This is a genomic window from Carnobacterium inhibens subsp. inhibens DSM 13024, assembly GCF_000746825.1.
Classification (GTDB): Bacteria; Bacillota; Bacilli; order Lactobacillales; family Carnobacteriaceae; genus Carnobacterium_B; species Carnobacterium_B inhibens.
Genome location: NZ_JQIV01000006.1, coordinates 1,557,128 through 1,614,798, shown reverse-complemented (window position 1 = coordinate 1,614,798; position 57,671 = coordinate 1,557,128). Strand labels below are relative to the sequence as shown.

The following is a 57,671-nucleotide window of genomic DNA, read 5'->3' as shown; positions in this document are numbered from 1 at the left end:
ATCAAAATTATTTAAATAAGTAATCAAAACGATTAAATTTCTGCTTGTTAAGAATTATTATATCCAAATATGAAAGAGAAGACGAAAAAGTATCTCTGAAATTGAAATGAAAAATCTTATACAGAAATAATTTTAAGAAAGTTAGCCACTTATTTTAGCAGCTTGGATTATCTACACTAAACTGTACAAAATTTATATGGTCTGCAATCGGAAGTCCAACGGACTTTTGTATCCGAGGGTTCCGTGAATCCTAAATTTATTGAACCAATGGATATAATCACTTAGTTCTACTGTCAAATGATCAAGACTCACAAACTGTTTTTGATAAATGAATTCTGTTTTAATTACTTTAAAGGTAGCTTCCGCTACAGCATTGTCATAGGAACAGTCCTTCATACTTAAAAATCGACAAATACCAAACGTTCTCAGAGCTTCATCTATCACTTTGTTTTTAAATTCTTTGGTGTAGGTACGCCTTTGTCTTCTTTCAGTCATAGTAGATTCTCCTTTTTTACTCTTCATTCGAATTTTACAAGACCTTAATTTTATTGTCCAACTAAGTGTAGTGTAGCCTATCCAACTAAAGCAGAATATAAGGTATAATTACATAGACTAAAATGAATAGATTAAATACACGTAGAAAGGAGTATGAAGATGAGAATTCTACTTGCGACGGATTTGTACACTCCAGCGATTAACGGAGTCGTTACGTCAACCGTTTCATTAAAAAATTCCTTAGAGAAAATTGGACACGATGTACGTGTATTAACACTTTCTGAAGACGAATATATTGATATCGAAGAAGATATTTATAGCGTTTCTTCCTTTAACATCAATAAAATTTATCCAGGTGCTCGCATTAAGTTTTTTAAAGATCGAGCTGTTTTAAGAGAAATTATAGACTGGAGTCCGGAAATTATTCACACACAAAGTGAATTTAGTACGTTTCGCATGGCAAAATATATTGCCCATTATCTTTCGATTCCGATTGTACATACATATCACACAATATACGAAGACTACACACACTATTTTTCTCCCAACAAAACAACGGGTCGAAAAGTAGTCTCGCTCTTATCTAGAAAGTTGCTAAGCGATGTTGAGTACGTAATAGCGCCAACAAACAAAGTTAAATGCATGCTGGATGGCTATGAAGTTAGGCAACCGATTAAAGTTATTCCCACTGGGATTCAGTTAGATCGATTTACTAAAAGATTAGAGTCGAGAAAAAGAAGCCAAATGCGTGAGTATCTGGATATTCCAAAAGATGCCTTCTTACTCATTTCATTAGGTCGTTTAGGAAAAGAAAAAAACGTAGAAGAATTACTTCTTTTCTTCTCGTTATTGAAAATTGAGGCTCATTTATTAATTGTTGGTGACGGGCCAAACCGATATCGTTTGAAGGAATATGCAAAAGAATTAAAAGTGGATCATAAAGTTACCTTTACCGGGATGATAGATCCACTTGAAGTACCGCTATATTATCAGACTGCAGATTTGTTTGTTAGTGCGTCAACAAGTGAAACACAAGGACTGACGTATATTGAAGCTTTCGCGAGTGGAATCCCAGCTTTATGTCGTGCAGATGAATCCATTGAAAATGTCATTATTGATGGGAAAATGGGTTATCAATATCACTCGTTTAAAGAATTTGAATCTTGTCTGTACGCTTTAATCCATAGTAAAGAACTGTATCATAAAATGGTGGGTGAAGCAGAAGAATTTGCTTTTAAATATTATTCTTCTGAATCTTTCGGAGAGCACGTGAACGAAATTTATATAAAAGCAATCGACTCTTACCAGTTAAAACACGCTATTCATTACAATCATTAAAAATAAATGTTGAACAAAATAACCATTGAGGAGGCACAATCAATGAAAAAAGAGCATTTTAACAAATCTCTGAAATCAATGGTTAACTCATTCTTAATTAAATACAAAAAAAAAATTCGATTTGGGTTGCATATTTTAAACATTGTGGGTATTCTTGGAACGATTTACGGATTTTATTGGAGCTACCAACAGCAAATTTTCACTTCTGAAATCGCTCTACGAAATCTTTTGAATTCGATGGGTGCGTTGGCTCCGTATGGGTTTATGGGGATTCAAATTGTTCAGACCGTTATCCCTATTATACCTGGTGCTTTGACCATACCCATGGGGACGATGATTTTTGGTGCGGGATATGGATTCTTTTTAAATTTCGTAAGCATCATGATTGGGTCAGTACTTAATTTTGCGATTGCTCGAAAACTAGGTCGCCCATTCGTGGAGTTGTTGGCTGGAGATAAAAAAATTAATAAATATATCCGTTGGTTAGATGACCCTCATCGATTTGATCGATTATTTACTTTTGGGATGTTCTTTCCATTATCACCCGCTGATTTCTTATGTTACTTAGCCGGACTTTCGAGTATATCGTTTCGAAAATATTTCGTTATTTTAGCTCTCGGAAAACCGATTACCTTGCTTATTTATTCGTATGGTATGACTAAAGTATTAAATGTTATTTTTCAAGTATTAGGATAGTAAAGGGGAATGAAATGCAGATTTATTTATGCAATGATTTACAAGAATACATTAAACAAAGTGGTGTTGGTCGTGCGATTGAACACCAACAAATGGCGTTAACTGAGGAGAATATTTTCTATACATTAACAGGTGAAGAGCCCTACGATATTATCCATATCAACACTATTTTTCCACAGTCTTATCTGAAAGCAAAGAAAGCAAAAAGAGCTGGAAAACCTGTTGTCTTTCATGCGCATTCGACTATTGAAGATTTTCGGAACTCCTATTTTTTTGCGAATGCTCTTGCATCACTATTCGGATGGTGGATTAAGAAATGTTATGCATCAGCAGACCTAGTGCTAACTCCATCTGCTTACTCAAAATCTTTAATCGAAGGTTACGGGATTGATGTACCGATTGAAGTCATTTCAAACGGAATTGATCTGTCGTATTGGCGTAGTACCGATGAAGAAACACTCCTTTTTAGAAAGAAGTATGGGATCGCTCCAGATGAAAAATTAATTCTGTCTGTTGGTTTACAAATCAAGCGCAAAGGAATTTTAGATTTTGTTGAAATGGCAAAACGTTTACCTGACTATCAATTTATTTGGTTCGGTCATACGGGCAAAAATTTATTGCCAAAAGAAGTTGTCGAGGCCATTGAAACTGAGTTGTCCAATCTTCAATTTCCTGGTTATATTGAACGCGATGAACTTCGTGTAGCTTACCAAGCCTGTGATTTATATGTATTCCTGACCCATGAAGAAACAGAGGGAATCGTCTTATTGGAAGCCTTAGCGAGTAAAACAAATACGCTCGTGCGGGATATTCCTGTCTTTACCCCCTCTTACACACATGAGGAAACTATTTATAAAGGACGTTCAATCGATCATTTTGTTGAGCTTGGTCAAGCAATCATCGAAGGTGAAGTACCTTCATTAGTGGACGCAGGTTATGGTAAAGTCTCTGAAAAAAGTATTCAAAATGTTGGCAAGCAGCTCAAAAATTTCTATCAGCAATTAATGCCTGTAAACTTGGTTCCATAGAGTAGAAGCGTCGCTAGTCTGATGGATGAAATAATTTATTAAATCTCTCCTATTGTTGATTTTAAATGATAGGAGAGATTTTTGTATTATACTGGAAGTACGAGCTCAAAATTTTCTAAAATAAAGTAGTTTTTACTATGGAATTTTGATTGATGCAGATGCTTGTCCGGATATTTTGAGAACTGAGGAGTGGCTATTTAGAGTGTACCCAAAATAGATATAGAGGTTACATTGTTTTATCGTTCTTTCTTATTTAGGCTGCTTAATTCCAAAAATAACAGTTAAGAGGTGCTTGCTATGATTCAAGAAGACAATAATGAAATTATAGCCAAAGGAAAATTAATGTTCTCCCAATATATTAAGCATAACTTTTATCATCAGAGAACGTATTTAGCTATTTGTAGTGTAATTGGCTTTTTGTATTTCAATTTTCATTCTCTCCGCAGTTTTTTCAGGTGAACGGGTAACGTCAGTTTGACCAGCATTTGGACCTAAGATACCTAGTCTCCCAGCGTTACTTACTGCTGCAACAAATTCAGCATTCGTAATCCAAGCCATTGGTCCCTGTATAATCGGTTTTTCTATATTTAATATTTCAGCTATTCTATTAGTCATTATGATCTCCTCCTGAAGTCCTTTGTAACTTAAAATATAAAAATAACTTTTTTTACTTGATACATCTAATTTTTAAACTTGGTGATAAGAAAAAAATAGTCATCCACAATTTATTTGTAAAAGTCTAATAAGCAATGAGGGTGTAAAATCTCTTATTTTATTTAAAGAGGTATACATATATGAATACCTTTTTAAATAAAAGTATTAGTAGTCGAGCATTCCGTATTGGTAAGGAACTCCCATATTTTCACGAAGTGTTTTTCCTTCGTAATCCTTATGGTATAAGCCACGTTCCTGTAAAATAGGTACAACTAGTTTTACAAAATCTGCAATTCCTTCATTAGCAACATCTGGAACAATAGAAAAACCATCACTTGCTCCAGCTAAAAACCATTCTTCTAAAAAGTCGGCAACTTGAACGGGTGTACCAGCAACCACTGGATGATAGTTGATTACACCATGAGCGAGAACATCGCGAATGGATAGACCTTTTTTCAATAATTCTAAGGCTTTTTCAGAACGAGGATCTCTAGGATTAGCATGAGCTCTTTGCAATAGCTTATCTTCTAAAGGTTGATCAATATCAATCGAGTCTACTGACATTGGTACACCAACCATAATACCAAGATAGCTTACTCTGTTTGGTATCTCCTTAGGGTCAAAACTCATAAGTTTTCTGCGTCTTTCTAAAGCTTCTTCTTCAGTTGAACCTAAAGAAAACATAAAACCTGTAAGCATCTTGATATCGTCTGGGTTTCTACCAAAACGACTTGCACTTTGGCGAATGGCAGCTCTGTGTTCACGTGCTGACTCTATGTCGTAAGGATTAGCATAGACTCCTGAAGCATAGCGTCCAGCCAATTCCAAACCTTCAATTCCACCACCTGCTTGGAAGATTACAGGTTGACCTTGTTCAGAAGGAGGAATGGGTAGAGGACCTTGCGAAGCATAATACTCCCCTTGAAGATTAATGGGTTGTATGTTGTCCATATTGGCAAATTCTCCATCTTCCGTATCTAAAGTTAAGGCATCTTTTTCCCAACTTCCCCATAGTGCTTGGACAATTTGAATACTCTCATGGGCCTTAGCATATCTTATTTCGCGGCTATCCACACGACTACCAAAGTTAGCTGCTGCTTCAGGAGCAGAGGTTGTTACTGCATTCCAACCCACACGTCCTTTACTGATAACATCTAATGCTTTGAATTGACGCGCTATGTTATATGGATAGTTAAATGTTGTTGACATTGTAGCTACTAGACCAATATGTTCAGTTTCTCTAGCTACGGCCATTAACGATAACATTGGGTCCATAGGGTACATAGGAGAATGAGGACCTAAATCATTGCTTAATGCTGGCGTATCAGCAATGAAAATCATATGGAATTTCCCTTTTTCTGCTAACTTTGCCCCTTCTACGTAACTATCAATATTAATATAACTAGTTGGGTCGGCACCAGGCATTCTCCATGAAGTGAATTCACCACCATATCCAGCAACCATTTGTAGTGCTAATTGCATTTCTTTTCTATTTTCCATCTTTATCTTCCTCCTAGTTTTTTAAGTTATCAAAAGTATTGATAACTTAATTTCTTAGCATTATTCAATAGGAATAGGGACTAATCTTAAATTATTGGGTGGTTAATACTTAGGTTGCTAACTATTAAATTGAATTAATCTTAGATTATAAATGTATTTCTGATTAAGCATGAAACCCTAATGGTATTGATCCGACTGTTCTGCGATGATAAAGTAGGGGACTTTTTTCTTTCACTTGCATATTTTTCACTGAACCAATAAAAATAGTATGATCTCCTGCCTCTATGGTTTGAAATGTTTCACATTCAAAGACAGCAAAAGCCCCTTCAATAATTGGCAATTGATTAGCTGAAAATGACCAGTTTATCTCACTAAAACGATCTAAATCTTTTTTTGAAAAAATTCGTACAAGTTCATTTTGATCTTCTGCCAATAAATGGACTACAAACTTTCCAGTTTCTTTAAATGTATGGATTGACGAAGATTTATGATCGATAGACCAGAGCACCAGAAGGGGATCCATAGATAGGGAAGTAAATGAGTTGATTGTTAATCCAACTGGATGTCCTTCATTGTCTACCGTCGTAACAATAGCTACTCCTGTCGGATAATTGCCTAGAGCTGCTTTAAATAAGTGTTCATCTGCTTTATTTAACATCTGTGAAGTCTCCTTTAATTATGCAGTTTATTTTTTTAGCTGTATAAATTAATTAATCCTATTGAATTGCATTTGGAATAAGTTGAATACAATTCCAATTCAATTGATATATTACTAAACGCTGCTACCCTAAGAGTAATAAAATTATGATTTAGTATACTTGTTCTTAGGGTAAGGAAGACCTAAGTTTCCTCGTAGCGTATCTGATTCATATTCTGTACGGAAAATGCCTCTATCCTGTAAAATTGGAACGACTAAATCAGCGAAATCTTCTAAAGCTGTTGGATGCTCTTGTTGAACCAACAACATATCCATGGAACCTGCTTCATACCATTCCTGAATTTGATCGGCGACTTTCTCGGCCGAGCCGAAAAATAAAGGTTTTGGAATTCTATACTGAGGGATTAAACTTTCCATTTCCCGGAATTTTTCTTCGGCTTCTTTTTCAGTTCTGCCAACAAGCACTTGCTGTGAAACCGCAACAATAAAGTCCTCAGGAGATCGTCCTTCTAATGCTACCTTTTTTTTAATTTTTGTCACAATTTCTTTTAAATTATCAACTGATTGAGCAAAGGTAAAGACTCCATCCGTATACTTCGCAGCATTATTCATAAAATTATCAGACATACCCGCCGTGAAGAGTACCGGTCTACCTTGGACTGAACGACTAAGATTCAATGGACCATCTACCGAAAAATAATTCCCTCTATAGTTTATAGGATGCATTTTTTGTGGATTTAAATAGATTCCATTTGCTTTATCTCGTATAAAAGCATCATCTTCATATGAATCCCATAAACCTAAGAGAATCTCCATAAATTCTTTTTGCATCGGGTACTGATCTGCTTTTGTTAGATGCCCTCTGCTATAGTTCATCATTCCACCCGGATTTGAGGTAATCGCATTTAGGGAGGCGCGGCCTTTGCTGATTTTGTCGAGGGATAATATCTGTCTCGCAGCAGAAAATGGATCTCCGTACGACGCAGCAATGGTTGCTGAAAGGCCAATATTCTTAGTAACCATACTAAGCGCTGACATGATGCTGACTCCTTCAAACATGCTCAAGTAATGTGGTATGTTTCCCGGCCCAACATGGCTGACATCGATTAAAAACAAAGTATCGAATTTCGCCTTTTCTGCAATTTTTGCTTGTTTTACATAGTAATCGATATTTTCACTCGCATCAGCAGGCATGTCAGGGTGTCGCCACCCCATATGGTTATAGCCCACACCTTCAATAATAGCGCCCATTTTTAACATTTTTCTATTATCCATTCTTTTCACCTTCTCTCTATCGAAATAAAATATTATGATTATCTTAAATTTTAAGTATTTATTTTCTTATGTTGAATGTAAGAATTTTTCTGCAAGCAAATTATAGGCTTTTAAACGCCCTTCTTGTTCCCCATAAAAATCAACAATCATAATTACATCAACTAAAGTCTCTTTTGCTAGTGCTCTTAATTTTTGTGCGACTGTCTGTATGCTTCCAATGATAAAACGTTGTTTATTGTTGTTATATGCAGCTAATTCTGCATTGGTATATTTATGCTCTGATGTTTCTTCTGGCGATACAACAGCAAGGTTGCTAGACCCTGTAGCCATTCTTGCCCATAGTAATTCCATTGGGCCTGCTAAATATTTTGCTTCTTCCTCTGATTCTGCTGTAATAACCGGTATCGATAAAATTCCTTTTGGTTCTTTCATGTATTTAGACGGTTCGAATTTTTTCATGATATGAACGAAGAACTGGAACGGCTAATTCTGGCGATAAGTGTGCTGCAAAAACAAATCCAAGTCCTTTTTCAATTGCGTACTGTAGTCCACCTTGGCTTGAACCCAACATATAAAAATCAGAAATTAATGGAAAATCACCAGGTACTTTGATATGACGGTAAGGATGGTCCTCAGGAAAATTGCGTGAAAAGAAGGATAGTAAACTATCTAATTTCAAGGAGAAATCTTCCGACGAAACTTGTAAAGCTCTTGCAGTTAGAGTGTCTGTTCCTGAAGCTCTTCCTATACCAAGATCAATTCTTCCGGGGTGAAGTGCTGATTTGATTCGTTGTATTATGATGTTCAGTGAACCAATATCTATAAAAACCAAGTTTATCTGCAAGTTTTACAACTTCTGTAGTATTAGCGAGGCTTTCAATAGGGTTTGAACCCTTATAGATATGGACGAAGTCTAACAGTGATAGTTTTAATTCATTTTTATCTTTTAACATCATAAATAAAATCTCGTTTGGTATTAATATACGAGACAAAATACTTAGCAAGCTAAGTATTTTGCTAAACTTACTCGTAACGTAAAGAGTTTTTTCTTTTCACGAATATATTTAGCTTGCTAAGTATATTCGTGAAAAGAAACTAATACAAGTTACTTTCCATTTGCTTCAAAAGTCGTCTTAATAGCAGACGTTCTTCTGGTAAAGTTGATTTAAGCAACTTATCTTGTTGCTTCGTCCATCTTTCATTAATAGGTTCTTTCAGCTCTTTTCCTTCTTCGGTTAGGAAAATCCGCATAACTCTTGAATCCTTTTGGTCACGTTCTCGGTAGATGAAGCCATTTTCCTCTAGTGATTTAACCATATTCGTTACAGTAGGTGGTTCACAATTTAAGTGGGTGCATAGCTGCATTTGTGTAATTCCATCCCCTGACCATAAGCGATGAAGTAATTTATCTTGACCAACATATAAATTAATTTCTCTTAGGCTTTCACTATAATCGCGACGCATACGGAATGAGACTCTATCTAATAGCTCACGAATTTGACACTCAAGACTGTCTTCCATGTAGCACCTCCAAATATATTTAGCTTGCTAATCATATAACGAAAAAATTAAAGTGTCAACAGCATGCTATAAACTAAAACCTTATTCACTTGACTAGCTTATGAGTTATAGATTTCTCTATTTAAGTTTACGATGTCTGAGTGAGTGAAATCAGGTGAAAAGTTTTCCATTACTTTATCTCTTAACAAGGGTGCTTTTTCTTTATCTGCTTTTTTTAAGGCGTCTATTAACTCGTCTTTTGTTAATTCTGTGCAGTAAGCAGGGTTTCCAGGTTGTTGTCTCCATGACTCACTTAAAGAGCCACTATCTACTGAATCAAAACCTAAATCATTTACTAAGCCCATGACTAGTTGTTTTTGTAAGTGGTCATCACCTGAAACTGTCATTGCGATACGTCCACTAGTACCTTCTGGGGTTCCTTTATTTTCCAAAGTGTAAGCTAATTGATTGCTGATAGCTTTAATGACAGGTCTACCTAATTGTTTTGAAACCCAAAGACTTTCGACCATTCCATTCTCGATATCTTCAATTTTACTGTCTCTGAATGGATAGTAATTTGACGTATCTACAACAATTACGTCTTTATCAACTTGATCGATAATGGTGCGAATGCTTGGCATTACATGAGAAGGGAGAGAAATAATAAGAGTATCACTATTTTTTATGACATCTTCTACAATCACAGGTGTTCCTGAGATTTCTTTCCCTGCCATATTATCTAATCCACGGGTGTCTGCGATTTTGACATCATGCCCTTTATTCACCAATTTTTTAGCAATAGTTGTCCCTATTGGTCCTGCACCGATTATTCCAATTTTCATTAGTGTTCCTCCTAAAATAAATTTTCTTCGCTTACGATCTAATAACATCTATAAAATAGTTCAATTACTCAACCATAAAATTATCTACACACTTTTTTGAGTGTAAATCAATGTTATGAAGAGGTAGTTGCTTATTTTAATCACAAATACTATACTAAACGCATTACTCTAAAAGTAGAAGTAGGCAATAAAAAAAGACGTAGTACAATTTTTTGTACTAAAGAGAAGAAATGGAATGTTAGTATGGCTAGAATATGTAAGGACGGATTTGAAAAAGAATTTATTAATGAACATAGAGATGTTTATGGCATTGCGTATACACAAAATATCCTTTCTGGACGTTGGAAGTATATTATTCTTTGGTTTTTAAAGACTAAAGAACGACGTTACAGTGAAATCAAAGCTTTTTTATGGGATATATCACAAGGATCCCTTACAAAACAATTGCGAGAATTAGAAGCAGATGGATTAATTAACCGAGAAGTTTTCCCAGAAGTACCTCCACGCGTGGAATATTCATTAACCACAAAAGGACGTGAATTTATTCCAGTGATTGATGTTATGGAAAATTTCGGAAAAAAATATGGTGAGAAATCTCAGTGAAGAAAAAAATGTACATTATTATAAAAAATAGGTATGACACTGATTTATTAAAAGTTAAATTTACTATATACTTATCTATGCGACGGTCATGTATATTGATTTTCAGATGAAGCTTCAGAAAGATAAAAAAAATTTTATACAAGTTTAGTGATGGTAAGATAAGACATATAATGAAAATGAGGTGATAAAATGGCTACAATGAAAGATGTTGCAAATTTGGCAGGAGTTGGAGTAGGTACAGTATCTAGGTATGTAAATAATCCGGATTCTTTAAAAGAAAGTACGAAAGTAAAAGTTGAGTATGCAATTAAAGAGCTGGATTATCAGCCTAATGAGTATGCTAGAGGATTAAAATTAAATAAAACAAATTCAGTCGCTTTGATCATACCTTCAATTTGGCATCCCTTTTTCTCAGAGTTTGCTTATTATGTAGAGAGAACATTGGAAAATTATGGATACAAACTGCTTTTGTGTAATTCAGAAAATAACTATAAGAAAGAATTGGAATATATTAAGATGGTTCAGCAAAATAAAGTGGATGGTATTATCGGTATTACGTATAGTGATATTGATAAATATGTTAAGTCTAACATGCCATTTGTAAGTATTGACCGTCATTTTAAAGAAGATGTCACATATGTCACATCAGACAATGCACAAGCTGGAAAATTAGCAGCAACACAGTTAATAAAAAATGGATGCAAATCTTTAGCTTATATTGGGGGCATTCCTGTTTATGAATCTGAGATTACAAAACGTGCTAGTTCTTTTCTAAAAGAAGCAAAAGAACAAAAAATCAACTATTCAAGTTTAGAAATTCCTGAACCAATTGACCGTTTAGAAGAAAAAATCGAAGAATTTATACTAGCTCATCCAGATATTGATGGCATTTTTACAATCAACGATTATATGGGGTTAGATGTAAAACAGTGTTTAGAAAATCTAGGTAAAAAAGTGCCAGATGATATTCAAATTATAGGTTGTGACGGTATTAAATTATCAAAAGATAGACAAGTTATTATGTCTACAATAAAACAACCTGTTGAAGAAATGGCTGTACAGTCAGTGCAATCGCTTTTAAAAACAATCAATCATTTACCTGTAGAAAAAAGAATTGTTCTTCCAGTAACATACATACAAGGAGACACAACAAAAATAAAAGATTGACAGATAGCGCTTACTATGTTAATTTAATAGGTGTTAAAACTAAATTTTTGTTTTTTAAAAAATATTGGAAACGTTTCAATAAATTGTAAATGTTTCTGATATTATTTTTCATCAAATTGGAAACGTTTCAAAAAAGGGGGAAGTATAATGGAAAATGCAATTTTGAAAGCTGGAAAAAAGGAGAGAGTAAATAAAAAATGGCAATATATAAAAAATAATAAACTTCTATATGTGCTGTTAATGCCTGGGTTATTATTAACACTTATTTTTAAATATTTTCCAATGTATGGAGTATTACTTGCTTTTAAAGACTATAATCCGTTAAAAGGTATTTTAGCTAGTCCGTGGGTGGGTTTTGATCATTTTATTTCTTTTTTTAACTCACCAAACTTTAGTGTTTTGCTTGAAAATACATTGAAATTAAGTTTTTATGGTTTAATACTTGGTTTTTTTCCGCCAATTATATTAGCGCTTTCTTTAAACCAGATTATGAGCAAAAAGTGGAAAAAAAGAATTCAATTAATCTTATATGCTCCAAATTTTATTTCAGTTGTAGTTATCGTAGGGATTATATTTATATTGTTTAGCGCCAACGGGCCAATTAATATTATTTTTAATAGTATTACGGGAGAAAATATAAAATTTTTGCAAAATCCGGATTTCTTTAGACCATTGTATGTTTTCTCAGGCGTATGGCAAGCAATGGGATGGTCTTCAATTCTTTATACTTCTGCCTTAGCAAATGTTGATACTGATTTATTGGATGCAGCTGGAATAGATGGAGCAAATATTTTCCAGAAAATTTGGCATGTTGATATTCCAACTATCAAACCAGTAATGGTAATCAATTTTATTCTTGCAGCAGGGGGAATAATGAGTGTGGGATACGAAAAAGCCTACCTTATGCAAACGTCCTTAAATTTACCAACATCAGAGATAATTTCGACCTATGTATATAAAGTTGGTTTGCAACAAGGTAATTATGGATATTCAACAGCTGTTGGACTTTTTAATTCCTTAATAAATATTATTTTATTGATTGGTGCAAATACAGTTGTTAAAAAATTAAATGATGGAAAAGGATTATAGGAGGCGAGATCGATGTTAAATTATACAGAATTCGATAAACGAATGTTGATTGTTAATCGAATTATCATAGGTTTTTTAGTTGTAATTACTTTATTACCATTAATTTACGTGTTGGTAGCATCATTCATGGATCCAACAACATTGTTAAATAAAGGTATAAGTTTTAATCCAAAAGATTGGACGTTAACGGGTTATGAAAGAGTATTTGCAGATGGCTCTATTTTAAGAGGATTTTTAAATTCAATTTTTTACTCAGTTACCTTTAGTGTTTTGACCGTTTTTATTACCATGATTACAGCATATCCGCTCTCTAAAGCAAACTTAGTTGGAAAAGGACCAATTATGACTTTTTTGATTATTACAATGTTTTTTGGTGGTGGTTTAGTACCAACTTACTTGTTACTAAAAAATATGAATATGATCAATACGGTTTGGGCATTAATTATTCCTGGAGCAGTGAATGTATTTAATATCATTCTGGCAAAAACTTATTTTCAAGGTATTCCAAAAGAATTATCTGAAGCAGCAGTAATGGATGGTGCAAATGAGTTTCACATTCTTTTTAAAATTATGTTACCAATAGCAAAACCCATTATTTTCGTCCTATTTTTATACGCTTTTGTGGGTCAATGGAACTCCTATTTTGAAGCTATGATTTATTTACAAGATCCTAAACTAGAACCTCTACAAATGGTATTACGTAAAATATTAATTCAAAATGAACCTTCGCAAAATATGGTAGGCGCCCAAACAGAAATGGCTGCCATCAAAGAAATAGCCGAACTAATTAAGTATGCAACTATTGTTATTTCAAGTTTACCGTTACTTATTATGTATCCGTTTTTCCAAAAATATTTTGATAAAGGTACATTGGTAGGATCTGTAAAAGGATAAAAAAAGATAATGGAGGAATAAAAAATGCGTAAGAAAAAAGCGAGGAATTTATTACTACTATCAGGATTAACAATCATGTTACTAAGTGCATGTGGTTCAACAGATGAAGCTTTTACGGAAGATTATGAACTATCAAATGTTACTTTCCCATTAAAAGAAGAGGTTTCGTTAAAATTTTTAACACAAAGTTCGCCATTAGCACCAGCAGATCCTAATGACAAGTTGGTATTCCAAAGACTTGAAGAAAAGACGGGCGTTCACATCGATTGGACAAACTACCAATCAGATTTTGCAGAAAAAAGGAATTTAGATATTGCAAGTGGATCCTTACCAGATGGCATTTTTAATGCCGCTGCTAGTGATTATGATCTTTTATCTTGGGCAAAAAATGGAATTGTTATTCCTGTAAATGATTTAGTTGATCAGTATATGCCAAATTTAAAGAAAATTTATGAAGAAAACCCAGAGTATAAAGCTCTTGCAACAGCTCCAGATGGAAATATGTACTCCTTTCCTTGGATTGAAGAATTAGGAAGCGATAAAGAATCGATTCATACTGTAAATGATATGGCATGGATCAATGTGGACTGGTTAAACAATCTAGGATTAGAAATGCCACAAACAACGGATGAACTGATAACTGTTTTAGAAGCTTTTAAAACTCAGGATCCAAATGGTAATGGAGAAGCAGATGAAATTCCATTATCTTTTATTGATAATGGGGGCAACGAGGATATGAAATTACTATTTTCTGCTTTTGGTATCGGGGACAATGATGACCACCTTGTAGTGGGAAATGATGGTAAGGTTGACTTTACAGCAGACAATCCAGAATATAAAGAAGCCATTCATTACTTTAATGATATGTACCAAAAAGGTTTAATTGATACAGAAGCTTTTGAGCATGACTGGAATGGATATATTGCCAAAGGAAAAGAAGCACGTTATGGTGTTTACTTTACTTGGGATAAGGCAAATGTTACAGGAGATAATGATACTTACGATTTATTACCAGTACTATCAGGACCAACCGGAGAAAAACATATAACAAGAACTAATGGGATGGGTTTTAGTCGTGACCGTTTTGTTATCACAAGTGAAAATAAAAATCTTGAGTTAACGGCAAAGTGGATAGATGCTATGTATGAACCGTCTCAATCCGTTCAAAATAACTGGGGAACTTATGGAGCAGAAGATAGCCAGAATATTTTTGAATTAGACGAGGAAACAAACATGTTGAAACATTTACCATTAACTGGAACTTCTCCGGGAGAATTAAGACAAAAAACAGAAGCTTCAGGTCCGTTGGCAATTTTAAACGATTATTATGGAACCGTCACGACCATGCCAGAGGATGCAAGATGGCGATTAGAAATACTAAAAGAAAACTTTGTACCTTATGTTACGAATGATTTTATTTATCCAAGAGTATTTCTAACGCTTGAAAATGCAGATCGTATAGCAAAAATTGACGCAGACATGCTACCATATCTGAATCGAAAACGAGCAGAATGGATTATAAATGGAAATATTGATACAGAATGGGAAGATTATTTGAAAGAATTAGAAAGTTTTGGCTTATCAGAATGGTTAGAAATTAAACAAGAAGGTTACGATACTTTTAAAGAATAAGAGGGGAAATAAATGACAATGAACAATTACACACTTTTGAAGGCAAATTCCTTTATAGAAGAGAATAAAGATAAGGTCGTACAAGATTACCGTCTAAATTATCATTTCGCAGCACCTACAGGATGGATAAATGATCCTAATGGATTTGTTTTTTATAAAGGCGAATATCATTTATTCTATCAATTTCATCCATATAATTCGGAATGGGGTCCCATGCACTGGGGACACGCAAAAAGTAAAGACATGATAAATTGGGAACATCTTCCGGTTGCTCTAGCACCTGATACACCTGCAGATGCAGGTGGGTGCTTTTCAGGAAGTGCCATTGAGAAAGATGGAAATCTTTATCTTATGTATACAGGTATCATGCATGTAGAAACGGAAAATAAGACACAACAAGTACAATGTATAGCCGTATCAAAAGATGGAATAAATTTTGAAAAATTAAAGCAAAATCCTATTATTGATACATCTTCCTTACCGATAAATGCAGTCCAAGAAGATTTCAGAGATCCAAAAGTGTTTGAAAGGAACGGTATTTATTATAGCGTGATTGTATCAAAGACAAAACAAGAAACAGGGCAAGTTTTATTGTACAAATCGCTTGATTTGATCAACTGGGAATTTAAATCAATCCTACTTGAAGGCCAAGAGGAACATGGTGTTATGTGGGAATGCCCTGATTTATTTGAATTAAATGGGCATGATGTTCTAATCCTTTCTCCTATCCAAATGCCTAGAAAGGGTCATGATTTCCACAATACAAGTTCCTCCATAGTGATGGTTGGAAGAGTAGATTGGAACACTGGTAAATTTGTAAAATCAACTTTACAAGAAATAGATCATGGTCTTGATTTTTATGCTCCCCAGACATTACAAGATGCTAACGGAAACCGTATCATGATAGCATGGATGCAGATGTGGGGAAGAACGCAGCCAACACATGTTGAAAGACATGGTTGGGCTGGTGCTATGACACTTCCACGAGTATTAGAAATCAAAAATGAACAGTTAATTCAAAAGGCAATCAACGAAATTAATCATTATCAAACAGTTGAAAAAGAATATCATGATATATATTTAGAGAATGAAACAAAAACAGTCGATTCCTTTTCGGAACCGAGTCTGCGTATTCAATTACAGGCTAATTTAGAGAACGCTAAAACTTTTTTTATTGAATTACCCAAAAATGAAGATGAAAAAGCTGTTTTACTTTTTCAAGTAGAAGAAGGTGTAATGGAGTTAAGTAGAGAATATATAGGATCGCCTATTTTAGGTTCTGAAGATTCTACTTTGGTAAAAAGAACCGTAAGTATTCCACTTATCGATAATCAACTTCAATTGGATATTTTTATTGATAAATCTTCAATAGAAGTATTTATCAACGGCGGACGTGAGGTTATGTCCATGACTATTTTCCCACTAAAAGCAGTCCATGAATATGCTATTGGCGTGAATGGAAAAGTGACGATCAAGGAATTACAGCACTCGTCAATTCATGTTGGTGAGTAGGGCATTCAAAATACTAAAGGAGGATTATCATTGAATTATGGAGGTATTGAAGCGGGAGGCACAAAATTTATTTGTGCTGTTTCGGACGAAAGTTTAGAAATAATTGCAAAAAAAAGTATAGAAACAACAAATCCCAAAGATACACTAAAGAAAGTTTTTGATTTTTTTGAACCATATAAATTAGCTGCTCTTGGAATTGGTTCTTTTGGCCCGATTGAGATAAATAAAAATTCTGAACTATATGGTAGTCTCACTTCAACGCCAAAAAAAGGCTGGGAAAATTTCAAGCTTTTACCGGCAATAAAAAAAGAAATAGACGTTCCTATTCAGTTGACAACAGATGTAAATGCAGCTGCATACGGTGAATGGAAGCATGGTAGCGCAAAGGGATTAGAAAGTTGTATCTATCTAACGATTGGCACTGGAATTGGTGCTGGAGCAATCGTCAACGGAGAAATCCTTTCAGGATTTGGTCACCCTGAGATGGGACATATTGGGATAAAAAAACATAAAAAAGATAAGTTCAATGGTAATTGTCCGTACCATAGCGATTGCTTTGAAGGTATGGCATCAGGTCCAGCTATTGAAAAGAGATATGGGGAAAAAGGCTACGAATTAGCTGATAAAAAAGAGGTTTGGCAAATTGAAGCTGATTATATAGCGCAAGCTCTGATTAATTACAGTCTAATACTAAGACCAGAGCGTATTATTTTAGGTGGAGGAGTAATGAAACAGAAGCAACTCTTTCCTTTAATTAAAAATCGTTTTAGAGAACTTATGAACGATTATCTCTCTGTGCCAGATTTAGATACCTATATCGTTCCGCCAATTTTAGAAGATAATGCAGGTATCGTGGGATGTCTTCAGTTAGCATTGGAATGCAAATAAGAGATAGTGATAATTTAAATAAGAAAGGGATTAATAAATGGGGATTTTAATAACTGCTTTTATAAAAAACATACCAATGAAAAATACTATTTAATCAAAAATAATAATTTTACATCTGTTTATGTATTTTTTATTAACTTAGAATTATATGTAGTTTAGGTTAAATGCTCAAATTTATAGTTCAATTTCTAAAGAATCACTTTATAATTATTGATAATGCATTTAGTACAAAATTATTTTTATCAAGTAAATTGCTTCATCTAATTTACTATTAATGAAAAAAACTCCCATTTATGAACTATGTAGTGACCCCCAAATGTTAGACCAAAAATCTAACGTTTGGAGGTCAGTTTACTACATATAAGTAGGAGTTTTTTTAATTTCTTTATCAATTTTTCATGGTAGTTCACCATGGCATATCTCAGTGATTTAAATACTATTTATAACAAAGTAATAACGAGAATTATATGAATAAATAACATAGAGTGATTGATGTCTATACATACCTAATCAGTTAAACCTTCAACTGTACAATACATTTTCCAATAAGAGGAGGCTGCTTAATTAATTTCCCATTGAATTGCTGTTACAGTGGCATGTCCTTTAGTATAGAATTGTATTTGATTGTGATCTACTTGTGAGTAAAGACGAGATGTAAAAACTTCTAAACCATCATTCACAAATATTTCTACGGAAGATTCATCCATGAATAATTGAATATCTAGTTCTTCTTCAGAAAAATCGCATTTTCTTATACTGCCAAATTCAGCAGTGGCTGTTTCACCGGATTGACTTCGATCAAAAACTAATTTTTTTGCTATTCGATCATAATAAAAATTGGTTACTTCCTTTTCTCCCATACGGAAACTTAAACCTACAGATGATCCGCTTAAGTTTGAAAAGGTTACTTGGAGTTCGTAAGTTCTAGCAGAAAAATTTTCAGCAATGACTGCTTCGTTTTCTAGTTCCATTTCTACGGTATTTTTCTTCCCACGTAATAAAGAAAGTTCAGATACGGGTTTCTGATGAAGTTTTCCATTTTGTATACTAATTTCACGCGGAATTGTCAAACAATGAGCCCATCCAAATTCATCGGTCGCACAATCCACACCTGGAAGACCTAACCACCCAACTAACAATTGACGTCCATTTGGATCAGTCATTGTTTGAGGTGCATAAAAATCAAAACCTCTATCTAATTCTTTAAAGTTCTCTGTCACATGAAAAATTCCTGTAGCAAAATCAAGTGGATTTCCTAATAAATAACCAGATTGATAAATATTTTGATAGTTATCTCCCTCCTCTGTCATTCCTTGAGGTGAAAATAAGAGAACTCCTTGATGATCCAACTCAAAATAGTCTGGACATTCCCACATAAATCCTTGGTTTTCTGAAGTAATATTTCCTTTTAATTCTATCGCTCGTTGATACGTCCATTTTTCTAAATCATCTGAAACATAATAAGCAATTGCTCCTTCATGACTATCTGTTTCTGCTCCAATAATGCAGTAATAGCGACCATTTTGTTCAATAATTTTGGGATCTCTGAAGTTATCCGTATAGCCTTCAGGCGAGCCTGTAATCAGCGGATTTTGAGATTTCTTAATGTAATTGTCGTTCCCCATCACTGCATGACATTGATAAGGAATTCGCGTCCAATTTTCCGTTCGAGTATTGCCTGTATAGAACAAATGCAACTGATCATTTTTCACAAATCCTGTACCTGAGAAAACACCATGACTATCATATTTAGTATCCGGCTCCAATGCAATACCATGATCTTCCCAATCAACCAAATTATTAGAAACCATATGATACCAGTACTTCACACCATGAACTGGGCCTAAAGGGAACCACTGATAAAATAAGTGATACTGACCGTTATAGTAACTAAATCCGTTTGGATCATTTAGTAATCCTGTTTTAGGTTGAATATGAAAAATTTGTCGATAAGGTCCCTCGTTAACTTTTTTTACCAATTCTGTCATATAAGTACTAGAGACATCCTCAATTCTTTTATAACGTTCTTCTTTTGTCCATTCCATTTGTATTATCCCTCGCAATTTTCTTTTTAGACTATTTTTTTTATTTTGCTAGTCTTTGCAAATAATATGGTAACAATAAATGTTACGACAAAAGCTATTCCTAAAGAAATTAAATATTGAATCATTGATTGCGGACGAATAACGATCACACCTGGTAAACCAGCAGGTCCTTGTGATAAGGATAAGACGTTCATCCATGTAGCGTAAGCTGATCCTATTGCTGATCCAATTAGGGCTGCAATAAATGGATATTTAAGCTTCAAATTGACACCAAAAACAGCTGGCTCAGTAATGCCTAATAAAGCTGATACTCCTGCTGCTGAAGCAATGGAATTCATTTTAATATCTTTTTTAAATAGGTAAAATACTGCTAATGCAGCAGCTCCTTGTGCCACGTTAGAAGCAGCTACAACTGCAAAAGTTGGTGAACCTCCAAGTGTTTCAATATTAGCCAATATCTGCATCTCAGAAGTAACCAAACTATGGTGCATACCTGTAATAACAAGTAATGGATAAACAACACCATAAATGGCTCCTCCTATAGGTCCTAACTCAAAAAACAACCACATTACGCCATTAGTCATCCAATCTCCGATTACTCTCATGACAGGACCAATAGCTATAAAAGTAAAACTAGCTGTAAATAAAACTGCAATTAGTGGAGTAACAATATTATCTAGCATCATTGGAATAAATTTCCGTAATATTTTTTCTGTCTTAGCTAAAACAAAAGCCGCTCCAATTACAGGTAAAACGGTTCCTTGATAGCCTACTTTAGCGATTTCAAGACCAAAAATATTCCATACTGGTAATGTGTTATCCAGTAAAGCTTGACCATAGTCATAACCGTTTAATAAGTCTGGATGAATCATTATCGCTCCAATGACAGCACCTAAAACAGGGGTTGCACCAAAAGTCTGAGCCGCAAAAAATCCAATTAGAACTGGGAGAAATACAAATGCAGTATTAGAGAATACATTAACCATTTCTGCTAAATCTGAGAATTGAGGATAGGCCTCGATTACTGTCTGATTAGAAATAAATAAACCTTTAGCTGTTAATAAATTATTTAGTCCCATTAATAACCCTGCAGCTACTAAAGCTGGTAAAATTGGGACAAACACATCTGCTAACGCTTTCAAAATACGTTGAATTAGATTCATTTTTGTTGCAGCTAAATCTTTTAATTCATCTTTGCCTATTTCGGATAAATTAGTCTGCGTTAAAAACTCTTGATAAACTTTATTGACCAATCCAGTTCCTAAAATAATTTGAAATTGACCACCATTATTAAAAGAACCTTTGACACCCTCAACTTCAGAGATACTATCTGTGGCTATCAGACTATCATCTTTCAAAACTATTCGTAATCTAGTTGAACAATGGGCGGCTGAAACAATATTTTCTACTCCACCAACTCCATGAATAATATCTGTTGTTATCTTTTTAATATCTAACATACTCACTGTACACCTCCATATTTTTTAAAAATGAAACGTTTCATTTTTAATATAAACAAAAAAAATCTAGTTGTCAAACCTTTTTGAAAGGATTGGCAAACCGATTTTTTTAAGTACATAATCAATTTAATCTTTAGTTGTTGTACCAGATTGATAAGTTATTGGTAAAATTGTTTTTAGAGGAACTTCTTTTTTTTCAATAATGTTGAATAAACAGTGCACTGTTTCAGTTGCAATTGCTGGAACTGACTGGCGAATGCTGGAAAGGTATATTGGAGTATTATTAGATTGCTTACTTCCATCAAATCCAATAACTTGGATATCTTCTGGGACTCTCTTACCATTTTGGTGAAGTAAAGCGATAACTTCCATAGCTTGTTCATCTGTTACCACGAATATTCCATCGATTCCTTTATTCACTATTTGTTCCTGAATAAATAGGGGTAGTTGTTCCCTAAACTCTTGATGGTGTCCTTCGTAATAAAATTTTTCCCAATCAAGTTTGTTAGATTGACAGTAATCTTGAAATCCACGATAACGATCTCTTGTCGAGTTTTCATAAATTGAACCATAACCAATGAACGCTAATTTATTTGACCCAGCTTGCTGTAATTTCTCAGCTGCTAATTTACCTCCAGCAAAATTATCACTCATAATTGTTGGTATTTTTTCAGAAAAGTAACGGTCAATACTGACAACTGGTATTTCATTAGAAATATAGGCATCTACGTTACTATAAGATAATGTAATCAAGCCATCGATTTTATTTTGACGAGCCATCGAGATATAGGCAATCTCATTTTCATAGTTATTTATAGTGTTACACAAAACTAATTTAGTTTGATAATTTCTCAATTCTGTTTCAATATAAAAGGCCAATTCACTAAAGAAAGGATTCCAAATAGTCGGTATCATTAAGGCAATGGTATGGGTTCTGTTTGTTCTTAGTCCAGTAGCATATATATTTTTTTCATATTTTAACTCTTTAATGGCTTCTTCAATTGCTATTGTTGTTTTTTCCTTTAACTTGCCACCGTTTAAATATTTTGAAACACTTCCTACTGATACTTTTGCTAACCTTGCAACATCTTTAATAGAAGCCATTTTTTCTCCTTCTCACTAACTTTATACAATTAACAATACCATTATTATTTAGAATGCTCAAATTAAATTATACATAGGGATAATCTATTCATTTGAAAAAATAGCATATGTTTTTTATCGTATATTGTCTAAGCAACTCCAGCAATAAAATAACTTTTAAAGAAAATAAACAAAATACCTTAAGAGAAGCAGTGAGAGCGGATGGGAATTTTTAAATACATAAATAAGAAAAATGAAAGGCAATTAAATACTTGACATATTTCGATTACAATTGTAAACTTTAGATATCAAGAAAGATTACATGTGTAAACGAAAAAAAGGGGGAAAGAATATGTTGGCAATTAGTTCAATAAAAATAACAGATGCAGAATGGGAAATTATGCGTGTGGCTTGGGCAAATGAATCGGTTACCAGTAAAGAAATCACGGCCATTCTCGAAAATAAAAAGCAGTGGAAAGCAGCTACTATCAAAACATTGATCGGTCGTTTAGTCGATAAAGGGGCCTTGCAGACTATAAAAGAAGGAAATAAATTTATTTATTCTGCTGCGGTTACTGAAGAAGAAAGTATGGATTCTTATACTGATGATATCTTTTCTCGAGTTTGTAATAAACAATCGGGTCAAGTTATCAGTAAGATGATAGCTGAAGCTACTCTAAGCAAAACAGATATTGCTCTACTAAAAAAACTATTAGAACAAAAAGAAAACACAGCATTGGATGAGGTACCATGTGAATGCGCACCGGGACAATGCGAATGCCACTTGTACCACTAATACGATTAGAAAAGAGGATAATATGGAAAATAAAATTTTTAGCATAGAAGGTATGACGTGCGCCTCATGTGCGCAAACGGTTGAAAAAGCTACGAGTAAGTTACCGGGTGTAAAAGAAGCAACTGTTAATTTGGCTACTGAGAAAATGACAGTCCAATTTGATGAATCATCTTTGACAGAAGCAGATATTCAAAAAGCTGTGACAGATGCTGGGTATACAGCGAAATCAAATACGCTTAAAAAAACGTTTGATATAGAGGGAATGACTTGTTCTTCTTGTGCACAAACCATTGAGAAGGCAACGAAAAAACTTGCAGGAGTGAACAACGCAGCTGTTAATCTAGCAACTGAAAAAATGATAGTCCAGTATGATCCAACCGTATTGAATGTATCCGATATAACAAAAGCCGTAACCGAAGCTGGGTATGAAGCTCATGAGGAAGTCGGCTCTGCAGCAGCAGTCGATTCGGACCGCGAAAAGAAACAACAGCATATTAAAGATGTCTGGCGCAGATTCATAATGTCTGCTATTTTCACCATTCCATTACTATACATTGCTATGGGACATATGGTAGGTCTGCCCCTACCGGAAGTTATCGATCCAATGATGCATCCTGTAACTTTTTCACTAACGCAATTAGTTTTAACGTTACCGGTTATGTATTATGGTCGCAGCTTCTTTGCAATCGGGTTCAAGACTTTAGTTAAAGGACATCCAAATATGGATTCTCTTGTTGCACTCGGTACCAGCGCAGCATTTGTTTACAGCCTATATGGAACCTATATGATTTATGTTGGTAATACCAGTTTCGCAATGGCTCTTTATTATGAATCAGCAGCGGTTATTCTAACACTGATTACATTAGGGAAATATTTCGAAGCTGTTTCAAAAGGCAAGACATCTGAAGCCATCAAAAAGCTAATGGGTCTGACACCAAAAACAGCTCGTGTATTACGAAGCAATCAAGAATTAGAAATAGCGATTGATGAAGTACAGGTTAGCGATATCGTTGTTGTTCGCCCCGGTGAAAAACTACCGGTTGATGGAACCATACTGGAGGGAAACACTTCAATCGATGAATCGATGTTAACCGGTGAAAGTATGCCGGTGGAAAAGAAACCAAACGACAACGTTATTGGCGCAAGCATGAATAAAAACGGAAGTTTCCAATACAAAGCAACAAAAGTTGGGAAAGATACTGCTTTATCTCAAATCATTAAATTGGTTGAAGATGCTCAAGGTTCAAAAGCTCCGATTGCAAAATTAGCTGACCAAATTTCCGGCGTCTTTGTTCCAATTGTAATCGGACTTGCGATTTTATCTGGTTTAGCTTGGTTCTTCTTAGGACAAGAGTCATGGATTTTTGCTTTAACGATTACGATTTCGGTGCTTGTTATCGCTTGTCCATGTGCACTTGGTTTAGCAACACCTACAGCCATCATGGTTGGAACGGGTAAAGGAGCCGAAAATGGTGTTTTGATTAAAAGTGGTGGAGCATTGGAAACCACTCATAAGATTGAAACAATCGTTTTTGATAAAACAGGAACCATTACAGAAGGTAAACCAAAAGTAACCGATATCGTGACTACAAAGGGTCTTTCTGAAGAAGCTCTATTGATTCTAGGCGCTTCTGCCGAAAAAGGTTCTGAGCATCCATTGGGTGAAGCCATTGTGAATGAGGCAAAAGAAAGAAATCTAGAATTCGTTAAAACCGATTCATTTAAGGCTATTCCTGGACTAGGAATTGAAGTAACCATTGACGGTCAAAATTTATTGCTTGGCAATAAGAAATTAATGGATGAAAGCCGCATTTCATTAGAAGATTTAGCTGCGATTTCAGATAAATTATCTGGGCAAGGTAAAACCCCAATGTATATTGCAAAAGATGGGGAAATTGCTGGTATTATCGCAGTTGCCGATACGGTTAAAAAGAATAGTTTAAAAGCTATTGAACAATTGCACAAAATGGGCATAGAAGTCGCTATGATTACAGGTGATAACAAACGGACGGCCGAAGCGATTGCTAAACAAGTTGGCATTGATCGTGTATTGAGTGAAGTATTGCCAGAAGATAAAGCGAATGAAGTGAAGAAACTACAATCTGAAGGGAAAAATGTTGCCATGGTCGGGGACGGTATCAATGACGCACCAGCATTGGCACAAGCTGATATTGGTATCGCGATTGGTTCCGGAACAGATGTCGCAATAGAATCAGCTGATATCGTGTTGATGAGAAGTGATTTGATGGACGTTTCAACAGCAGTTGAATTAAGTAAAGCCACAATCAAAAACATCAAGGAAAACCTATTCTGGGCATTTGCTTATAATATATTAGGTATTCCGGTAGCAATGGGTCTATTGCATATTTTTGGCGGTCCATTATTAAATCCAATGATAGCTGCTGCAGCCATGAGTTTTAGCTCTGTGTCAGTACTCATAAACGCATTACGCTTGAAACGATTTAAAGCATCTTCCGTTAAATAACTAAATAGCTGAAGAAAATAGTACTAAAGAAGAAATTGAAAAATAAAAGAAAAGAGGAATTTATTATGAAAAAAGAAGTCGTTGTAGAAGGTATGAAATGTGGAGGTTGTGCGAACACGGTACGAGAAAAATTTGAAGCGATTGAAGGAGTAAAGTCAGTTGCAATTGATTTGGAAAACAAAAAAGCGGTGATTGAAAGCCAATCCATTATTGATAACGAAACACTCGTCTCTGTACTTTCTGATACAAAATATGCTGTAGTCGATTGATTTTATGCTAAGATAAATAATTTTTAAATAGTCTGTTTTTCAAATCTCATTTTTTAACTCTAAACAGTAACATAAAGAAGAAAAATGGGGTTTATCTTTTTTAGGATCAATATGAAGGAGGAAGAAAATATGGGTAGTAAGAAAAAGTATACGAGTAATAATGAGAGTAAACATTCTTCTCCTAAACAAAAGAATCATGAACAGATGGATCACAGTAAAATGGGTCATGACCATCATATTCATGAAGAAAGTGGAGAACATGTTCCCCATGCTTATCGCGATGAACAAGTACACCCAGAACACCAGATGAATCACAATCATCACGAGGGACATGGCGGACATGGGGGTCATGGGGGTCATGAACATCATCATCATGGAAATTTTAAAGAACTATTCTTGAAATCTCTGCCACTGGGAATCATTGTGATGTTATTGTCTCCAATGATGGGTGTTACCTTGCCTTTTCAGTTTTCGTTTTCTTATTCAGACATCCTTGTTGCTGTACTGGCAACAATCTTAATGATCTATGGGGGCAAACCTTTTTATATGGGGGCTATTGATGAGTTTAAACAAAAAGCACCAGGAATGATGGCCCTCGTAACACTTGGGATAGGAGTCTCTTATTTTTACAGTATCTATGCAGTTGCTACCAGATATGTTACTGGTGAACACGTAATGGACTTTTTCTTTGAGTTCGCTTCATTGATTTTGATTATGTTGCTTGGACACTGGATCGAAATGAAAGCAGTTGGCGAAGCTGGAGACGCACAGAAAGCTCTTGCTGAATTAATGCCGAAAGATGCAGATGTTGTTTTAGAAGATGATTCTGTCGAATCTCGTCCGGTATCCCATTTGCAAGTGGGAGACGTGATACGTGTTCAGGCTGGAGAAAACATTCCAGCAGATGGTATGATTCAAAGAGGACAGTCACGAGTAAATGAAGCCCTGCTAACGGGTGAGTCAAAACCAATCGAAAAAAATGTTGGAGACCAAGTAATTGGCGGATCAACAAATAATGAAGGTGTTTTATATATTGAGGTACAAGAAACGGGTGATAAATCATTCATATCTCAAGTACAAACGTTAATTAGTCAAGCGCAAGACCAACCTTCTCGAGCTGAAAACCTTGCCAATAAAGTAGCAAGCTGGTTGTTTTATATAGCTATAGCTGCAGCTCTAATTGCTTTTATTACCTGGTTGTTTCTAACGGATGTAGAAACAGCAGTGATCTTTACAGTAACCACTTTGGTGATTGCTTGTCCACATGCTTTAGGATTAGCTATTCCTCTTGTCGTTGCGCGAAGTACTAGTTTAGGTGCAAGCCGAGGATTATTGGTCAAAGATCGTGAAGCATTAGAATTGGCAACAAAAGCTGATGTGATGATTTTAGATAAGACCGGGACATTGACGACTGGGGAATTTAAGGTATTAAATGCGGAATCGTTAAGCAAAGATTATCATACAGATGAAATTCTTGCTTTAATGGCCGGAATTGAAGGTGGGTCTAGTCATCCAATTGCTCAATCTATTGTAGATTTTGCTGGAAAAAAAGGAATTAAATCGATTAACTTTGATTCTATTGAAGTTGTATCTGGTGCTGGAGTTGAAGGTGAATCAAATGGTCACCGCTACAAATTAATCAGTCAAAAGGCATTTGGAAAGAAAGTTGATTTTGATATTCCAAAAGGAGCAACAGTCAGTTTTTTAGTTGAGGATGAAGAAGCCATTGGTGCGGTTGCTTTAGGGGATGAATTAAAACCAGCCAGTATAGAACTTATGAACGTGCTAAAATCTAATGGTATCAAGCCGATTATGGCTACCGGTGATAATGAAAAAGCCGCTCAAGGTATTGCTGAAGAATTAGGAATTGACTATAAAGCAAATCAATCTCCGCAAGATAAATATGATTTAGTTGAATCATTAAAAAATGAAGGCAAAACAGTCATTATGGTAGGTGACGGAGTAAACGATGCACCTTCCCTTGCTCTAGCTGATGTTGGCGTAGCTATAGGTGCTGGCACACAAGTAGCTCTTGATTCAGCAGATGTCATTTTAACGCAGTCCGATCCCGGAGATATTGAATCCTTTATCGAATTAGCTAATAAAACAACTAGTAAGATGAAACAAAACTTAATTTGGGGAGCTGGCTATAACTTTATTGCTATACCTATAGCAGCAGGTATCTTAGCACCTATTGGAATTACGTTGGCACCGGCTGTCGGAGCTGTGCTAATGTCGATCTCAACAGTTATTGTAGCCATTAACGCAATGACGTTAAGATTGAAAAGAAACTAAAGAAAAAGACTTCTTGATTTAAGAAGTCTTTTTTCTTACCTTTTTCCATTGTTTATGTGAAAGAAAACACCCCATAACAAACAAAATTTCGCTAGGAGTTCCTTTATTTCTTCTACAAGTACAACAGCCGTACTTCATTAGATAAGTTCTTTTTGTACAACTTGTCAATTTCTCTTCACATAAAAAACCTCTTTCTGATCAGGTTGAATAACTAGAAGTAACCTAATCAAAAAGAAGTCGTTATTACAAAGTGTGAATTTATTATTAGATATTTGAAGTATTCATAATTAATTTTCTGTATTGGTCTTGATTGATTTATTGTATCATTATAATAAAGCAAACTATAGATGGTAAGTAATTTTAACGGGAGGTTTTTTCTAATGCGCAAGTTATACATTATTCGACATGGTCAAACATTATTTAATGAAAGAAAGTTAGCTCAGGGATGGTGTGATTCTCCCTTAACTGAAAGAGGGATTAACCAAGCAAAACATGTCAAATCACATTTACAAGATCAAAATATTCAATTTGATGAAGTTTACTCTTCAACATCTGAACGTTGTTGTGATACTACTGAACTACTAACCAATCTCCCATACACTCGTAAGAAAGGTCTTAAGGAATGGAATTTTGGAATATTAGAAGGAGAACCAGAAGATTTACAACGTTCAAGGAAACCATGGTCTGGAACAGTAGAGTTTAGTCATGGTGATTATTTTAAACGTTTTGATGGAGAGTCAGATGTAGAAGCTCAAAGTCGTTTTAACGATACTATTCATGAAATCCTAGATGAAGGACATGAAAACACTCTGTGTGTCGCACACGGTGGAGTTATGTGGCTGTATTTTTTGAAACGGAACCATCCAAATGACCTAAAAGGAGAAACTTTTGGGAATTGCTGCATCTTAGAATATGATGTTAAGGATAATAATGAAGTGAAATTTGCTCGATTAATTAATCCGGCACAAAACGTTTAGAGAACTTGAAAAGTTGGTGAGTAGACTAGGATATTATTTGTTGGAGTACTTACTTTAAAATATCGATTAGAATATAAAAATGATCTTGACTTTAAAAGGAAATCATTTTTACTTATCTTAGATTGTATTGCTTAAATACATAAACGTATTTAAAATCGTGAATCATGGGAAAAAGTAATGCATGAGTACCATAAAGAAAAAATGGCAAATAAAATTTAGTGATTTGAAGGAGTTTTTTGATGGTTTATGTAGATTATCATGTGCATAGTGATTACAGTGACGACTCTTGGTATTTAATGGAAGATGTTGTAAAAGATGCTATTCAATTGGGATTAAAAGAGATTTGTTTTACAGATCATGTTGATTATGGGGTTAAATCCGATTGGAAACCAGAGGAAGAATTTCAAGTAGGTAAGAATAAAAATGTTAAAAATGTTCATTATGATTTATATTTTGCAGAGCTAGATAAACTTGCTAAGAAATATAAAAAAGAGATAGACATAAAAAGAGGATTGGAGTTTGGTATGCAAGTCCATACGATTCCTCAGTTTGAAGAACTTTACCAGTCCCAAGATTTTGATTTCATTTTATTATCGATACACCAAATTGAGAACAAAGAATTTTGGACAGGAGAATTTCAAAAAGGACACACTCATAAAGAAAGTTATGATAGATACTACGATGAAATGTATCAATTGGTCACTACTTATAAAAATTATAGTGTGTTGGCGCATATGGACTTAGTGAGACGTTATTTAGATAAAGAAGTCGATAGGTTTGAGTACAATAAAGATAAAATAAAAGAAATATTAAAAGTAGTTATAGCAAATAATAAAGGAATAGAAGTAAATACGTCCTCTAGTCGTTATGAGATTAACGGATTGACACCTTCCATAGAGATCCTAAAACTATATCACGAACTTGGCGGTAAAATTATTACGATTGGCAGTGATAGTCATAAACCAGAACATCTAGGTTTTAATATTAGAGAAGCTAAAAAAATATTAAAAGATATCGGCTATACTCAATTTTGTACTTTTGATAAAATGGAACCTATTTTTCATCAGTTATAAAAAAACTTTTGTGCATTCCTAGAGAACTCCACAAATACCTCAGAGTATACTACTATAAGGCGAAGAGTCAGTAAAATAAGAAAGCACTATACTATTTGGATAAAAGATACAGAAAGGTGATACGTTTATGAAGAAAGAGTTGATACTTTATGAAAATTTTGAAAATGAGAGTTTAGGTAATTTGTTAAGGTGGCGTTGTGAGCCTAGAAAATGGTTTTTAGACACTAGTTCTTCTCAGCTTGTTTTAGAAACGGATGAAAAAACAGATTATTGGCAAAAAACACATTATGGTTTTCAAGCAGATAATGGACATTTTCTTTATACAAAAACAAGTAAAAATTTTAGAATGACAACAAAAGTAACGATTACACCGAAGAATAGGTACGATCAAGCAGGACTGATGATACGAATTTCTGAGAATACATGGATTAAGACCTCTTTGGAATTTATACCAGATGGTTTAAGTAAGCTAGGTGTAGTTGTCACCAATCGAGGATATTCAGATTGGTCAACAAAATATGTAGACTGTGAAGATACAGTACAATTATACTATCAACTATCTAGAATTGATCAAAATTGTTATGTTAATTATTCATGGGATGGGAAAGAATGGTTTCAAATTAGAATTGCCCATCTAGACATTCCCGATGGATCACCTATACTAGCAGGTGTTTATGCATCTAGTCCTCAAGACAAGGGGCAAGAAGTTCGCTTTGACTTTCTTTCAATAGAAGAATTGGATAATGATCCAAGAGCAGCTTATCTATAACACTGTTAATTCTATTTACTTTTTAATAGACGCCGATTGTAGAATTAAGCTAGACAAATAAAAAAGCCATTCGTGGTACACTCAAAATGTAATTCCGACTAAAGAAGACATAGGAGTGATCACGAATGACCTACACCCATCTTACCACGGATGAATTGGTGATGATAGAGTCTTATTACCACAAAAATATCCCAGTTGCGAAAATAGCCGCTTATTTAAAACGAACGCGAACACCCATTTACAACGTCATTAACTTCTTGAAAGCAGGGCATACGGCACTTGAGTACTTCCAACAGTACAAGGAAAACAAGAAGCGTTGTGGGCGTCGCAAAATCGTGCTTTCAAAGAAATAACAGGCCTATATCAAAAAGAAAGTCACTCAAGGTTGGACTCCTGACGTCATTATTGGTCGGGCGGAAGAGCCTGTTGCGTGTTCCGTTCGTACTCTTTACCGCCAGTTCAAAGAAAAAATCTTTGATGAAACCACACTTCCAATGAAAGGGAAAAGAAAACCAAATGGTCATAAAGAACGTCGGGGAAAACAATCTTTCAAGCGGAATATCACAGAAAGAGAAAAAGATTATCCCCAGTTTAAAGAAGAATTTGGCCATATCGAAGGCGACACCATTGTAGGTGTCCACCATAAGAGTGCTGTTATCACTTTAGTGGAATGTCTATCTAAAGTCATTATTACTTTGAAACCCAATGGACGAAAGGCCAGCGACATTGAAACAGCCATGAATTACTTGTTTCACGGTATTCCAAGAAACTTATTCCGTTCTATCACCTTTGATTGTGGAAAAGAATTTTCTAACTGGAAATCGCTATGCAACCACCACGATATCGCCATTTATTTTGCGGATCCTGGAACACCTTCACAACGCGCTTTAAACGAAAATTCTAACGGTCTCCTCCGAAAAGATGGATTACCAAAAGAAATGGATTTTAATCAAGTCGACCAATTGTTTGTTTCATCCGTTGCAGATAAGAGAAATACTATTCCCAGAAAGTCATTGAATTATCAAACACCATTGGAAGTATTTTTGAGTTACATGAGTGAAGACGTTCTGTCTAGCTTAATTTGACAAATCAGATAAATAAAAAAATTCTTTTCAATTTTTATTTATGGTATGACATAAATAAAGTAAAGTTATTCGTCTAGGTTAATCTTATTAATACTCTTTCTCACTAGTGTTGCATGCAACACTAGTGAGAAAGAGCATTAAATATACTGCAAGGCAAGACATTTGGTAATTGAAGAATAACAAGCAAAAAAATAGCAGTCAGGTCTCTTGACAAAGTATAGTTGCTATTCTTTTTTTAGGCCCTACTTTAATGAAATTTTTGTTTGGAGGGAACGACTTCATTCCTTTGATTATTTCAGTTGAATTTAATAGAGAAGCCTGGCGTCTATTAAGAATTACTTTTCTTGATGAGCGTCAATTTTTTTAACGGAAATCTATCCTATACTAAATTCAGTAAAGGAAAAGGAGGAATCAAAGGAAGCTATTTTAAACAAACCAAAATTATAGGAGGAATAGATCATGACTGAAAATAAAGCTTCTCAAGAAAGAACACCCCAAGAAAGATTTCAAGAAGAACAAGAACACAAGGAACATGTCCATCATACAAAAATTAATGCAGCGGCCATTTCGGATCATCTTTTAGGGAACATGCATACTTTACATGTGAAATTGCACCAATATCACTGGTATGTAAATGGCGCTAATTTCTTCACCCTGCATGAAAAATTTGAAGAATTGTATAATCAAAACGAAGAATGGTTCGACAAACTAGCAGAACGCTTGATTATTTCCGGTCATAAACCGGCTTCAACCACCGCTGAATTTGAAAAATATTCCATGCTTTCAGAAGATGCCATCAATAAATACGCTAAAGCAGAAGACATGGTTGAAAATATTATCGAAGATTTCAGAAGTACCCGTGAATTAACGATTCGTGCTATTCGTTTAGTACAAGATGAGGGTGACGATGCTTTAGAAGATACACTGATTGCTTTTAAAAATGACTTAGATAAAAACATTTGGATGCTGCAAGCGTTCATTGGCAAAGAGGCATTGGAAGACGACGATGCGTTTGATGAGGATGAAGATTAGGTTTTTCGTAAACATACATTTAAAAATTAAAGATTTTGGGGTTGGGACTCTTTCCAGCTCCTATTTTTTTGCCGTTAAAAAGACTTTTCTTGATGAGCGTCAATTTTTTTGAGGTAGGGGGCCTTTATACTAAATATAGGAAAGTTAAAAAAAGGACAATAAACTGATAAAGGGGAGAACGAATTGACTCAATACACCCAACCACATGCAGCAGGAGACCACTCAGCTTGTATCCGCTTAGTCCCGATATTCAATCATTTGGAGGAAAGCTCGATGGATCGCATCGCTGGAAAAGCTCACACGAATCACTATCAAAAAGGGGAGTTTCTGTTTCGCTCGCAAGAAAAAGATGATGCCTTGTATATTGTGAATCGCGGAAAAGTCCGCATCTATCGCTTGTCTGATTCTGGCAAAGAGCAACTAGTTCGTATTTTGAATCCGGGTGACTTTACGGGAGAATGGACGTTGTTCAATCCTGATGCTGTGCACGAGGAATACGCAGAAGCTACTCGAGATACGTCTGTCTGCATGATTCAACAACATGATGTACAAGAGTTTCTAAAAGAGTATCCTGCAATTTCGTTAAAGCTGCTAGGAGAGATGTCGCAGCGGTTAGAAAGCTCCGAACGTCAAACCGCACAAGTAGCCGTGGAGAGTGTCATTACCCGTTTAGTTTTGTTTTTGGCAGAAAATGTGGAACCTGAAATGGGCAACTCTCCCACCATCACCCTGCCGATGGCAAAAAAGGACATTGCTTCCTATTTAGGAACGACACCTGAGACCATCAGTCGCAAATTTGGAGAATTGGAGGACGAGGGATTGATTCAACAGCTGTCTGGGAAAAGGATCAAGATTCAGGATTTAGATGATTTATTGCTTTACAGCGAATAATCGGACACACTTTTTTCTACACGTTGGTGTTCTGTCGCTCTTCATTAACAACGGGACAGAACTCAGTGCTTTTGCTTCCATCTGTCCGTTTTTGGCTTTTTTAAGACAGAACGACCTTCATTCATTGGAAAAATAAAAGCACAAACATGATAACCCTCAAGTTTTTTTGTTTTATTTTTCTTTAAGATAGGGTTGTCGAACAAAACGTAAAAATAAGTAGGGGTGAATGTGCATTATTTTTGGGTGATAGTTGCCATCACGTTGTCAGCAGCGGGTGCATTCTTTGTCGTCCCTTTCACCAAGAACACGATTGGCGGCGAAGCAAAAACGTCTAACGTTGTTGAGGCAGATAGGTTAGCTATGGAAAAAGAAGAGGAAGTTGTAAAAGGAGCCGGCGTAATCGGACACGGAAAAGTGGCGTATTACGAAGCGAGTGACCAGGGAGCTAAAAGTGTATTCACTGTTTGGTTTCCATGGAGCTTAGCCGGAATCTTGTTCAGCATCACCATGACTAGAATGACGCGAAAAATTGAAGAAATGGAGCAAATAGAATGGAATTCGTATTAGGCGTTTTGAATCCCCATGCGGTGGAGATTGGTTCTGTTGTGATTCATTGGTATGGAGTCATTATTGCAGCGGGCATATTAGCGGCTCTCCAGTTGAGCACCAAGGAAGCAAAGAAAAAAGGACTGGAAGAGGATACCATTATCGATATGGCCTTATGGGCAATTCCGATTGGACTCCTCGGCGCTCGGCTTTATTATGTGTTATTTGAACTTGGTTATTATCTGCAAAATCCAGGACAAATCCTTGCGATTTGGAATGGCGGCATTGCGATTTATGGGGGATTGATTGCAGGAGGGGGTACGCTATATTGGTATGCAAAGAAAAAAGGTACTTCTTTGGCACTCGTTCTTGATATTTTAGCGCCCAATGTATTGTTAGCCCAGTCCATTGGTCGTTGGGGCAATTTTATGAATCAGGAAGCTCATGGTGGACCGGTTACTCGTCAATTCTTGGAAAATCTTTATTTACCTGAATTTATCATTGAACAAATGAATATCAATGGTACCTACTACCATCCGACTTTTTTATACGAGTCATTGTGGAGTTTGTTGGGCTTTGTCCTCATCGTCACTATACGGAACCGAAAACAGCTTTTGCGTCAAGGAGAAGTCGCTTTGAGTTACGTTTTGTGGTACTCAGTGGGTCGGTTCTTCATTGAAGGTATGCGAACGGACAGTTTATGGATTGGCGAGTGGATCCGCGTTTCGCAAGCCTTGTCTCTGGCCCTGTTTATTGGCGCGATTGTAGTATGGTTTATACGCAGACAAGACTATCCACCAATTTCTTATTATTCTGATGGCAATAAGGGGCAGAAAAAGGCTATTAAGATGGTGAATTGAGCAAAAAGATAAAAAGAAGTGCAAAACTTGATATGCGTCAATTTTCGTTTGCTAAAAGTGAGCTATACTACAGTTGTAAAGAGGAAAAGGCAGTGTTCATTAATCTGCTGCCGATAAAATAAAAACACATAAAGGAGATAGGAATTATGGAAAAAGCTATATTGCAATTAGAAACGTTGTCTTGTCCAAGTTGTATGCAAAAAATTGAAGGTGCCTTGAAATCAGTTAACGGTATTGATAAAGACAGCATTAAAGTATTATTCAACTCCAGCAAAGTCAAAACCAATTTTGATTCAGCTGTCACTTCGATTGAAGAGATTCAAAAAGCTATCGAAAACGTAGGCTATCCGGTCCTTAAAGCAAAAGTCAAGGCCGCTTAACAGATTAAATGAACTAGGCAATTCTGGAAGAAAAGCTATTTTTCCGGGATTGCTTTTTTGTTGCAATCCGATTCGAGGTGCTTAGAAACGATAAAAGAGAACTTTCTAAACTTGATAGCCGTCAATTTTTATTCGATAAAAAGAGGGTATCGTTATAACTGTAAAGAGGAATAAGTGTCATTGAGGCTGTTAGATCAAAAAAATAGTGAAAAGGGACACGTATTTTTTCAAAACTTGATGTCAGTCAATTAATTACTTAGGCAATTATCTTATACTGTGTTTATCAATAAAAGAGAAATTAAATTTGGAGGGAAAAAGCATGCAACAATATATATTAAGCAAGAAAAATGTTATCACCGTCATCAGTGGATTGTTAATCGCACTCGGTTTCTTCAGTCACTTTGTTTTAGAAAACGTAGGACTTTCAGAGTGGTCTTTGATCATCGCCTCTGTCTTTGGGATTACGCCAATTGCCATTCAAGCGTTTCAAGCAATGAAAGTCAAAGTCATCAGTATTGATGTCTTAGTCAGTATTGCAGCGATTGGTGCGCTTTTTATTCAAAATTATGAAGAATCGGCTATTGTCACGTTCTTATTCTTATTCGGACACTACTTGGAACAACGAACATTGAACCAAACGCGATCTGCTATCAAAGAATTGACTGAAATGGCACCCGAAAGCGCCTTGAAACAAATGGATAATGGCGAATTTGAAGAAGTAGAAGTGGATGATGTAGATGAAGGGGATATCTTGCTCGTTAAAACGGGTGCGAAAGTTCCAGTAGATGGCACAGTCCTTACGGGTGAAGGGCATATCAATGAAGCTAGCATTACAGGTGAAGCTGTTCCGGTCAACAAGCTAGCTGATGCAGAAGTTTTTGCAGGAACCATTTTAGAAAACGGAACGATTCAAATCAGAGCTGACCGAGTTGGTGAGGACACCACATTTGGAAAAATTATTGAACTCGTGGAAGAAGCACAAGATTCTAAATCCGAAGCGGAACGGTTCATTGATCGCTTTTCTAAATACTACACACCAGCTGTCTTGGTTCTGGCAATTGTTGTATGGGCGTTCAGTCAAAATATTGAGTTAGCAATCACCATCTTGGTTCTAGGTTGCCCAGGCGCATTAGTTATCGGAGTGCCTGTCTCAAACGTTGCCGGTATTGGGAATGGTGCTCGTAACGGTGTTCTTTTAAAAGGGAGTGAAGTCATTCAAGACTTCAGCAATGTGGATACAATTGTATTTGATAAGACAGGTACTTTAACTGTCGGAAACCCAACCGTTGCAGCGACTGAACTGTATGAAAAAGATTCTGCTGAAACGCTTGGCTATCTGGCCAGTGTGGAACGGGAATCAGATCATCCATTAGCAAAAGCGGTCTTAAATCAAATTGGAGAAACAAACTTTTATCCTGTTGAAGGAACTGAAGTCGTGAAAGGCGGCGGAATCGTTTCAAGTGTAGCTGGACATAGAGTGGCTGTTGGGAATGTGGCCTTGATGGAAAAAGAAAATGTCACTCTCAGCAAAAAAGTGCAAAAAGATGTCAAACGGTTTGAACAACAAGGGAACTCTCTCGTTTTGACAGCGGTCGACGGTGAATTAAAAGTACTGATGGGCATTCGCGATCAAGTCCGTCCGGGTGTGAAAGCTAATTTGCAGGAATTAAAAGACTTGGGCGTGAAAAATCTAGTCGTTCTTTCAGGAGATAACCAAGGAACCGTTGATGTGGTCGCCGGCGAACTTGGTTTGACCGAAGCTCACGGCCACATGTTGCCGGAAGACAAATCGGCTTATATCGGAAAACTTCAACAACGTGGTCAAATTGTAGCCTTTGTTGGAGATGGCGTTAACGATAGTCCGTCCTTAGCTTTAGCAGACATTGGCATCGCAATGGGAAGCGGAACGGACGTAGCGATTGAAACATCCGATGTCGTTTTAATGAACTCGAACTTCAGCAACTTGCCTCACGCATTAGGAATAGTAAAAGCCACCGCAAATAATATGAAACAAAATATCGCGATTTCAATTGGAGTAGTGTTGGTCTTGTTGACCAGCGTCTTCTTCAGCGAATGGATGAATATGTCTATCGGAATGTTGGTTCATGAAGGTAGTATCCTGGTGGTAATTTTCAATGCCATGAGATTAATGAAGTATAAGTTGAAAGGTCGAAAAGAATAAAAAGAAGTATCAGCACCTGCAGAGACAGTAAAAATATCTTAAGAATAAACTAGAAGAGGCTGGGACAATAGTCCATCCTTGAAATGACAAAAGCGGAAACTCCCAGATTTAAAATTCTGGGAGTTTCCGCTTTTTTGAGTTCTTGAAAAAAAAATAAGAGTATAGAGTATGGTCTTTATAAAATTAATTTTCGTGTGAATGATTAAAAAATCTAATAATAAAATTTAAATTCCTATTAAGTTTTAACACATGAAATTACATAAAATAGTGTGTTAGGAATCCTAATTATACAGGATTATTTTTTTTATATTTGAACACAACAGTATTATAGAATTACTCATTATACAAATCAGAGTTCTATAGGTTTTATTAAAAAAACATAGTATTTTATCTTTTATTGTAACGTAAATTTCAAGTTAGTCACCCAGTTGAATAAAATACTTCCTCGTTTAAAGGTCACTTGTTCAATCGGCTTTCTATTAATCAATTAAAGCACTACTATTTAAGCAAAGATACATTTGATAAAATAGGTGGCTAACTTAAACTTGAAATTTACTATTACTTAATTCTGTCATATGGCGATTCACTATCTTTGATTGTGTAGTAAGTATAATAAAATCGATATTATCATTTTGTAATTGGAATCATGATATCTAGTATGTTTTTTGCCTTATAGTGTTCTATAAATGGAAATGACCAATTGATATCCTCTTCGTAATGACCAATTAATAACTGATAAGCTGGACCGATTTTTTCATATAGTTCTGGTGGATCAAATTTGAGGCGTAATCGTATATAAGTTCCTCCCTCAAATTCGAATTGATCAAATCCAAATAATTCTCCATGATCACTTTCCAGAACGAGTGTACATACCCTGTATAATTTGCTCTCTCCATAATCTAGTCCATACATTTTCCTGCCTGTTAAAGAAGGAAAGCGGGCTTCAAATGTGGGCCAAGCTTTTTTTTGATTGTCTATATCATTCGGTATTTCTATATAAAGAAAGTTCATTTTTTCGACAGTAACCTCTTGTATAATCCCCAATTCTGTATTAATGGTTTTATCCATAATTATCAGTCTCCTTTATATTGAATACATAATGTTCTAAATAGTTCATCTAGTTTAGCAATGTCCATAAGTGTATTTGCCAAGTTGGTGTATTCTTTTTTCATGCTGTCCAAGTGTGCTTGTCCAAACGAAATAGCCAATTTCTCCTTAATTTCGGCTCTAGGTAAGTCAAATTCTTTAAGGAACTCACTCATATATAAATTTCTAGCAGAAGCTAATCGAAAACTAAAATAGTGATGAATTTTTTGTTGCTGTTGATTTAAACCATTTGTTTTAATCGCATTCGCGTAATACTCTATTACTTTTGTATCTCCCTGTTCATAACGAGTTTTCATAACAATTGATACGCAATGAAAAATTTCTTTAGCAGTGGGTGTTTTAGTTCGGTATAAATTTCCCCACATTGAAAATGATCCTCTTTTATAATCAACATCTTCGGCTCTCCAAGCTTTTACAAACTCTTCAAATCTCATTTTCATATAAGGATAACCAGCAGGGTCATGTAAATAGATATAATCATTTTCTAGATTTGTTACTGAAACAAAATGATCAACTCCGCTTTGATTGATAGAATTTGGATTGTAGTTTAAGTGTCCCATATCTAAGGGACCAACAATAACTGACCCCCTTCTCAAAAACTGTTCTAATTTTTTCTTACTAAGTTCGATGGAATTTTCGTCAATATCAGTTAAGTAAAATTCTTCATAATTGAATCCAAGCATAGTTAAAGAGTTACTAATAGATAAATCGGGTAGTCCGTTGTCAAAAAAAACTAATGGGTGTTTTGTATTCTTATCAACAAAGCTTGCCCCATTACCCATTACCATTAGGGCTTCTATATACTCAGGTTGAAAATGATACCCATAAGACTTTAGCACCATAGCGACTGAGTTAGTGTAGCATAAAGGTACATCTCCAATAAATGAATTCATTTTAACACCTCCTGATTAGATTCTATCTTTCTTCACGAGTTCTTTCCCGTCATTTTCTGTACAAGAAAATTAGGATTTTACAATCTTTTTCAATGCTAGTATGATACTTACAAAAGGAAGTGTATAAAATGGATGATTTATTAGAGATTATAAACCGCATTGAAAATAATATTGACCAAGACATAAACTATACTCAACTTTGTAAAGGTTTGAGTATAAGCAGCAGTTCTTTACAGCGTGTGTTTCCAGTGCTCTTTAATATCACACTTTCTGATTATATTCGAAAAAGACGATTAACAAGAGCTGCTTTTGAACTTAAACACACACAACATAATATTTTAGAGATTGCTTTAAAATATGGATATGAAACGCCAGATGCTTTTACTGTTGCTTTTAAAAAACAACATGGGGCTACTCCGTCCGCAGTCCGTAAAGATGCTCCAATTAACCTATTTAATTCTTTAGAATTAAATTTATCAGTCGAAGGAGGGAACAATCTTCCGATAGAAATAAAGGTACTTCCTGCTTTTTATGTGGCTGGTATTTCAATAGAAACGACTATCATGAATCCCGATATTTCAATTCTTTGGAATCAGTTATCTCATTCTGACTTAATTGACGATTTAATAAATCTTAGTAGTGGAAGAAGCTTCGGAGTATGCTATGGAATCACAGATGATGGGAAAATTAAGTATATGGCTGGGTGGGAAGTTGAAAACCCAGATAAAGTTAACCATCTACCTGTTGAAGTCATTCAGGTAAAATCATCAACATTTGTTATCATCCCATGTAATGGAAAAATCCCCGATTCAATACATAAAGCGTGGAATTATATGTGGAAGAACTTCTTCCCGGAAAGTGGTTATACATATTCTGGAGACGTCGATTTAGAATTCTACCCCGAAAAAGTTACTAATTCTAATGAATATCAAATGCAGATATGGGTCCCAATAGAGAAAAATAACAATATAGCGTAAGCAAATATTTTTTTATTATTTAACAATACATGAAATGAGATAGTTTCATGTATCCAGAACCTTGTTTTAGCAGGGTTCTTTTTTTATTGAACTATATGATAATTTCATCATTTTTGAACTCTTTAATGGTTATAATAACAGTAAAAAAATAAAAAAACTGCCGATTCATTTAAAATATTGTATTATTTTTAATAAATGATATAATTTACTTATTGTAATATATATTTGTCATATCTGGAGGAATAATATGGCTAAGAATTTAAGATTAAAGGCAGCACGAGCAAAGAATGATCTATCTCAACAGCAATTAGCAAATGCTGTCAATGTTACTCGACAGACCATCAGCGCTATTGAAAGAGGAGATTACAATCCGACAATCAATTTGTGTAGAGAGATTTGTAAAAAATTGGATTTAACTTTAAACGATTTATTTTGGGAGGAATAAACATGAAACAATACGATGAATACCAGAAATTAATGCGATATAAATATGGCTATTATTCGTTTATTTATTTAATCAGTCTATTAGTACTAAATTATATCCTTGGCTTATTTTTTAATTTTCAATGGGGAGCAACCAAAGAGACAGAGATGCTGATTATAATGTTTGTAGTCGCCATCTTTTATGCGAATATAAGTGTCTATCATAATGCCTATTTTCGTAAAAAAGATGATAAAAAAATCTACTCTTGGCTACTTTTAATTGTAGGTTTGTTAGGCCTATATACAACTTATCAAACTTTTTTAGTTAGACCTGAAGAAATAATGATAAATGGAAAAATAAATGAAGGCGCTACTCAATTTTTTTCAGGAATTCTGTTTGTATCTATCCCCATTACTTACTTTATAAAAAATAAAATAGATGAAAAAAGAGAGAGAAAAGAAGGGTAAATATTCAGCAAGTAAACAATACATGAAATTGTATAAAAACGTGTATCCGGAATCCTATTCCCATAGGGTTATTTTTTTGAATCGCCCTACAATACATGATTATGTGGTATACTAAATAAAATCATGTATCTCTTTTGTGAGAGGAGAGGGCTTTTAAATGAGTTACAACGTCCAACCATTACGCACTCAACAAGAAATAAACGACTTTTTATTCTGTTTAAGACGCAATAAAAATGCAGATCGGGATGTTTTTCTATTTTTGATTGGCATTAATAGCGGTTTGCGCATGTCGGATATCGTAAAATTGAAGAAACAAGAACTGATTTCCTCCAAAAATCCCCGTATTGTCGAAAAGAAAACGGGTAAGATGCGTATTTTGTATTTGAGGAGTCTGCAGGACTTAATCCAAGACTATACAAAAGACTTAGCGCCAGAGGATTATTTGTTTCCTAGCACCAAAGGTGGTCATATAGAAGTCAATACGGTCTACCAGATGTTTCAGAAGGTCGCTAAACTATTAGGAAGAGACGATATTGGCACACACACGCTACGGAAGACGTTTGGTTACCACTATTACAAGAAAACCAAAGACGTGGCGACACTGATGGAAATATTCGGTCATAGCAGCGAGAAAATAACGAAGCGCTATATCGGAATCAATGAAGATGAAATCAGTGAGACTCTATTGAATTTTAGACTAGGTTTTTAGTACTTTTAAACTAGAAAAAGCCGACAGATTAGGTTCACTGTCGACTTTTTTTATCTTAACAAGCAAGAAAATTCATACTAATGTCATTATAAAGCTGTTTAGCTTCTTCTTGTTGTTGGATGAGATCTTGTTCCTTATCATGTGTTCCAAAAAAGACAATCTCAATGTCAGTTAGAACATTTCTAAGTAAGTCGTTCTTTCTACAATTACTTAATTTTTCTGACTGAATAATCGCTTTATAATTAGCCTGAGAATCTCCAAGTGTTCCTATCATAATAATCATTCCTTCTGGTTAATTTTCTCTTTTAAGTATAAATAAATTCAGTTATTATAGCTACCTCTTAATGAATAATTAATTTTTTTTCAATCGAATTAGATCTATTTTTTTAGGGCTTCTCTTTTAATAAATGATCAATTGAAACTTGATAATAGGTACTTAATTTAACCAGATTATCCAAATCAGGATAGCTAATGTCATTTTCCCATTTTGAAATGGATTGTCTTGAAATATGTAACTGTTCTGCTACATCATTTTGCGAATACTTTTTTTTAACTCGACTACTTTTTAGTTTTTCTCCCAATAACAATGTTATTCCTCCTTGCTTATTACTTATATCTATCATAATGAAAGTAAGGAAGTATGACTATAACGCAATGGTTTACATGGTAGCAACCATTGCGTTCTTTTCGTTTCATAAGATAAGATAGATAATTTGATTATGAACTACTAGGTTAGGAGAATGGTTATGGGAGATATCATAATGAAAAAAATAACTAAAAGAAGCTGCTATCAATTTTTGTCTCTTCTTATTTTTTGTTTAGCTATTGTTACTGTATTAAACCAAAAAATCAGCTTGGGATACGCTCTAATTATTATTGGTTATTATTTACTGAGAAAATCAGATCTAGTTGACTAAAAAAATAGAAATAGAAAGGTGATTTAATGCAACAAAAAAAATTGAAAATAATCCTAACTACACTAATAATAACTATGTTAATTTTTGCAATAATTGGAATAATAACCTTTTTACTTTAATCGAAATTTTCAGCTTCAGAAGAAAAACTAATTAAACAAAAGAGATAACTATCCCAAATAAAGGATATACATATCAGTTTATCACTACCGGTATTATAAAAATTGGAGGAATACATTTGAAAAAAATCATTTTTGCTCTAAGTTTTTTCACTATTTTTACTCTTAACAGTACAACAAAGGTACAAGCTGAAGAACTTTTAACTACCCCCGTGAACAGTGTAAGTTACGATATAGATCAAGGTGGACTACAAGAATTTGAAGTTGGAGATTCCCCTGATGAGACCTACACTATTACCATTGAAGAAGAACCTCAATATTCTATTATGGCAAGAGGTATCAAAAATAATACCTATAAAGTCACAAAAGAACGAGCTCTGCAATGGAAAGTAAGCTATAAAATAGATATAAAAGGAAACTCTATTACTAAGGCGCACTCACCTTCTATAAACAATTACATAGGAAGTGTTCGTAATTCAAGTTTGAAAGTGGATAATTCTAAACAAGCTACTTACTACATAAATATGATTATGCTAAAACTGAACAGCCCGGTGAATGTTCGTGCAACACTTCAAAATAATAAAATTAATGTAACCTATTGAATTAATCAACTAATTCTACGGTAGTGGTCCCCCAACCTAAATAATTACCTATCGTAAAGTAGAGAGCATAAGCGTTCATTATAATACAACAAACACACGCTAGATAAACAAACTTATAGAGTGTGTTTGTTTTTTTGTTTCTCTTAATAATAATAGGGGCTAGAATTAAACCAAGTGGGGGGATTAAACTTCCTATAAAAGCAAGAATTAACAGGATTAAACCTTCGTCTTTATCCGTATTTCCACGAATGAAATCTAATTTTTGAACATTTTTTTCTATTTTAACTTCATTTTCTTCAATCTTTTTTTTTAGTTCCTGATTTTCTTTTAGTAATTCGTCAATCGAAACTTCGTAATAGGTACTTAGCTTTACTAAATTATCTAAATCAGGGTAACTATTGCCATTTTCCCATTTTGAAATGGACTGTCTTGAAATATGTAAATGATCGGCTACATCTCCTTGCGAATATCCTTTATTAACTCTACTTGCCTTCAATCGTTCCCCTAAGGCCATAATTATTCCTCCTTCTGTTCTTCTTTGTTCTATCATACCGAAAGTGAACATCATTGACTATAAGCTATTAGTTGCCTTTTAGCACCTAATGGTTGCTAATTTGTAAACCATTGCGTTCTTTTCTTTTCGTAAGATTCGATAGATAATTTAAACATGAACTACTAATCTTAGATGGTAGTAACCAATGGTTGATAAGATGTATAAAATAAGGAATAATAGTTATTTAGTGAGGATATATAATATCATAAGGAACTACATGGAGGAATATCGTGAGAGATAAAAAATTACTGATCTATATTTTACCTTTACTCATACTTGGAGTTATTGGTTGTATGAACACCAAAGAAAATATGCCGAAAACTGAACAATCAGCCGATACAAAGAAAGAAAGAGATTATGGGTCTAAGGAGAATCCAGCTTCAATAGATGAAAAAATAATTGTGGATTTTGATTATTATCAATCAGATAATTCCTCAAAAATTGTTAACTCTAAAATTGAAATTAATCTCTCAAATTATATTACTGGAGAAGAAGCTTATAACCAATTATTGATTGCTTCTCCACTAAACAAGAAAGCACCAGAAGGATTCCAATGGATTATTTTCGATGCTTCTATAACCATGTTAGAAGGTTCAAACAAGCACCCTTTTAACTCATTTCCACTTATTAAGTCTATTTCTTCCAATATAGAGACTTCTCCTAGCGTACCTGCTTATGTGTTGGAAGATAAAATAAGAGATTACCCTTTATATGAGGGTGAAACTATATCAGGTAAAATTGCAGGTTATATCCCACTTAAAGAGGGCTTTACTATACAATATATAGATAATATAAATAGTGTTAAAGATGTAGTACAAAGTAAACATAATTTTAAAATTGAATTATATTTTAATGGAGTATAAAATAAACTATTACTCAAAGAATTCTATTAGAATAGGAGTTAAATCAATATGGATAATGAGAAGCTAACCGCTCCAGCGATTAATGATTTCCCTGAATATAACGAAGATACTCAAAATTACTTATGGCCAATTGTAGTAAAGTACTATGGGGAACCCGATATTGAACTTTACTGTTCAAAATCAGAGATAATAAAGGCGTTTAATTTATTAGATACATTATATGAAAATGATTCAGCTGAAACGATTACGATAGATACTCGTACCTTTGAATTGAAAAATTTAGATTCCATCCATTTTGAAGGTCGAACTTATGATTTTATTTAAAGAAATGTGTCTATTTTAATAAAAAAAACTATTTCTACTTTTAATTAAAGTAGAAATAGTTTTTTTATTTTCCTAAGGTTACTCCACCAGCTGAACTACCTGTAGATTTAGTACCCAACTGAGTGGTAACTTGACTATCTAACTTAACAGAAAAATATTTTTTTGAGCCAGTGTATGTAGAGTAAATTCCTCCACCATACTTACTCGGAGATTTATATGGAAGGACAGTAGATGAGAACCCTTTATGGCCTTTCAGTGTTGCTTTAGTAGATATTTTAAGCATTGGCATATTAGAAGTTACAATATATGTTGTATAAGCTGTAGTAGTATTCTGTTTTTTCGTAGCTCCCGTTATAGTAATGATATTCATTATAGCTCTTTGATTAAAATTACCTGCAGTATCAGGCTATTGAACTTCGGTAGATTGAAAAAATTCATTATCTTCACTGAAACCTTGACTTAAAAAGAATGATTGATCCTCTTCTGAAAGTTCTTCAAAAGGAACGCTCTCTTGCTCAATGTCTTCTTCTATTTCATCATCTTCTGTGATATCTTCTTCTACAGTTTCTTCTATGATATCTCCTTCAGTTACAATAGTTTCTGAGATATCTTCTTCGGTTGCACTATTTTCTGATGCACTAACTTTATTATTTGGAAATATAACTACTACTAAACTAAGTAACGCAATAAATAACAACATCTTTTTCTTCATAAACATTTTCTTCCTCTCGATATATAGATACTTTATTTTTAATAAAAAACTTCTTCTATCCTCCTTAATTTGTTAGCTTAATTATCTCTAATTCTACATAAAAAGTAACGCACCTATTGGTTTAAATCTAGCACCTGTTAGTTTACATATAACCCATTAACCAAAGTACTTGTAACTCTGATTAATTTAAAATTAGTAGTTTCTAAATTATAAAAGCTAGTTGTAGGCATATATTTAGCCCTATAACTAGCTTTTATTTATGCTTAAGGAAAAATAGTCAAGAAAAGTGGAATGATTATGTCGGATCGTTTAGCGTTAGCTTTAAGAATTTTAAAAGGGAATAAAGTTCTTTTTCACCTTACTGAAGAGAAAAAAGAAGTAGAAATTCTGGTAGAGAGCTATATATTTAAAGATTTGAAAGAAAATATAAGCAATGAAGAAGGTTATTATTTACTTTTAGAAACAGAATCTAATGGAGTTGTACAACATGGAGAACTCATCTAATACATTTCATGAATAGTTATTGGAAACATTGCACGAGAATGAATTAGCGTTGAATTTAAAGGACATAAAGCTAAAAAATAAGCTTCAGCGTAGTTTGCAAATTTTAAACAATCTCTTAGTTGATGATTGCTTTAGTAGCGAAGAAGGTATTTCTATTTCTAATTGGACGAATAATTCAGAAAAAGTTGAAGATAAAATAAACTCTTTATCAGAAGTAAAAAAAACTTCTGGGAGGTTGATTGATCAAATAGATTTGATTATTAAACAAACTACCGAAAGAAAAGAAGAAAAGACTGCTGATGAATGATTAAAAGAAAAAGTTAAATATCGCGTGTTTGATAAGGACCTTAATCAAGAATTAAATACAGAAAAAACAAAGAATATCATTAAACTAAACGAAAATGAAAAAAACAATAAATGTTTTTTCAAAACAATTTTATTCTGATACAAATAAAATATCTTTCCTATCGTTATGAAAACAAACGTTAATTTTGGTCGGATTATCAAAGTAACCGGATGAGAACGTTGATTTATTAACAATGTTTCTATCCGGTTATTTTCTTTTTATTTGTACTTTGTATTATAGACTATATCTTTAAATCAATTTTTAAATTTTCTAACTATACAAAGGTTACTCACCATTTTTTACAGTAATCGATTGAGATGGATTGGGGAAATTCACATTCTATTTAAGACTTTTTTCAAAAAAACTCTTTACATAACATACTGGAGGGGGTATATTATGTATACGGATGGGGGTATTAATTTGAGAAAATTGTTTATATCAAGTATTAAAGGATATCAAAAAGGAATCTCATCTTTATTTCCGCCTAGCTATCGATATTATCCTACATGTTCTGAATATACTATTGAAGCGATAGAAAAACATGGATCAGCAAAAGGAACATTAATGGGAGTATCACGTATTTTACGTTGCCATCCATTTGTCAGGGGCGGTTATGATCCTGTTCCCAATAAATTCTCACTTAAAAGGAATACAAAGTAAATTTCTATAAGAAAGGAAAAATAACTATGCCTATAAAAGTAACAGATTCAACTTTACTATCAGAGGTACAAAAAGGAATAACGCTTGTGGATTTTTGGGCGCCATGGTGTGGACCGTGTAAGATGTTAGGACCTGTTTTAGAAGAGTTGGAAGAAGAATTAGCACCAAAAGTTAAAATAGCTAAATTAAATATTGACGAAAATGAAATAATTGCTAATCAATTAGGTATTAGAAGTATTCCAACGATGGTTTTATATCAAAACGGTCAACCGCTAGAGAGAATTGTTGGTTACAAGCCTAAAGAAGTATTAAAAGACTATTTAATAAAGAAAATAGAAGATAAATAAGAATAAGGAGGAATAAAAATGTTTTTTAAAACAGTACCGTCCATCTCAACCAGCGAACTAGAGAAAAATTTAGCAGAAAAGCCAGTCATCATAGATGTACGTGAAACTCATGAATTTCAAGGAGGCCATATTCCTGGAGCTAAAAATGTCCCATTAGGCAAGATCGCTAGTTATACCCCTGTAGGTAAAACGTATGTGATTTGTCAATCAGGTATGCGCAGTAAAAAAGCTTCAAAACTTTTAATGAAACAAGGATATGATGTAGTGAATGTTCGTGGTGGTATGTCATCTTGGACTGGAACTAAAAGGGGAGGAAAATTATAATGAAAATTGTGATTATAGGAGGAGTAGCTGGTGGAATGTCAGCAGCTACTCGTTTAAGACGTTTAAACGAAAATGCAGAAATCATCGTATTGGAAAAGGGACCTTATGTATCATTTGCTAACTGTGGTCTGCCATATTATGTGGCTGGTGAAATTGAAGAACGCAGCAGTTTATTGGTACAAACGCCAGAAGCTTTGCGAGCACGTTTTGAACTAGATGTACGTCCTGATAGTGAGGCAGTATCCATAGATGCTTCTCTAAAAGAAGTAACTGTTCGAACAGCTGAAGAAGAGTATACGTTAACTTATGATAAATTGATTCTTTCTCCTGGAGCTAAAGCGTTTATCCCACCAGCTAAGGGGCTAGAAGAAGCTAAGAACATTTTTACATTGCGTTCTGTTCCGGATGTAGATGGAATTACTGCTTTCATGGACACTCACCATCCTAAAAAAGCTGTAGTCATCGGAGCTGGATTTATCGGTTTAGAGATGGCTGAAAGTTTGGTTCATCGTGGACTAGATGTTACAATTATTGAAAAAGCACCACAAGTTTTGCCACCTTTGGATGAAGAAATGGCTGCTTACATCACTAAAGAATTAAAGGCGAATGGTGTTAAATTATATACAGGATTGGCTGCTGAAGCTTTTGAAGAAGAAGGAAAAGTGGTTGTGCTTGAAAATGGGGAACGCTTAGAAAGCGATATAACATTAATGTCAGTAGGGGTTAAGCCTGAAACAACTGTGGCTTTAACTGCGGGTGTTGAAACTGGTGTACGTAGTGGTATATTAGTAGATGAGAACTATGAAACAAGTCAAAAAGATATTTACGCTGTTGGAGATGCTATCGTAGTGAAACAACAAATCAATGGGGAAGATACGATGATTGCTTTAGCTGCTCCAGCTAATCGTCAAGGCAGACAAGTTGCAGATGTTATTAGTGGATTGTCTCGAAAAAACAAAGGTAGTATTGGTACCGCAATTGTTCGTGTATTTAACCAAGTAGCAGCATCCACTGGATTAAATGAAAGACAATTAAAATCAGCAAATGAAACATTTGAAATTGTTCATATTCAAGGAAAAAGCCATGCAGGGTACTATCAAAATGCTGGTACGATTTTATTAAAAGTACTGTTTAATCCTGAAAATGGAAAAATTTATGGTGCCCAAGCTATTGGTGAAGATGGAGTAGACAAACGCATCGATATCATTGCAACGGCTATCAAAGCAGGTATGACTGTTCAAGATTTGCCGGAATTAGAATTTACTTATGCACCACCATTTGGATCCGCAAAAGATCCTGTAAATATGGCGGGGTATGCTGCTTTAAATATTATTGAAGGAATTAGCGAGTCAATTCAGTGGCATGAACTAGAAGAGAAACAAAGAGAAGGCTATTTATTGCTTGATGTACGTAATGAAGGAGAACTTGAAAAAAATGGTCGCTTAAGTGGGGCCATGAATATTCCTCTTGATCAGTTACGTGAGCGCTTGTTAGAAGTACCTAAAGAGCAACCAATTATTGTAAGTTGTCACAGTGGGTTACGTAGCTATATCGCTGAACGGATATTAAAACAAAATGGATATACGGCTAAAAATTTAGATGGAGCATTTGCTCTTTATTCAACAGTCAGATCAGAAAAGGTGGTAAAATAATGTATCATTCAATATCAATGCCAGAGTTTGAACAAAAATGGAGAAAAGAAACACTTTCATTAGTCGATGTACGAGAAATCGATGAATGGGAATCTAAACATGTAGATGGTGCTGTTCATGTACCTTTAAGTGATTTATCAAATGGAAAAGAAAAGTTAAATAAAGAACAGGATTATTATGTGATGTGCCACTCAGGAGCTCGTTCTGCAATGGCTTGTCAGCAGCTAGCAAAAGAAGGATACAAAGTAACGAATGTTATGGGCGGTATTTCTGCTTGGAGAGGAGAAGTGATTTAATGGAATACAATGTGAAAATTGTGAATCGATTAAAACGGTCTGATGGCCAACTTCATGGGGTACTAAATATGATTGAAGAAGGAAGAGATTGTGCAGCTATAGTTACTCAACTATCAGCTGTGCGTGCCAGTCTTGATCGTGCTATCAGTTTGATTGTTGCTGAAAATTTAGTGGAATGTGTGCAGGAAAGTATAGAAGAAGGAAGTACTGGAGAAGAGAGTATCCAACAAGCCATTAGTTTGTTAATGAAAAGTAGATAATAGCAGTGGCTTAAAAAAATATTTTTCAAATTTTAAATAGTTCAAAAATAGAGGATAGGTTATAAATCCGTTCTCTATTTTTGAATTTTTTTAGTTTTTCTTCATTTACATAGTCAGAAAAAACTTTTACTAATTCTTCTGTTTCTTTTGAGAGTCTAATTGAATAGACCGTTCAGCTCGATTAATTTCTTGTGGCGTAGTATCAAATCGATTCGAGTAACCTTTACTATTTGGAATTCGGTCATCATGAATGGACAAAAATTTTTGTGTTCGATAAGATATAGTTAGTCAGACTAACTATAGTGAGGTGTATTTATGAAAGAAAGTATATTGGATAGTAGGGATGTTGTTTCAAGATTTTGCCGTCTCCAGATGAATAAAAAAATGGCTATACCTATAAGAGCCAGCGAGATGGGTGCATTAATATATGTGCAAAAAAGTGAAGATAAAGTGACACCGCTTATGATAAGTACTTTCTTGGGAATAGCCAAACCTTCTGTTACTGATATGGTTAATGCCCTAATTAAAAAAACTTATTTAGTTAAAGTACCCTCTGAAATAGACAGAAGAAGTTATACAGTAGAAATTACTGGAAAAGGCCATGAACTGCTTGAATCTACAGCTAAAGAATACCTTGGAACCATGGATTTTCTTGAAGAAAAAATGGGGTATCAAAAATTTAGTTTATTTATTCAATTGCTACAAGAAGCCAATGAGCTATTAAGTGAGGAGTAAGAATGATGAAGGTATTAGTAATCGGTGCATCAGGTAATGTTGGAAGGTATGTAATAAGAGAATTAGTGAAACTTAATGAACCAGTAGTGGCTGCAGGTACCAATATTTAGAAACTAAAAGATTTATTTGGAAATCAGGTTGAACCTGTCTATTTAAAATATAGAAATTATTACATTAAAAAAAGAGGTTTAGACAAAGCTTATGTTAACGTGACAGTAGCGTTATATTTTATGACAAGAATGGGGACAGCTAAAGAAATGACTAATCATTTTTATGAATTAACTCGTAGAAAGCCTCGCACATTTGAAGAATTTTCCAAGGATAAATTGAAATACTTCTATTAACAAAATAGTTTTGATCTACCCCCTAACATAAAATGGAAAATTTTTTTACATTTTCAAAAATGAGGTTAACCAACTATTTAATAAAAAGGGGACAAACACGATGTGTACAACAATTGGATTTTCTTATCAAGATGGAATAATTTTTGGAAGGACTTTAGAAGTTAGCGTAAAACTAGATAATAAAATTCTTTATATCCCAAAAGACAATAAAGAATTTCTTAAAGTAAAAGGTAGAGAATTTTCTACAAAATATGCAACTATAGGAACTGTTTTTTTTAACATTGCTTCTTTAGGAGATGGAATTAATGAGATGGGGCTGATGGGTTCTAGTAACTTGTTTCCGGGATATGCTTCCTTTGCGAAAAAAGCTGTAGAAGGAAAAATAAATCTCATTACATCAACAGCTTTTGATTATTTGCTGAGTAGATGTAAAAATGTCGCTGAAGTAAGAGAAGAAGCTGAAAAGCTTATTTTACTGGAAAAGTATGAAGAAGGGGGACAGCAAGCAACGAACAACCACTTCTTCTTTATGGATTCTAAAGGCGGAAAAATTGTTTTAGAGCCAAAAAATGGACATTTAATTCCTTATGATAATCCTTATGGTGTTTTGACGAATGCTCCCGAGTTCCATTGGCATGAAACCAACTTGAAGAATTACTTGAATATCAGACCAGAAAATATTGAAAACAGAGACTTCAATGGTACTGTAGTTTCAAAGTTTGGGGAAGGGAGTGGAGCAGTCGGTCTTCCAGGTGATTTTACGCCTCCATCGCGTTTTGTACGTTCTGCTTTTTTTGTAGCCAGTACACCTAAAGATTTAGAACGTCAAGCTGCTATCTTACAAGGGTTTCGTATCTTATCGCAAGCCGATATCCCAACAGGAGCGGTAGTAGATCTTGAAAAAGGTCACAAAGATGAAACGTTATATACATCGATAATGGATACCCAAAAAAAAGCATACTTTATCAAGTGCCACGATAATAACACTATTCAACCATTTTATCTTGAAGACTATCAAGAAAAATCCGATATCACATTTATTGAAATTGAAAAAGAGATGTCTTTGTAGAAAAAAAGAAACTATTTAATGAAGCAAATGGAACACTGAAGTGCCAACGCTTCGTCATTCGCATTGAATTCAATGCAAACTACAAACAAACCCTATTCCGCCAGAAATATCCTGTAACTAATTTAACTAAGCTATCAACACTAAAAAGTATAGAGCCCTGATTAGCTGCTTTTTTGGAACTTCTTTGATTTAATTATAATACACGAGGCGGAATCGAACCGTCACAAAGCTCCTAGCCGTGCATTGATAAATAGTTAAATGATTATTTTGAGTCGTTTGTGATAATTGGTTCTTCAGCCACGATAGGTGTTTGAGTGAGGGTGTCATTTAAATTGCTGATTTGACGACCCACATTCTTTGTTCCAGCAAATGAACTGATTAAATTGTTGATGTCTAAGCCTGTTGCGTCTTTAAATGCTTCTTGAGAAGCGGCCAGTGTGTTTAAGGCTGTTTTGGTAATAGCTGATGCACCATTTCCGTTTCCGCTGTCGACAACTGTAATTTTGTCAATGTTACTCAATGGTTCAGCAGCAGCACGAATAATTGCAGGATAAGCTTCAATCAGTAAGGTTGCAATAGCTTCATCGCCATATTGTTTCAAAGCTTCAGCCCATGCTGTCTTGCTATCTGCTTCAGCTTTACCGATCAAACGAATACTTTCGGCTTGAGCCATACCGTTTAATTCAATTTCTTTGGCTCTCGCTTCAGATTCTGCAATAGCTTTATTTTTATCGGCTTCCGCGCGTTGCTCAACAGAGTAACGTTCAGCATCAGCTTTCTTACGGACAGTTGCGTCGTATTCGCGTTCTTGTTTAATGGTTTCTTTTTCTTGCAACTCGATTTGTTTTTCACGTTCAATAATTTGAGCGTTACCTTCTTCGATGATAACTTTTTTCTTTAATTCAGCTTTCTTTAAGTCATATGCACTTTCAGCTTCGGCTTTTGCGATATTTTGTTCTCTTCCGTATTCAGATATGCGAAGGCTTTTCACTTTTTCAGCTTCGGCAATTTCTGTTTGTCGTTGCAATTCAGATTCTTGAGAGAGTTGCTCAGCTAGTGCACGTTGAATACGTGTTTCTTTATCTGCATTTGCTGTTTTGATATCTGCATCTCGTTTCACTTCAGCAATACGTCCTTGGCCTAATGAATCTAGGTAACCGTTTCTGTCCGTTACTTCTTTTACTGTAAAAGATAAAATAACTAGTCCCATTTTAGCTAAATCACCAGATGCTTCATCTTGAACATTTTGGTTGAATTTATCACGGTTTTGATAAATATCTTCAACAGTCATGCGACCTAGAATTGAACGTAAATGTCCTTCTAAGACTTCTTTTGCTTCGCTTTCAAGTTGTTCTGTTGATTTACCAAGATATTGTTCAGCAGCTGTTGCGATGTCTTCTGATGTAGATCCAATCTTAATGATAACGGTTCCGTCAACTGCGACTGGAACACCTTCCTCGGTATACACTTCGGGTGTACGAACGTCTAATTTAGACGACAGTAGCGATAATTTATGAACGGATTGAATAATTGGCCAAACGAATGTCCCGCCTCCGCTAACGATTTTCATTTTATTGCCCGTATTGGGATCAACATAAACATTTTTATCACCTAATGCTGTACCACTGATAATTAGGGCTTCTGCAGGTGAGGCTGTACGGTAACGACTGACCAATGCGACGAGTAAAACGACTGCGATGACGATAGCGCCAATGGTTGCAAATAATGTTGAATCCATGTGTACATTCCTACTTTCTCGTATCTATTTTGATGGTGGGATTATTTTTTTGGTTTCTTATTCCATGTCGGCGTTGGTTTGCCAATGGCTTTAATGCTGTTTGTATAGGGAAGGACATAAAGAATGTTGTCGCTGACGTCCATAACCAATACATTTTCATTTTTTGGAATGTCGGTTATGCCATCAGTATTTTCGTAGATTTTAGCCATTTTATTGATTCTGGAAAAACCTGTAGAGACGATGACTTCACCTGTTCCATTGAGTGTGATCGGAATGGATACTTTTGCTTCTTTGCCTTCTAATTCGTGGATCGAGGTGATATTTGAATTTTCTGCACGACTCTTAAAGGGCAGAATAACGAGAATGTTCATGAGCATAATGACAACCATAATAGCAAAAAAGATACCCACAAACAACCAAATAGATACGGCTGCACGATTGGTCACTAGAACCCCATATGTGATGAAAAAAGCAATCATAGCTGTGACAAAGAAATCACTGATGTCGTAAAAACCGATACTGATGATATCTTTTAACGGTAATGTCAAAATGGCTAATGCTATACAGCCTGCAAAAGCAAATTGTAAGTAGAGTGGGTCTTCTAAGATAGTGGTTAACACTTCATTTTCACCTCCTTTCAGTGAGGAGTCATCGTGTGTGGCTTATCGAAGAAAAACCTTACACTCTCAACTCTTTTATTGCACTAATCAATGGCTGCACTAATCGTTTTTTCAGATAGGACAATCTCTTTTGAAGTCCTGTTGATTTTGTTTATATTTAGCGTGACTGGATAAATGGTCTACTAATGTAAATAATACCATACTGTATTTGGAGTGTGTGGAATATTTGATAGCAAAGACAAATTTTTAAACGTTTTCATTTTTTCCATTACATGAGACAATTCCTACAAATTGGTATAACTCAAAAAGACTTCGATTCCAGCTCAAGAAACTGCAGGGTTTATTATAGTTTCTTAAAACAAAACAACATACGGTACGATACCACGTGTCATTTTCACATCGTTGTCTTTTGTGATAATAAGAGCTTCGATGCCAGGAATGCTGTCGATATATTGGATGGCCGCAGTGGGACTGAACATAAACAACAGGGTGGTCCATAATTCTCCGTCAATAGATTCGTCCGAAACTATGGTTACGCTGGCCAATTCATTTTCAATCGGGTAGCCTGTTGTTGAATCAAAAATGTGGTGGTATTTTTTTCCGTCTACCTTAAGCGACCGTTCATAAATGCCAGATGTGACCACTGACTTGTCTTTCACCAATACAACTCCTACTAAATCCCCACGAACCGGTGAAGGTTTTTGAATGCCTACACGCCAATAGCCATCTTCGTATTTTGGATTTTCCCCAATCGTCAAAACATTCCCGCCCAAATCCACTAAGCCGCTTTGTACGCCTTCATTTTGAAAAAAACTTTTGAGTTTATCGGCGAAATAGCCCTTTGCTAAGGCACCTAGATCTAGTTCCATTCCCTTTTTTGTTAAGTATACGGTTCTTTTATCTGCATCCAATTTAATGTCAGTTGGATCAATCAGTTTTAATTTTTCTTCAATTTCTTTTTGTTCAGGTACATGCGCGTCCGTAAAACCAATTTTCCATAGTTTAACGAGCGGTCCGATTGTGATGTTTAGAGCAAGATTAGAAGATAAACTATATTTCTTACCGAATTGAATCAAGTCATATAAATCTGAATCGACATGAACGGGCTGTATTCCTGCTTGTTGGTTCACCATCATTAAAGCACTTTTAGAATTGTTCGCGCTGAATCGTGCTTCGTAATCTGCCAACATATGGCTAGCTTTCTCTAATAGGTTTTCTGCCTCCGGATGCACGATGGAAAGGCTAATTCGTGTTCCCATTTGGTTGATAATTTTCTGTTTAATTTTTTTCACCCACCCATCTATAAATTTAAAAATATCGTACGGTGCATATGTTTGCATTTTAACATAATCAGGAAAATATGTGATAATTTCCTATGAAAAAATAAAAAAACTTAATATAGATCAATTTTTTCAAACTTCTTTCTGTTATACTAAGGATGTAAAAATAAATTGTGAAATTAATAACAATATCAGGGAGGTTAATATGAATAATCTTAAAGCGGGAACGTACAAAGGAAGAGCAACTGGGTACCATGATTATATTACCGTGGATGTAACAGTGGATGAGGGAAAAATAGTAAAAATCGATTACTCTGAAAATGAAACACCTAATAAAGGTGGTGTAGCCGTAGCGAAAATGGTCGAAGAAATCATTAAGCGACAATCAATAGAAATCGATACAGTGTCTGGCGCGACTTATGCTTCAGAAGGTACTTTACGAGCTGTGGATTATGCGTTAGGAGTAGCACGAGGAGAACGGGCTCCAATTGACGGTGAATTTAACGAAGATACTGGGACGATTGAACACCATTTCACATCTGGAACATATAGCGGTAACGGAGATGGGTATAAAGGTGAAATCAATCTGAATGTAACAGTAAGTGAAAATAAGATTGAAAAAATCGAATACCAAGGAAAAGAAACTCCTGATATCGGGGGTAAAGCAATGGAAGAGATTATTGCAAGGATTTTACGCAGTCAATCTTCTCAAATCGACACGATCTCTGGAGCAACCTTTTCTTCACGCGGAGCACAAGAAGCATTGGACTATGCTTTAGGTATAGCTAGAGGCGAGATTGATCCAGAAGCTGAGCCAAAGCTAGAAGATTTAG

General features: G+C 34.8%; 65 protein-coding genes and 2 pseudogenes (2 of these 67 running past the window's edge). 45 read left to right on the top strand and 22 right to left on the bottom strand.

All coding sequences use genetic code 11. The features are described from left to right. Nucleotides 1-19: the 3' end of a phosphatidylserine decarboxylase gene (locus BR65_RS08885; RefSeq protein WP_034537959.1), read on the top strand. It extends 833 nt beyond the left edge of the window; the window shows 19 of its 852 coding nt (coding positions 834-852); its start codon lies off the left edge, out of view; it ends in the stop codon at nt 17-19. 173 nt (nt 20-192) lie between these two features. Here BR65_RS08885 and BR65_RS08880 read toward each other — a convergent pair whose 3' ends face one another. After that, nucleotides 193-495 carry an IS3 family transposase gene (locus BR65_RS08880; protein ID WP_051932727.1) on the bottom strand — a complete coding sequence of 101 codons (303 nt, stop codon included), beginning with the start codon at nt 493-495 and terminating at the stop codon, nt 193-195. A gap of 159 nt (nt 496-654) precedes the next feature. Between BR65_RS08880 and BR65_RS08875 the strand changes: the two genes are divergently transcribed. The 3 genes from BR65_RS08875 to BR65_RS08865 are packed head-to-tail and all read left to right on the top strand — an operon-like array spanning nt 655 to nt 3,557. After that, on the top strand, nt 655-1,833 hold the full coding sequence (locus BR65_RS08875) for a glycosyltransferase (protein WP_034537958.1): 1,179 nt from the start codon (nt 655-657) through the stop codon (nt 1,831-1,833). A gap of 42 nt (nt 1,834-1,875) precedes the next feature. Then, a complete protein-coding gene (locus BR65_RS08870; protein WP_244877165.1) occupies nt 1,876-2,529 on the top strand; it encodes a TVP38/TMEM64 family protein in 654 nt (217 codons plus the stop codon). A gap of 14 nt (nt 2,530-2,543) precedes the next feature. Next, nucleotides 2,544-3,557 carry an LTA glycolipid anchor biosynthesis glycosyltransferase, IagA/BgsA family gene (locus BR65_RS08865; RefSeq protein ID WP_034537957.1) on the top strand — a complete coding sequence of 338 codons (1,014 nt, stop codon included), beginning with the start codon at nt 2,544-2,546 and terminating at the stop codon, nt 3,555-3,557. Nucleotides 3,558-3,947: 390 nt separating this feature from the next. On the opposite strand, the gene BR65_RS08860 is transcribed toward BR65_RS08865, so the two are convergent. The 8 genes from BR65_RS08860 to BR65_RS08830 all read right to left on the bottom strand — a co-directional run bounded on the left by BR65_RS08860 (nt 3,948) and on the right by BR65_RS08830 (nt 9,986). Then, entirely contained in the window at nt 3,948-4,172 is a 225-nt protein-coding gene (locus BR65_RS08860; protein ID WP_034537956.1) for a nitronate monooxygenase, read from the bottom strand. A 204-nt stretch (nt 4,173-4,376) separates the two neighbouring features. Beyond that, entirely contained in the window at nt 4,377-5,711 is a 1,335-nt protein-coding gene (locus BR65_RS08855; RefSeq protein ID WP_034537955.1) for an NtaA/DmoA family FMN-dependent monooxygenase, read from the bottom strand. A 163-nt stretch (nt 5,712-5,874) separates the two neighbouring features. Then, nucleotides 5,875-6,369: a flavin reductase family protein gene (locus tag BR65_RS08850; RefSeq protein ID WP_034537954.1), complete on the bottom strand. Its 495-nt coding sequence runs from the start codon at nt 6,367-6,369 to the stop codon at nt 5,875-5,877. A gap of 144 nt (nt 6,370-6,513) precedes the next feature. Continuing rightward, on the bottom strand, nt 6,514-7,644 hold the full coding sequence (locus BR65_RS08845; RefSeq protein WP_034537953.1) for an NtaA/DmoA family FMN-dependent monooxygenase: 1,131 nt from the start codon (nt 7,642-7,644) through the stop codon (nt 6,514-6,516). A gap of 66 nt (nt 7,645-7,710) precedes the next feature. Further along, entirely contained in the window at nt 7,711-8,076 is a 366-nt protein-coding gene (locus BR65_RS14035) for a hypothetical protein (RefSeq protein WP_211251489.1), read from the bottom strand. Nucleotides 8,077-8,080: 4 nt separating this feature from the next. Continuing rightward, complete coding sequence (locus BR65_RS14030) at nt 8,081-8,488, bottom strand: LLM class oxidoreductase (protein ID WP_211251488.1); 408 nt, start codon at nt 8,486-8,488, stop codon at nt 8,081-8,083. 251 nt (nt 8,489-8,739) lie between these two features. Next, the gene (locus BR65_RS08835; RefSeq protein ID WP_034537952.1) at nt 8,740-9,165 is read right to left on the bottom strand and encodes a MarR family winged helix-turn-helix transcriptional regulator; all 426 of its coding nucleotides are present in this window, start codon (nt 9,163-9,165) and stop codon (nt 8,740-8,742) included. 98 nt (nt 9,166-9,263) lie between these two features. Next, complete coding sequence (locus BR65_RS08830) at nt 9,264-9,986, bottom strand: NADPH-dependent F420 reductase (RefSeq protein WP_034537951.1); 723 nt, start codon at nt 9,984-9,986, stop codon at nt 9,264-9,266. A gap of 243 nt (nt 9,987-10,229) precedes the next feature. Between BR65_RS08830 and BR65_RS08825 the strand changes: the two genes are divergently transcribed. From BR65_RS08825 to BR65_RS08795, 7 genes are all read left to right on the top strand, one after another. Continuing rightward, nucleotides 10,230-10,589: a winged helix-turn-helix transcriptional regulator gene (locus BR65_RS08825; protein WP_034537950.1), complete on the top strand. Its 360-nt coding sequence runs from the start codon at nt 10,230-10,232 to the stop codon at nt 10,587-10,589. Between the two features lie 189 nt (nt 10,590-10,778). Continuing rightward, nucleotides 10,779-11,756 (top strand): LacI family DNA-binding transcriptional regulator, encoded by a 978-nt coding sequence (locus tag BR65_RS08820; protein WP_034537949.1) that lies wholly within the window; start codon nt 10,779-10,781, stop codon nt 11,754-11,756. Nucleotides 11,757-11,903: 147 nt separating this feature from the next. Next, on the top strand, nt 11,904-12,845 hold the full coding sequence (locus BR65_RS08815; RefSeq protein WP_051932725.1) for an ABC transporter permease: 942 nt from the start codon (nt 11,904-11,906) through the stop codon (nt 12,843-12,845). 12 nt (nt 12,846-12,857) lie between these two features. Then, complete coding sequence (locus BR65_RS08810; protein ID WP_034537947.1) at nt 12,858-13,739, top strand: carbohydrate ABC transporter permease; 882 nt, start codon at nt 12,858-12,860, stop codon at nt 13,737-13,739. Between the two features lie 24 nt (nt 13,740-13,763). After that, on the top strand, nt 13,764-15,371 hold the full coding sequence (locus BR65_RS08805; protein ID WP_034537946.1) for an ABC transporter substrate-binding protein: 1,608 nt from the start codon (nt 13,764-13,766) through the stop codon (nt 15,369-15,371). 12 nt (nt 15,372-15,383) lie between these two features. Then, complete coding sequence (locus tag BR65_RS08800; protein WP_034537945.1) at nt 15,384-16,883, top strand: glycoside hydrolase family 32 protein; 1,500 nt, start codon at nt 15,384-15,386, stop codon at nt 16,881-16,883. Nucleotides 16,884-16,913: 30 nt separating this feature from the next. Further along, entirely contained in the window at nt 16,914-17,771 is an 858-nt protein-coding gene (locus BR65_RS08795) for an ROK family protein (RefSeq protein WP_034537944.1), read from the top strand. A gap of 560 nt (nt 17,772-18,331) precedes the next feature. Here BR65_RS08795 and BR65_RS08790 read toward each other — a convergent pair. From BR65_RS08790 to BR65_RS08780, 3 genes are all read right to left on the bottom strand, one after another. After that, the gene (locus BR65_RS08790; RefSeq protein ID WP_034537943.1) at nt 18,332-19,816 is read right to left on the bottom strand and encodes a glycoside hydrolase family 32 protein; all 1,485 of its coding nucleotides are present in this window, start codon (nt 19,814-19,816) and stop codon (nt 18,332-18,334) included. Between the two features lie 26 nt (nt 19,817-19,842). Next, complete coding sequence (locus BR65_RS08785) at nt 19,843-21,276, bottom strand: sucrose-specific PTS transporter subunit IIBC (protein WP_034537942.1); 1,434 nt, start codon at nt 21,274-21,276, stop codon at nt 19,843-19,845. A 126-nt stretch (nt 21,277-21,402) separates the two neighbouring features. Beyond that, entirely contained in the window at nt 21,403-22,380 is a 978-nt protein-coding gene (locus tag BR65_RS08780; RefSeq protein ID WP_034537941.1) for a LacI family DNA-binding transcriptional regulator, read from the bottom strand. A gap of 331 nt (nt 22,381-22,711) precedes the next feature. On the opposite strand from BR65_RS08780, the gene BR65_RS08775 reads away from it, so the two are divergent. The 14 genes and pseudogenes from BR65_RS08775 (at nt 22,712) to BR65_RS08710 (ending at nt 37,999) form a co-directional block, all read left to right on the top strand. Continuing rightward, a complete protein-coding gene (locus BR65_RS08775; protein ID WP_034537940.1) occupies nt 22,712-23,155 on the top strand; it encodes a CopY/TcrY family copper transport repressor in 444 nt (147 codons plus the stop codon). A gap of 22 nt (nt 23,156-23,177) precedes the next feature. Next, nucleotides 23,178-25,640, top strand: coding sequence for a heavy metal translocating P-type ATPase (locus tag BR65_RS08770; protein WP_034537939.1), 2,463 nt, complete (start codon nt 23,178-23,180; stop codon nt 25,638-25,640). 65 nt (nt 25,641-25,705) lie between these two features. Then, complete coding sequence (locus BR65_RS08765; protein ID WP_034537938.1) at nt 25,706-25,909, top strand: heavy-metal-associated domain-containing protein; 204 nt, start codon at nt 25,706-25,708, stop codon at nt 25,907-25,909. A 129-nt stretch (nt 25,910-26,038) separates the two neighbouring features. Continuing rightward, nucleotides 26,039-28,204, top strand: coding sequence for a heavy metal translocating P-type ATPase (locus BR65_RS08760; protein ID WP_034537937.1), 2,166 nt, complete (start codon nt 26,039-26,041; stop codon nt 28,202-28,204). Nucleotides 28,205-28,584: 380 nt separating this feature from the next. Then, nucleotides 28,585-29,181: a histidine phosphatase family protein gene (locus tag BR65_RS08755; protein WP_034537935.1), complete on the top strand. Its 597-nt coding sequence runs from the start codon at nt 28,585-28,587 to the stop codon at nt 29,179-29,181. Nucleotides 29,182-29,420: 239 nt separating this feature from the next. Then, nucleotides 29,421-30,254, top strand: a complete 834-nt coding sequence (locus tag BR65_RS08750; protein ID WP_034537933.1) for a histidinol-phosphatase HisJ family protein — start codon at nt 29,421-29,423, stop codon at nt 30,252-30,254. Nucleotides 30,255-30,381: 127 nt separating this feature from the next. Beyond that, nucleotides 30,382-31,023 (top strand): DUF1349 domain-containing protein, encoded by a 642-nt coding sequence (locus tag BR65_RS08745; RefSeq protein ID WP_034537931.1) that lies wholly within the window; start codon nt 30,382-30,384, stop codon nt 31,021-31,023. Nucleotides 31,024-31,148: 125 nt separating this feature from the next. Beyond that, a pseudogene (locus BR65_RS13650) lies at nt 31,149-32,108 on the top strand (IS30 family transposase). Nucleotides 32,109-32,567: 459 nt separating this feature from the next. After that, on the top strand, nt 32,568-33,140 hold the full coding sequence (locus BR65_RS08735; RefSeq protein WP_034537929.1) for a Dps family protein: 573 nt from the start codon (nt 32,568-32,570) through the stop codon (nt 33,138-33,140). 183 nt (nt 33,141-33,323) lie between these two features. After that, nucleotides 33,324-34,031 (top strand): Crp/Fnr family transcriptional regulator, encoded by a 708-nt coding sequence (locus BR65_RS08730; RefSeq protein WP_156098860.1) that lies wholly within the window; start codon nt 33,324-33,326, stop codon nt 34,029-34,031. A 228-nt stretch (nt 34,032-34,259) separates the two neighbouring features. Continuing rightward, on the top strand, nt 34,260-34,598 hold the full coding sequence (locus BR65_RS08725; protein ID WP_034537925.1) for a hypothetical protein: 339 nt from the start codon (nt 34,260-34,262) through the stop codon (nt 34,596-34,598). Next, entirely contained in the window at nt 34,583-35,437 is an 855-nt protein-coding gene (gene lgt, locus BR65_RS08720) for a prolipoprotein diacylglyceryl transferase (protein ID WP_034537923.1), read from the top strand. The genes BR65_RS08725 and lgt overlap by 16 nt, the downstream gene beginning before the upstream one ends. Nucleotides 35,438-35,583: 146 nt before the next feature. After that, nucleotides 35,584-35,817 (top strand): heavy-metal-associated domain-containing protein, encoded by a 234-nt coding sequence (locus tag BR65_RS08715; protein WP_003125439.1) that lies wholly within the window; start codon nt 35,584-35,586, stop codon nt 35,815-35,817. 319 nt (nt 35,818-36,136) lie between these two features. Next, the gene (locus BR65_RS08710) at nt 36,137-37,999 is read left to right on the top strand and encodes a heavy metal translocating P-type ATPase (RefSeq protein ID WP_034537920.1); all 1,863 of its coding nucleotides are present in this window, start codon (nt 36,137-36,139) and stop codon (nt 37,997-37,999) included. Nucleotides 38,000-38,626: 627 nt separating this feature from the next. Here the strand turns inward: BR65_RS08710 and BR65_RS08705 are convergent. Next, on the bottom strand, nt 38,627-39,067 hold the full coding sequence (locus tag BR65_RS08705) for a hypothetical protein (RefSeq protein WP_034537918.1): 441 nt from the start codon (nt 39,065-39,067) through the stop codon (nt 38,627-38,629). Nucleotides 39,068-39,072: 5 nt separating this feature from the next. Continuing rightward, entirely contained in the window at nt 39,073-39,999 is a 927-nt protein-coding gene (locus BR65_RS08700; RefSeq protein ID WP_034537916.1) for a hypothetical protein, read from the bottom strand. Between the two features lie 128 nt (nt 40,000-40,127). Between BR65_RS08700 and BR65_RS08695 the strand changes: the two genes are divergently transcribed. The 4 genes from BR65_RS08695 (at nt 40,128) to BR65_RS08680 (ending at nt 42,576) form a co-directional block, all read left to right on the top strand. After that, nucleotides 40,128-40,976 (top strand): AraC family transcriptional regulator, encoded by an 849-nt coding sequence (locus tag BR65_RS08695; protein ID WP_034537914.1) that lies wholly within the window; start codon nt 40,128-40,130, stop codon nt 40,974-40,976. A gap of 247 nt (nt 40,977-41,223) precedes the next feature. Next, entirely contained in the window at nt 41,224-41,421 is a 198-nt protein-coding gene (locus BR65_RS08690) for a helix-turn-helix transcriptional regulator (protein WP_034537912.1), read from the top strand. Between the two features lie 2 nt (nt 41,422-41,423). After that, nucleotides 41,424-41,867, top strand: a complete 444-nt coding sequence (locus tag BR65_RS08685; RefSeq protein ID WP_034537910.1) for a hypothetical protein — start codon at nt 41,424-41,426, stop codon at nt 41,865-41,867. Nucleotides 41,868-42,024: 157 nt separating this feature from the next. Further along, on the top strand, nt 42,025-42,576 hold the full coding sequence (locus BR65_RS08680; RefSeq protein ID WP_034537908.1) for a tyrosine-type recombinase/integrase: 552 nt from the start codon (nt 42,025-42,027) through the stop codon (nt 42,574-42,576). A gap of 55 nt (nt 42,577-42,631) precedes the next feature. Here the strand turns inward: BR65_RS08680 and BR65_RS08675 are convergent, their stop codons facing one another. After that, on the bottom strand, nt 42,632-42,850 hold the full coding sequence (locus tag BR65_RS08675; RefSeq protein ID WP_007725640.1) for a hypothetical protein: 219 nt from the start codon (nt 42,848-42,850) through the stop codon (nt 42,632-42,634). A 121-nt stretch (nt 42,851-42,971) separates the two neighbouring features. Beyond that, a pseudogene (locus BR65_RS08670) lies at nt 42,972-43,163 on the bottom strand (helix-turn-helix domain-containing protein); the annotation flags it as partial. 159 nt (nt 43,164-43,322) lie between these two features. Between BR65_RS08670 and BR65_RS13985 the strand changes: the two are divergent. Continuing rightward, nucleotides 43,323-43,493 (top strand): hypothetical protein, encoded by a 171-nt coding sequence (locus BR65_RS13985; protein WP_169741899.1) that lies wholly within the window; start codon nt 43,323-43,325, stop codon nt 43,491-43,493. A 235-nt stretch (nt 43,494-43,728) separates the two neighbouring features. Beyond that, nucleotides 43,729-44,211 carry a DUF5626 family protein gene (locus BR65_RS08665; RefSeq protein WP_034537905.1) on the top strand — a complete coding sequence of 161 codons (483 nt, stop codon included), beginning with the start codon at nt 43,729-43,731 and terminating at the stop codon, nt 44,209-44,211. 1 nt (nt 44,212) lies between these two features. Here BR65_RS08665 and BR65_RS08660 read toward each other — a convergent pair whose 3' ends face one another. Then, nucleotides 44,213-44,725 carry a helix-turn-helix domain-containing protein gene (locus BR65_RS08660; protein WP_034537904.1) on the bottom strand — a complete coding sequence of 171 codons (513 nt, stop codon included), beginning with the start codon at nt 44,723-44,725 and terminating at the stop codon, nt 44,213-44,215. Nucleotides 44,726-44,994: 269 nt separating this feature from the next. Here BR65_RS08660 and BR65_RS08655 point away from each other — a divergent pair, with 269 nt between their 5' ends. After that, nucleotides 44,995-45,627, top strand: a complete 633-nt coding sequence (locus BR65_RS08655; protein WP_034537903.1) for a hypothetical protein — start codon at nt 44,995-44,997, stop codon at nt 45,625-45,627. 48 nt (nt 45,628-45,675) lie between these two features. Further along, the gene (locus BR65_RS08650; protein WP_034537902.1) at nt 45,676-45,951 is read left to right on the top strand and encodes a hypothetical protein; all 276 of its coding nucleotides are present in this window, start codon (nt 45,676-45,678) and stop codon (nt 45,949-45,951) included. A 64-nt stretch (nt 45,952-46,015) separates the two neighbouring features. Here BR65_RS08650 and BR65_RS13475 read toward each other — a convergent pair whose 3' ends face one another. After that, nucleotides 46,016-46,321, bottom strand: coding sequence for a hypothetical protein (locus BR65_RS13475; RefSeq protein ID WP_051932720.1), 306 nt, complete (start codon nt 46,319-46,321; stop codon nt 46,016-46,018). Between the two features lie 36 nt (nt 46,322-46,357). Continuing rightward, nucleotides 46,358-46,663 carry a hypothetical protein gene (locus BR65_RS13470; protein WP_051932719.1) on the bottom strand — a complete coding sequence of 102 codons (306 nt, stop codon included), beginning with the start codon at nt 46,661-46,663 and terminating at the stop codon, nt 46,358-46,360. A 297-nt stretch (nt 46,664-46,960) separates the two neighbouring features. On the opposite strand from BR65_RS13470, the gene BR65_RS08640 reads away from it, so the two are divergent. The 11 genes from BR65_RS08640 (at nt 46,961) to BR65_RS08595 (ending at nt 53,200) form a co-directional block, all read left to right on the top strand. After that, a complete protein-coding gene (locus tag BR65_RS08640) occupies nt 46,961-47,167 on the top strand; it encodes a hypothetical protein (protein ID WP_034537901.1) in 207 nt (68 codons plus the stop codon). A 49-nt stretch (nt 47,168-47,216) separates the two neighbouring features. Then, nucleotides 47,217-47,474 carry a hypothetical protein gene (locus tag BR65_RS08635; protein ID WP_156098859.1) on the top strand — a complete coding sequence of 86 codons (258 nt, stop codon included), beginning with the start codon at nt 47,217-47,219 and terminating at the stop codon, nt 47,472-47,474. 435 nt (nt 47,475-47,909) lie between these two features. Then, on the top strand, nt 47,910-48,173 hold the full coding sequence (gene yidD, locus BR65_RS08630; protein ID WP_425304615.1) for a membrane protein insertion efficiency factor YidD: 264 nt from the start codon (nt 47,910-47,912) through the stop codon (nt 48,171-48,173). 26 nt (nt 48,174-48,199) lie between these two features. Continuing rightward, the gene (gene trxA, locus BR65_RS08625; RefSeq protein ID WP_034537898.1) at nt 48,200-48,520 is read left to right on the top strand and encodes a thioredoxin; all 321 of its coding nucleotides are present in this window, start codon (nt 48,200-48,202) and stop codon (nt 48,518-48,520) included. Between the two features lie 18 nt (nt 48,521-48,538). Further along, complete coding sequence (locus BR65_RS08620) at nt 48,539-48,844, top strand: rhodanese-like domain-containing protein (RefSeq protein ID WP_034537896.1); 306 nt, start codon at nt 48,539-48,541, stop codon at nt 48,842-48,844. Then, nucleotides 48,844-50,496 (top strand): FAD-dependent oxidoreductase, encoded by a 1,653-nt coding sequence (locus BR65_RS08615; protein ID WP_034537893.1) that lies wholly within the window; start codon nt 48,844-48,846, stop codon nt 50,494-50,496. The genes BR65_RS08620 and BR65_RS08615 overlap by 1 nt, the downstream gene beginning before the upstream one ends. Next, the gene (locus BR65_RS08610; RefSeq protein WP_034537892.1) at nt 50,496-50,792 is read left to right on the top strand and encodes a rhodanese-like domain-containing protein; all 297 of its coding nucleotides are present in this window, start codon (nt 50,496-50,498) and stop codon (nt 50,790-50,792) included. The genes BR65_RS08615 and BR65_RS08610 overlap by 1 nt, the downstream gene beginning before the upstream one ends. After that, on the top strand, nt 50,792-51,052 hold the full coding sequence (locus BR65_RS08605) for a metal-sensitive transcriptional regulator (RefSeq protein ID WP_034537890.1): 261 nt from the start codon (nt 50,792-50,794) through the stop codon (nt 51,050-51,052). Before BR65_RS08610 ends, BR65_RS08605 begins: the two co-directional genes overlap by 1 nt. A 315-nt stretch (nt 51,053-51,367) precedes the next feature. Then, the gene (locus BR65_RS08600; RefSeq protein WP_034537888.1) at nt 51,368-51,787 is read left to right on the top strand and encodes a MarR family winged helix-turn-helix transcriptional regulator; all 420 of its coding nucleotides are present in this window, start codon (nt 51,368-51,370) and stop codon (nt 51,785-51,787) included. Nucleotides 51,788-51,789: 2 nt separating this feature from the next. Beyond that, nucleotides 51,790-51,897 carry an SDR family oxidoreductase gene (locus BR65_RS14155; RefSeq protein ID WP_169741898.1) on the top strand — a complete coding sequence of 36 codons (108 nt, stop codon included), beginning with the start codon at nt 51,790-51,792 and terminating at the stop codon, nt 51,895-51,897. A 334-nt stretch (nt 51,898-52,231) separates the two neighbouring features. Beyond that, complete coding sequence (locus BR65_RS08595; protein WP_034537885.1) at nt 52,232-53,200, top strand: linear amide C-N hydrolase; 969 nt, start codon at nt 52,232-52,234, stop codon at nt 53,198-53,200. 262 nt (nt 53,201-53,462) lie between these two features. Here the strand turns inward: BR65_RS08595 and BR65_RS08590 are convergent, their stop codons facing one another. The 3 genes from BR65_RS08590 to BR65_RS08580 all read right to left on the bottom strand — a co-directional run bounded on the left by BR65_RS08590 (nt 53,463) and on the right by BR65_RS08580 (nt 56,817). Continuing rightward, nucleotides 53,463-54,938 carry a flotillin family protein gene (locus BR65_RS08590; protein WP_034537884.1) on the bottom strand — a complete coding sequence of 492 codons (1,476 nt, stop codon included), beginning with the start codon at nt 54,936-54,938 and terminating at the stop codon, nt 53,463-53,465. Nucleotides 54,939-54,979: 41 nt separating this feature from the next. Then, nucleotides 54,980-55,558 carry a membrane protein gene (locus BR65_RS08585; RefSeq protein WP_034537883.1) on the bottom strand — a complete coding sequence of 193 codons (579 nt, stop codon included), beginning with the start codon at nt 55,556-55,558 and terminating at the stop codon, nt 54,980-54,982. 353 nt (nt 55,559-55,911) lie between these two features. Beyond that, nucleotides 55,912-56,817 carry an FAD:protein FMN transferase gene (locus BR65_RS08580; RefSeq protein WP_034538724.1) on the bottom strand — a complete coding sequence of 302 codons (906 nt, stop codon included), beginning with the start codon at nt 56,815-56,817 and terminating at the stop codon, nt 55,912-55,914. 226 nt (nt 56,818-57,043) lie between these two features. Between BR65_RS08580 and BR65_RS08575 the strand changes: the two genes are divergently transcribed. Next, nucleotides 57,044-57,671, top strand: the 5' portion of a protein-coding gene (locus BR65_RS08575) for an FMN-binding protein (protein ID WP_034537882.1). The gene runs 458 nt beyond the window's last position; the window shows 628 of its 1,086 coding nt (coding positions 1-628); it begins with the start codon at nt 57,044-57,046; the stop codon falls past the right edge of the window.

Bases quoted from the DNA above. Each gene is read 5' to 3' on its own strand.
- BR65_RS08700 (WP_034537916.1), bottom strand. From the start codon at position 39,999: ATGAATTCATTTATTGGAGATGTACCTTTATGCTACACTAACTCAGTC.
- BR65_RS08860 (WP_034537956.1), bottom strand. From the start codon at position 4,172: ATGACTAATAGAATAGCTGAAATATTAAATATAGAAAAACCGATTATA.
- BR65_RS08830 (WP_034537951.1), bottom strand. From the start codon at position 9,986: ATGAAAATTGGAATAATCGGTGCAGGACCAATAGGGACAACTATTGCT.
- BR65_RS08610 (WP_034537892.1), top strand. From the start codon at position 50,496: ATGTATCATTCAATATCAATGCCAGAGTTTGAACAAAAATGGAGAAAA.
- BR65_RS14155 (WP_169741898.1), top strand. From the start codon at position 51,790: ATGATGAAGGTATTAGTAATCGGTGCATCAGGTAATGTTGGAAGGTAT.
- BR65_RS13475 (WP_051932720.1), bottom strand. From the start codon at position 46,321: ATGAATATCATTACTATAACGGGAGCTACGAAAAAACAGAATACTACT.
- BR65_RS08660 (WP_034537904.1), bottom strand. From the start codon at position 44,725: ATGGCCTTAGGGGAACGATTGAAGGCAAGTAGAGTTAATAAAGGATAT.
- BR65_RS08710 (WP_034537920.1), top strand. From the start codon at position 36,137: ATGCAACAATATATATTAAGCAAGAAAAATGTTATCACCGTCATCAGT.
- BR65_RS08650 (WP_034537902.1), top strand. From the start codon at position 45,676: ATGGATAATGAGAAGCTAACCGCTCCAGCGATTAATGATTTCCCTGAA.
- BR65_RS08810 (WP_034537947.1), top strand. From the start codon at position 12,858: ATGTTAAATTATACAGAATTCGATAAACGAATGTTGATTGTTAATCGA.
- BR65_RS08855 (WP_034537955.1), bottom strand. From the start codon at position 5,711: ATGGAAAATAGAAAAGAAATGCAATTAGCACTACAAATGGTTGCTGGA.
- BR65_RS08690 (WP_034537912.1), top strand. From the start codon at position 41,224: ATGGCTAAGAATTTAAGATTAAAGGCAGCACGAGCAAAGAATGATCTA.
- BR65_RS08675 (WP_007725640.1), bottom strand. From the start codon at position 42,850: ATGATAGGAACACTTGGAGATTCTCAGGCTAATTATAAAGCGATTATT.
- BR65_RS08580 (WP_034538724.1), bottom strand. From the start codon at position 56,817: ATGGGAACACGAATTAGCCTTTCCATCGTGCATCCGGAGGCAGAAAAC.
- BR65_RS08590 (WP_034537884.1), bottom strand. From the start codon at position 54,938: ATGGATTCAACATTATTTGCAACCATTGGCGCTATCGTCATCGCAGTC.
- BR65_RS08875 (WP_034537958.1), top strand. From the start codon at position 655: ATGAGAATTCTACTTGCGACGGATTTGTACACTCCAGCGATTAACGGA.
- BR65_RS08820 (WP_034537949.1), top strand. From the start codon at position 10,779: ATGGCTACAATGAAAGATGTTGCAAATTTGGCAGGAGTTGGAGTAGGT.
- BR65_RS08825 (WP_034537950.1), top strand. From the start codon at position 10,230: ATGGCTAGAATATGTAAGGACGGATTTGAAAAAGAATTTATTAATGAA.
- BR65_RS08640 (WP_034537901.1), top strand. From the start codon at position 46,961: ATGTCGGATCGTTTAGCGTTAGCTTTAAGAATTTTAAAAGGGAATAAA.
- BR65_RS08835 (WP_034537952.1), bottom strand. From the start codon at position 9,165: ATGGAAGACAGTCTTGAGTGTCAAATTCGTGAGCTATTAGATAGAGTC.
- BR65_RS08850 (WP_034537954.1), bottom strand. From the start codon at position 6,369: ATGTTAAATAAAGCAGATGAACACTTATTTAAAGCAGCTCTAGGCAAT.
- BR65_RS08680 (WP_034537908.1), top strand. From the start codon at position 42,025: ATGAGTTACAACGTCCAACCATTACGCACTCAACAAGAAATAAACGAC.
- BR65_RS08805 (WP_034537946.1), top strand. From the start codon at position 13,764: ATGCGTAAGAAAAAAGCGAGGAATTTATTACTACTATCAGGATTAACA.
- BR65_RS08760 (WP_034537937.1), top strand. From the start codon at position 26,039: ATGGGTAGTAAGAAAAAGTATACGAGTAATAATGAGAGTAAACATTCT.
- BR65_RS13470 (WP_051932719.1), bottom strand. From the start codon at position 46,663: ATGAAGAAAAAGATGTTGTTATTTATTGCGTTACTTAGTTTAGTAGTA.
- BR65_RS08755 (WP_034537935.1), top strand. From the start codon at position 28,585: ATGCGCAAGTTATACATTATTCGACATGGTCAAACATTATTTAATGAA.
- BR65_RS08770 (WP_034537939.1), top strand. From the start codon at position 23,178: ATGGAAAATAAAATTTTTAGCATAGAAGGTATGACGTGCGCCTCATGT.
- BR65_RS08845 (WP_034537953.1), bottom strand. From the start codon at position 7,644: ATGGATAATAGAAAAATGTTAAAAATGGGCGCTATTATTGAAGGTGTG.
- BR65_RS08865 (WP_034537957.1), top strand. From the start codon at position 2,544: ATGCAGATTTATTTATGCAATGATTTACAAGAATACATTAAACAAAGT.
- BR65_RS13985 (WP_169741899.1), top strand. From the start codon at position 43,323: ATGGGAGATATCATAATGAAAAAAATAACTAAAAGAAGCTGCTATCAA.
- BR65_RS08595 (WP_034537885.1), top strand. From the start codon at position 52,232: ATGTGTACAACAATTGGATTTTCTTATCAAGATGGAATAATTTTTGGA.
- BR65_RS08765 (WP_034537938.1), top strand. From the start codon at position 25,706: ATGAAAAAAGAAGTCGTTGTAGAAGGTATGAAATGTGGAGGTTGTGCG.
- BR65_RS14035 (WP_211251489.1), bottom strand. From the start codon at position 8,076: ATGAAAGAACCAAAAGGAATTTTATCGATACCGGTTATTACAGCAGAA.
- yidD (WP_425304615.1), top strand. From the start codon at position 47,910: ATGTATACGGATGGGGGTATTAATTTGAGAAAATTGTTTATATCAAGT.
- BR65_RS08870 (WP_244877165.1), top strand. From the start codon at position 1,876: ATGAAAAAAGAGCATTTTAACAAATCTCTGAAATCAATGGTTAACTCA.
- BR65_RS08685 (WP_034537910.1), top strand. From the start codon at position 41,424: ATGAAACAATACGATGAATACCAGAAATTAATGCGATATAAATATGGC.
- BR65_RS08780 (WP_034537941.1), bottom strand. From the start codon at position 22,380: ATGGCTTCTATTAAAGATGTTGCAAGGTTAGCAAAAGTATCAGTAGGA.
- BR65_RS08705 (WP_034537918.1), bottom strand. From the start codon at position 39,067: ATGGATAAAACCATTAATACAGAATTGGGGATTATACAAGAGGTTACT.
- BR65_RS08775 (WP_034537940.1), top strand. From the start codon at position 22,712: ATGTTGGCAATTAGTTCAATAAAAATAACAGATGCAGAATGGGAAATT.
- BR65_RS08750 (WP_034537933.1), top strand. From the start codon at position 29,421: ATGGTTTATGTAGATTATCATGTGCATAGTGATTACAGTGACGACTCT.
- BR65_RS08800 (WP_034537945.1), top strand. From the start codon at position 15,384: ATGACAATGAACAATTACACACTTTTGAAGGCAAATTCCTTTATAGAA.
- trxA (WP_034537898.1), top strand. From the start codon at position 48,200: ATGCCTATAAAAGTAACAGATTCAACTTTACTATCAGAGGTACAAAAA.
- BR65_RS08735 (WP_034537929.1), top strand. From the start codon at position 32,568: ATGACTGAAAATAAAGCTTCTCAAGAAAGAACACCCCAAGAAAGATTT.
- BR65_RS08715 (WP_003125439.1), top strand. From the start codon at position 35,584: ATGGAAAAAGCTATATTGCAATTAGAAACGTTGTCTTGTCCAAGTTGT.
- BR65_RS08785 (WP_034537942.1), bottom strand. From the start codon at position 21,276: ATGTTAGATATTAAAAAGATAACAACAGATATTATTCATGGAGTTGGT.
- BR65_RS08880 (WP_051932727.1), bottom strand. From the start codon at position 495: ATGACTGAAAGAAGACAAAGGCGTACCTACACCAAAGAATTTAAAAAC.
- BR65_RS08745 (WP_034537931.1), top strand. From the start codon at position 30,382: ATGAAGAAAGAGTTGATACTTTATGAAAATTTTGAAAATGAGAGTTTA.
- BR65_RS08620 (WP_034537896.1), top strand. From the start codon at position 48,539: ATGTTTTTTAAAACAGTACCGTCCATCTCAACCAGCGAACTAGAGAAA.
- BR65_RS08695 (WP_034537914.1), top strand. From the start codon at position 40,128: ATGGATGATTTATTAGAGATTATAAACCGCATTGAAAATAATATTGAC.
- BR65_RS08600 (WP_034537888.1), top strand. From the start codon at position 51,368: ATGAAAGAAAGTATATTGGATAGTAGGGATGTTGTTTCAAGATTTTGC.
- lgt (WP_034537923.1), top strand. From the start codon at position 34,583: ATGGAATTCGTATTAGGCGTTTTGAATCCCCATGCGGTGGAGATTGGT.
- BR65_RS08605 (WP_034537890.1), top strand. From the start codon at position 50,792: ATGGAATACAATGTGAAAATTGTGAATCGATTAAAACGGTCTGATGGC.
- BR65_RS08790 (WP_034537943.1), bottom strand. From the start codon at position 19,816: ATGGAATGGACAAAAGAAGAACGTTATAAAAGAATTGAGGATGTCTCT.
- BR65_RS08815 (WP_051932725.1), top strand. From the start codon at position 11,904: ATGGAAAATGCAATTTTGAAAGCTGGAAAAAAGGAGAGAGTAAATAAA.
- BR65_RS08615 (WP_034537893.1), top strand. From the start codon at position 48,844: ATGAAAATTGTGATTATAGGAGGAGTAGCTGGTGGAATGTCAGCAGCT.